A 55,483-nucleotide genomic window follows, 5' to 3' on the forward strand; every position below is an offset into this window, starting at 1 on the left:
GGTTCGTTGCCCGTGAAGACCGCCGTGCTCGCCGTGTGCGGGGCCCTGTTGGTGGGGGCGTGCTCCTCCGATGCGGAGGGTGGCGGGTCGTCGTCGACCACGCCTGATGCGGTGGAGCCCTCCGCGCCCGTGACCTCGCCGAGTGCCTCGGGTTCCTCGGGGTCGCCGGACGCGCAGGAGTCCTCTGGGTCTCCCACACCGAGCGAGTCCGACTCGGCTGATGCCTCACCCTCGAACGAGTCCAGCCCCCCGCACTCGCCCCGGCCGAGCAAGAGCTCCAGCGAGGTTCCGGCCCCGCCGCCGATGCCGGCCGCCGCGAAGGAGAACACCGCCGAGGGTGCCGAGGCCTTCGCCCGCTGGTACATCGAGACCCTGAGCTACCTCTACGAGCACCCGAAGGCGGGAGTCCTGGACAAGTACGCCGGTGAGGACTGCAACACCTGCGCCCGCCACGTCCGCGTGGTGCAGCAGTCTGCGGAACAGAATGCTCAAGCTGACAAGGTGGTCTATGAAGTGCTCGGGGCGGGGGAGCCTCACAGCATGGGGGATGGCTACGAAATCACCGTGGCGTTCCGCCAGAACGCGAGCGTGATCCGGGACGAGACCGGGTCCGTCGTCGGTAAGACCACGGAGCTGCCGGAGGTCGGATACGTCTTCCGCCTTACCTATGACAAGGGGTGGACGATCGAGAAGATGCACCCCAATGACGCCCCCTACTACGAGCCGGACGCCTCGTGATCACCTTGGCCTTGCTCGCGGCTGTGGCGAACGGGCCCGCCGAGTGTGCGGATGAGTATGACTTCGCATGTCAGGAGTACGACGACGGAGTCTCGACGGGCCTGACGCTGAAAGACCTCGAGCAGCTTGAGGACAAGAACCCGCCGAAGTCCGCGCCGCCGGCGCCCGGGAAGCCTCCGACCTTGTACTACGAATACGTCGTCCAACACACCTGCCCGGGCATCCGCCCCGGACCCGACGAGCACGGCGCGGACTGCAACCTCTCACGCCACGGCTGCGACGGCTACCTCGGCGACGGACCCCTGGTCACCATCTCCGAACGCATCCTGCGCACCCAGGACGACGAGGTCGTCCAAGGCTGGTCGTTCACCGGTGTCACGTGTTACCCCGAGGCCGTCCCCGGCCGGTCCGGGGAAGTGGCCGACAAGCGCATCGCCAAGGCGTTCAAGGTCACGAAGTTCGCCCTACCCGCCCCCACCTGGGACCCGCCCCGCACCGACCCCCTGGTCAACAAACCCGTCTACTTCACCACCACCTTCACCGAGGCCGGCTACGAGCCGAACGAGACCCGCACCATCCCCCCATCACAGATGCTCGGCCACGACCTGAAAATCCTCCCCGAGCTCAAGAACGTCACATACCACTTCGGCGACGGCGACCAGCACGGCCCCACCGTCGACACCGGCGGCGAGTACCCCGACGGCAACATCACCCACACCTACACCAAGGCCGGCACCCTCCACCCCCGCATCACCGCCACCTACACCGGCCGCTACTCCCTGGACAACGGCCCCTGGCGCCCCCTCGGCCTCGAGGTCACCGTGAAGGGCGAACCCACCACCCTCACCCCCACCACCCTGGTCACCCAACTCGTCCCCAACCCCTGACCCGCCCACCCCGGGCGACCCGGCCGACGGCCCACGGGCAGCCGCCGGCGGCCCAAGAGCGTTGAGTCGTCGCGCACCGGGGTCGACACACCCCACCCACCCCAACGAACGACGACCCAACGGGAAGAGCACAGCAGAGCCCAGCGCCGCCCGGCCATGCACCCACGACGGCGCCCGGGGAGGCCTGCTCCCCGGGCGCCGTGGACGGGTCCGCGTCAGCGCAGCGGGCCGGTCACACCCTCGGCCGCGGCCAGGGCACGGCCGGAGGCGATGAACTCCACGGTGGCCTCGATCTCCGGGGAGAGGTAGCGGTCCTCGCCCGGGCCCTGCACGGTCTCGCGCAGCGCGGCGATGACGGCACCCGTGGCCGGCGACGGCGCCACCGGCGACTCGGCCGAGCCACGCTCGACGCCGCGCAGCTCGATGCCGCGCGCGGCGGTGTACAGCTCGATGGCCAGCACGCGGCGCAGCGCGTCCACGGTGCGGCGCAGCTTGCGGGCGGCCGACCACCCCATCGACACGTGGTCCTCCTGCATGGCCGAGGACGGGATGGAGTCCACGCTCGCCGGCACCGCGAGGCGCTTGAGCTCGCTCACCAAAGCGGCCTGCGTGTACTGGGCGATCATCAGACCCGAGTCCGTGCCCGGGTCCTCGGCCAGGAAGGCGTTGAGGCCGTTGTTGCGGGCCGGGTCCAGGAAGCGGTCGGTGCGGCGCTCGGCCACGCTCGCCAGGTCGGCGGCGGGGATGGCCAGGAAGTCCAGCACGTAGGCCAGCGGGGCGCCGTGGAAGTTGCCGTTGGACTCCACGCGGCCGTCGGCCAGCACGGCCGGGTTGTCCACCGCGGCGGCCAGCTCGGAGGTGGCCACCGTCTCGGCGTGGCGCAGGGTGTCGCGCAGGCCGGAGGCCACCTGCGGGGCGCAGCGCAGCGAGTACGCGTCCTGCACCAGGGAGCAGTCGTCCTTGTGGGACTGCACGATGTCGGAACCCGCCAGCACCGCGCGGAGGTTGGCCGCGGAGTCGGCCTGACCGGCCTGCGGGCGCAGGGCCTGCAGGTCCTCGGCGAACACGGCGTCGGTGCCCAGGAGACCCTCGATGCTCATGGCGGCGGTCACGTCGGCCACGCTCGCCAGGTGGCGCAGGTCCGCCATCGCCATGAGCAGCTGGCCGAGCATGCCGTCGGTGCCGTTGATGAGGGCCAGGCCCTCCTTCTCGCGCAGCTCGGCGGGCTCCACGCCCACCGCGGCCAGCGCGGCGCCGGCCGGCTGCACGGCACCGGTGGAGACGCCGCGCTCGTCCACCTGCTCGGCGGAGCCCACGCGCACCTCGCCCTCGCCCATGACGGCCAGCGCGCAGTGCGCCAGCGGGGCCAGGTCGCCCGAGCAGCCCAGCGAACCGAACTCGCGCACCACCGGGGTGATGCCGTGGTTGAGCAGGTCGGCGTAGACCTGCGCGGCCTCCGGGGAGACACCGGTGCGGCCGGTGGCCAGGGTGTGCAGGCGCAGCAGGATCGTGGCGCGCACCACCTCGCGCTCCACCTCGGGGCCGGAGGAGGCCGCGTGGGAGCGCACCAGGCCCACCTGCAGGCGAGAGCGCTTCTCGGTGGGGATGGAGGTGTTGGCCAGCGCGCCGAACCCGGTGGAGATGCCGTAGTGCGGGGTGGTGTCGTCGGCCAGGGCGTCCACGCGCTCACGTGCGGCGCGGATGGCGGCGACGGCCTCGTCACCCAGCTCCACCCGGGCGTCGTGGCGGGCCACGGCGATGACCTCGGTGGGCGTCAGCGGGGCCGGGCTGAGGACCACGGTCTGCGGGGCGTCGGTGGGGGCGGGGGTCGCGATCGGCGTCATGCGCACATCGAACCGCGCCGCCGGGAGCGGGGCCAGCGACGCAGCAGGGGCGGTGTCCCAGATCTGGGACACCGCCCCTGCGGTGGGCGCGGACCGGCCGGGGGTCAGAGACCCGCGATGGCCGCCTGCTCGCGCTTGGTGCGGCGCACGGCCTCGTCGAACTCGGCACGCACCTCCGGGCCGGGCTCCGGCGTCACCAGGGACACCACCACGGCCACCACGAGGTTGAGCACGAAGCCCGGGACGATCTCGTACAGCTCGAAGACGCCGCCCTCGAGGAAGCGACCCCACACGAAGGCCACCGCGGCACCGGTGACCATGCCGGCCAGCGCACCGGCCGTGGTCAGGCGACGCCAGTAGAGCGACAGCAGCACGATCGGGCCGAAGGCCGCACCGAAGCCGGCCCACGCGAAGGCCACCAGCTCGAGGATGGTGTCCGACGGCTTGAGCGAGAGCAAACCGGCGATGACGGCGATGACCAGCACGGCTGCGCGGCCCACGTTGGCACCGGCCGTGCCGTGCAGCTCCTTGCCGGTGACACCCAGGTAGATGTCCTCCACGAGCGCCGAGGACGACACGATGAGCTGGCTGGAGATGGTGGACATGATGGCCGCCAGGATGGCCGCCAGCATCAGGCCCGCGATGAACGGGTGGAAGAGCAGCATGCCCAGGTCGATGAAGACCGTCTCCGGGTCGGCCAGCTTCGCGGCATCGCGCTGGTAGACGCCGATGCCGACCAGCGCGGTGGCGGCGGCACCGAGGCAGGCCAGCGCCATCCAGCCGATGCCGATGCGGCGCGCGGCCACGGCCTCGTGCGGGGTGCGCAGCGCCATGAAGCGCGTGATGATGTGCGGCTGGCCGAAGTAGCCCAGGCCCCAGGCCAGCGAGGACACCAGGCCCATGGCGGTCAGGCCGCCACCGACCATCGTGAGCACGTGCGGGTCCACGGACTTGATGGCGTCCACGGTCTCACCCGGGCCACCCAGGTGGATCATGCCGACGATCGGCACGATGACCAGCGCGGCGGCCATCATCAGGCCCTGCACCACGTCGGTGTACGACACCGCGAGGAAGCCACCCACCAGCGTGTAGAGGATGACGACGCTGGACACGATGAGCATGCCCGTGAGGTAGTTGGTGCCGAAGGAGGCCTGGAAGAAGCGGCCGCCGGCCACCATGCCGGAGGACACGTAGAAGGTGAAGAAGATGAGGATGATGATGCCGGCCGTGATGCGCAGCAGGCCCTTCTCGTCGTCCGTGCGGGCGCTGAAGAAGCTGGGCACGGTGATGGAGTCGTCGGCGACCTCCGTGTAGGAGCGCAGGCGCGGGGCGACGAACTTCCAGTTGACCCAGGCGCCGACGGTGAGGCCGATGGCGATCCAGAGCTCGACGAGGCCGGAGGCGTACAGCGCGCCCGGCAGACCCATGAGGAGCCAGCCGGACATGTCGGCGGCGCCGGCGGAGAGGGCCGAGGCGATCGGGCCCAGGCCGCGGCCGCCGAGCATGTAGTCGCCCTTGTCGGTGGTGCGCGTCATCGACCAGAAGCCGATGGCCACCATCATGGCGAAGTAGAGCACGATGGCAGCGAGTTGCCAGGTTGAGGTGTCCACGGGAGGACCCTCCCTTCGGATGGTGCGTGGATGAGGATGAACGATGTGTTCGGGGACGACGCGGCGGTCGCGCGCGCGTCTGTCTGGGAGAACGGTACGCCGCTCGGGGGCCGCACCCCACCCACGTCGACGGCGATTCCGGTGACGTGCCCAGATCGTGACACCCTCTGCCTGTGCCCCATCCCACACTCCTGGTGCTGCGCGCCCTGTCCCACCACGCCGCGCCCGTGGCCGCCGGGCACCTGGCGCGGGAGACCGGCATCCCCCGGGCGTCGCTCTACCGGGCGCTGGACGACCTGCGTGAGACCGGCTTCGTGACCCACCTGCCCGAGGAGCGCAAGTGGATGCTGGGGCTGGCCGCGCACGAGCTGGGCTTCGCCTCGTCGCGGCAGCAGTCCGTGCAGCGGTTGGGGCAGCCGCTGGTGCGGCGGCTGGTGGACCGGGTGCAGCAGAACGGACACCTGGCGGTGCTGCACGGCACGGACGTGCTCTACCTGGCCGAGGAGCGGGCACCCCGGAGGCCGTCGCTGGTGACCGACGTGGGGGTGCGGATGCCGGCGCCGTGGACCGCGAGCGGGCTGGCGCTGCTGGCCGCGCTGCCGCGGGAGCAGGTGCGGGCGCTGTTCCCCGAGGCGGGGTCGTTCGTGGCGCGCGACGGTGCGCCGAGCACGCCGCGGGCGCTGCGGGAGGCGTTGCAGGCGGTGCGGGCCGACGGCATCGCGCGGGAGCGGGACACCGTGACGCCGGGGCTGTCGTCGGTGGCGGTGGCGGTGGACTCCCCCGGACGCGTGGGGGTGCCCGCGGCGGCGGTGGCGGTGACCTACGAGCACGAGCGCGTGTCCGCCGAGGAGGTGGCCGCGATGGAGGCCGCCACGCAGGAGGCGGCGGCGGAGGTGGCACGCCGGCTCGGGTGAGGGCGGGGCCGGGAGCCCGCTGCCCCCTCGGTGATGTTGAGTCGTCGCCCGTCGGGGTTGGAGCGTGCCCCTGACCCCCAGAAGCGACGACTCAACGGGAGGGGGACGAGAGGGAGGGGGCGAGGGAACAGGACGGGGCGGGCGCTGGGAAGGCGCGTCCGCCCCGGTCAGGAGTCGAGGAGGTGGCTCCCCAGGTAGGCGTCCGCGCCGGCCGGGACACCCGGCAGCACGTGGAACACCGCCGACCCGACGTGCCGGGTCCACTCGTTGAGCGCGTCCTTCTGCGCCATCCGCCGCAGGATGGGCACGAACTGCTCCGCCGGGTCCTGGCAGAACACCACGAAGAACAGTCCGCTGTCCCCGCCCCCGTCGTCGTAGTTGTACGGACGGCGCAGGAAGCGGTGGCGCGGGTTGGCGTCCACCACGCGCCGCACGTGGGCGTCGTGCGGGATGACGGGACGCCCGTCGGGGTGCCGGGCGGTGATGTCCACCGGGTCGCGCTCGTGGCTCCCGGTGAGCGGCGCCCCGCGCGCCAGGTCGCGCCCGATGGCCTCCTCGCGCACCCGCTGCGGTGCCTGGGCCCAGGTGTCCATGGTGAAGCGCACGCGCCGCACGACCATCGCGGTGGAACCGTCGGCCCGGTGCACCAGCCCGGGCAGGTCGCGCTCCCCCGGGTTGTTGGTGCCGTCCACCTGGCCGAAGAGGTTCCGCATCGGGGCACCCGGGCGGGCCATGCCGTGGCTGCGCCGGAACCCGTTCTGCCGCCAGCGCACCACGGCCAGGTCGCGCACGGACGCCACCAGCTGCCCCACGGCGTGCTGCACGGTCAGCGGGTCGTCGCCGCACACCTGCAGCAGCAGCTCGCCGTCGCTCCAGCCGGGGTCCAGCTCGCCGTCGATCGCCACCTCGGGCAGGGGCCGGCACCAGGCGGGGCGCTCCGCCTCGAGCCCGGCGGCCAGGTACGCGCCGAGCCCCCACCCCACGGTGACGGTCAACGATGCGGGGAGCGCCGCCAGCCACGGCTCGGTGTCGGTGAGCGTGCCCTCGCCCCGGGTGAGGCGGTCGATGTCGGCGGTCCACAGCCGCATCACGCGGCGCAGGGAGTCGCGGTCCGCACCCTCGACGAGGTCGAGCGCCACCCACGTGGCGTGCGCGGGCGGCGCGGTGAGCACCCCGGCCTGGGTGCGCCCGCGCGGGTCCACCACGGTGCGGGCCTCGACCGACGCGCCCTCCTCCGGCGATGCGGCGTCGGCCGGCAGGGTGAGCAGGCGGCGCCGCCCGGGCTCCAGCGCGTCGGCCGGACCGGGGGCGAGCGTCTCGGTGCGCGCCGGCACCGCCGCAGGTCGTTCGGTGGCGCGGGCGCCGGCGAACCCGGCCAGGCCGCTGCCGGCCACCACGAGCCCACCGCCGAGCAGGCTGCGGCGCGACGGGCTGGCGGGCCCGCCGGCGGGCTCACGCGGGGTCCGGGAGGTCACGCGCCCTCCTCAGTGCTCGTGGTCGTGGCCGTCGCCGCCGGAGTACTTCTCGCCCCCGCCGTCGAAGGTGCGCGCCTCGGCGGTGAGCGGGTAGGTCTTGCCGTCGGCGTCCTCGAGGGTGATGACCACCTCGTCACCGGCGACGATCGGCTTCTTGACCCCCATCAGCATGATGTGGAGGCCGCCGGGCTCGAGCTCCAGGACCTCACCCGACGGAACGGTCATGCCGCCCTCGACGGGCTGCATGGACCCACCGGCGACCTCGTGGAGCTCGACCGACTCCGCCACGTCCGTGGAACCGCTCACGAAGGTCACGTCCACCGGCAACGGGTTCTGCAGGCGCCCGAAGACGGCCGTCATGTCGTCCTCGGTGGCCTTCACCCAGCCGTCGTACAGGCCGACCGCCCCCACCGGGGGCGGGGACTGGGTCGACGGGTCCTGCGAATCCGAGGCCGCGCCCGAGCTGGTCGCCGCATCGGAACTGGTCGCCGCATCAGAGCTGCTGCCGTCGCCGTCGGAGGCCCCTTCCTGCGAGCAGGCGGTGACGAACAGCAGCCCGGTGGCTGCCAGGGCGATGAGGCGACGGTGCATGGTTTCCTCCACGGAGCGGGTGCGGGTGCGGCCGCCTGCCGCACGAGGACGCCGAGGATACCAAGTTCTACGACGTCGCGTAGTTGTTCTGTCACCCTTCCTCGCGCCGTGCCGCCGACGACTCACTAGGGTCGGGGCACACCCCATCGAGGAGGCACTGTGCGCGCCATCGTGATCGACGACTCCGGCGAGAAGCCGGCCCTGACCCTGTCCGAGGTCGAGGACCCCACCCCCGGCGAGGGCGAGGTCCTCGTGGAGGTGGCGGCCGCCGGCGTCAACCGGGCCGACCTGGTGCAGGCCGCCGGCAAGTACCCGCCGCCGCCCGGTGAGAGCGAGGTGATCGGCCTGGAGGTGAGCGGCCGCATCGCCGCCCTGGGCGCCGGCGACACGGGCGACTGGCAGGTGGGCGACGAGGTCTGCGCCCTGCTGGCCGGCGGCGGCTACGCCGAGCAGGTCGTCGTGCCGGTGGGCCAGCTGCTGCCCGTCCCCGCGGGCGTCGACCTGGTGACCGCCGCCGCCCTGCCCGAGGTCGCCTGCACCGTGTGGTCCAACCTCGTCGATGCGGGGCACCTGGCCGCCGGGGAGACCGTCCTGCTGCACGGCGGTTCGTCCGGCATCGGCACCATGGGCATCCAGGTGGCGCGCGCGCTGGGGGCCCGGGTGGCCGTGACCGCCGGCTCGCAGGAGAAGCTCGACCGCTGCCGCGAGCTGGGCGCCGAGATCCTCGTCAACTACAAGGAGACCGACTTCGTCGAGGCCGTCCGCGACGCCACCGCCGACGGCGTCGACGTGGTCCTCGACCTCATCGGCGCCGACTACCTGGGCCGCAACCTGCAGGCCCTGGCCAAGGACGGCCGGCTCGTCGTCATCGGCCTCATGGGCGGGCGCGAGGGCGAGATCAACCTGGGCCTGATGCTGCAGCGCCGCCTCACCGTGCAGGCCACCTCCCTGCGAGGGCGGCCCCGCCCGGACAAGGCCCGCATCGTGGCGGCCGTGCGCGAGAACCTCTGGCCCCGCATCGAGGCCGGGGAGATCCGCCCGGTGGTGCAGGAGGTGCTGCCGATCACCGAGGCACAGCGGGCACACCAGCTGCTCAAGGAGTCCCAGCACGTCGGCAAGGTGGTGCTGCGGGTGGGCTGAGGTGATCTCGGGGCGGCGCAGCCAACCCCGACACCTTCCTCAGTCCGCCCGACGCCGTTGCCACAGCAGCGTGGCAACCATCACGACCACACACAGGCCAGCCGTCAGGAGCGCGACCAGTGTGACCTCCAGGTAGTTCTGCTGGGTGTAGTCCGCAGTGCCCCCGACGTACGCGAACAGCCACGCCGCGACGAGGGCGATGGGCACGGAGATCACCACCGGCAGGAGCGTGGCCACCATCGTGGTGCGAGCCGCCTCTGCCGGGTCCAGCCCCGCCCGCTCCAGCAGGCGGTGCTCCTGCGCGGATTCCAGGGCACGGTCGCCCAAAGTGCGCAGGAGACCCACCAGAAGGAGTGCTGACGCAGCGAGCACGCCGGTTCGCATCCAGTCGGTGCCCGGGTGCTGGAAGTCGTCGTCCGGCCCCAGCACCTGCATCACCGCCGGCCTCGTGGTGCCCTCGAAGAGCCGTAGGGCATCGGCCGCGTCCCAGTCCAGTGGCCCACTGACGTACACGGTGTCGGACGGCTCCCACCGCTCAGGGTCCCCGATGGCCACGTCCGTGAACAGACGCACTGCATCAGCCCCCTCCGTGGACGCACCCCCACAGGTGTCGACGGGTACGTCCATGCCGAAGAACTCCCGCGCGGCATGGCAGTCGCGAAAGACCACCGCCGTGCCATGACGGGACCCGTCTGCACCCACCCGCGATCGGGCCACCTCTCCGCCCGCCGCCGCAGCCCGTTGCGCCAGGTCATCCGGGAATCGCGCGGGCGCGTCGTCCCAGTAGGCGCTCCAGACCTTGGTCTCCCCCGCCGCCTGGGCGAAGGCGGGGCCGCTCTGGGTGCCGTTGTAGAGGGACACCTCCGATCCCACGATGAACACGAGCACGCCCACGAACGCACCGGCCCTGGCCAGGCGCGTGGCACCACCCCCGAGACGCTTGGCCGCCAGCCACCGGGTGGGGTGGGCCGACCGGGCGAACAGCCGTGCCGCCCACCGTGACAGCACGGGCAGGCCGAGCGGTAGCCCGACGATGACCAGCACGGCACCCCCCATGAGCATGAAGAGCGAGAAGTCGGAGCTGGCGGAGCCCAACCACACGGGCAGGGGGATGGCGACCGCCAGAGCCAGCAGACCGAGGACCAGCGGGGCCAACCCCCAGTCACCGAGCGAGAACCGAGCACCGGCACGTCGCTCCGACGTGCTCGCCGTGGCCGCCCACACCGACCCCAGCAGGACGACCCCGAGCACGACGGGCAGGGCCCACCAGAGGGGGATCCGCGCAGCCGGCAGGAGAAGGGCGTCGTTGCCGGGCCAGGAGTTTCGGTGGCTGAGAGTCAGGCCCCACAGCAGGCCACCCGCCGCGGCACCGAGCCCGCACAGGACAGCCGTCTCGAGGACGACCACCTGCCGGATCGCCACGCGGCTGACGCCCAGCGCCCACAGGTGCCGGGCACGATCCCGGGTGACGCCGGACACCGCTCGCGCCGCCGTGCCCAGGAGCAGCACCGCAGGGAACACCACGAGCGCGAGAACGGACATGAGTCCCGGGATACCTGCCGGCACGTCGAGCGTGGTCTCGGTCCAGGTCACCTTCGACTCGCCGGGCCCGTATCCCGAGATGCGCTCCGACATGTCTCGGTCGAGCTGCTGCCCCTGTGGCGGGCGAGCGATGGCGTAGCCCTCGCTCCGGGAGATCAGGAAGTCGTCCCCGATGACACCCCCCTCACCCGACCCGGCCGTGCTCGGCCGCAACCCCAGGTCCTCGGCCGTCAGCCCCTGCCGCACCAGACCCGGCGAAACCACGGCCTCACCCGGCGCGGGCAACCGGTCCAACCCCGGCGGCACCAGAGCCGGGTCGTCCTCGTGACCGGGGTCGGGCTCGATCCACTGCACCGGAATCTGCCCCACCCCACCGGGAAGCACCGGCATGGTCTTTGCCCAGGTGGCCGTGGCAGGAGCCCCCATCACGGGCTGGCGGGCGCCCAGGTGCGCGTCGGCCAGCACCACCTGCCGCACCAGCATCACCCCGACCAACAGCGCCACCGTGGCCACCACCGAGGAGACCACCAGACTCACCTGACGCCACCGCTGCCGGGGGCTGCCCGACAACGCCAACCCCCGCGCCACCCGCCAGGCAGCACCCCACGACGAACTCACGCCCGCCCCCGCAGGTCCACCACGGCATCACACGCCGCAGCCACCGCCGGATCATGCGTCGCGATCAACGCCCCCACCCCCGTAGCCCGCACCCGCTCAGCGATGAGCTCGATCACCTCACCAGCGGTCACCCGGTCCAGACTCGCCGTCGGCTCATCAGCCACCAACAACACCGCCCCCGGCCGCACCAACGCCCGCGCGATCGACACCCGCTGCGCCTGCCCACCAGAGATCTCGTCCACCGCCTTGTCCGCATGCCCGGCCAACCCCACCGCCGCCAACGACTCCCGCGCCAACCCCAACGCCTCACCCCGCGGCACACCGTCGAACAACAACGTCACCGCCACGTTCTCGGCCACCGACAACTCCGGCAACAAACCCGACTCCTGGTAGGCCACCCCCACCAACTCACGCCGCAACCGCGCACGCCGCCCCGCCCGCGCCCCCGACATGTCCTGACCACCCACCAGCACCCGACCCGACGACGGCCGCTGCATCCCCACCACACACGACAAGATGCTGCTCTTGCCCGACCCACTGGGCCCCATCAACGCCACCGACTCACCCCGCCCCACCCGCAACGAGAAACCCTCCACCACCGGACGGTCATACGAAACACCCAACTCAACGAGCTCCAACGCAGGAACAACCACGACGCGCACCTCACCAGACAAGACGACACAGAACGACAACGAACGGCAGGGACTCCTGACCAGGAGTCAACACCGGACGACAGGAGCGCGGGACGACCACCTGGCCGCCCCGCGCTCCTGCAGGAACTCATCGGCGAGGAACGACCCAGCCCCCACAGTTGTCGATGAGCTTCAGGCGGCAGGAGCGGAACTCCTTGATGCTGGTCGACTGGACCATGTGGCCGCAGGAACCCCCGGCCGAGTCACGCACGAAGGCGGTGTAGCCACCCATGCGGGCCTGCCCTTCCATCTCGTGCCCGTCGGTCGTCGCACTCACCGCAACGTCCGCGGCAGCGGAACCGCCGGTCATGACGAGCAGGGCAGCCGTAGCCGCAGGGATCTTTCGCATGGTGTTCTCCCCGTGAGTGATCGCCCCATGTGTGTGCGAAGGGGCATCGCCATCAAGCCTCACCGTGTGTGTGTGTCAAGCGCTACGCAGCGCTCCGCTTGAGTGTTCGGCAGATGTTCACGCCAGAGATCAGCGGACGGACCCACGACCCGAGGTCCAGGACACCCCACCCCCTACCCTGCGCCCCATGACCTCCCCCGGCAGCATCACCGATGTCCCCGGCCTGCGGGTCGGCCACGCCCAGCGCACCGACGACGGGTGGCGCACCGGCGTCACCGTCGTGCTCCCGCCGCCCGGCACGGTGGGCGCCGTGGACGTCCGCGGCGGAGGGCCGGCCACCCACGAGACCGACGCACTCCACCCGGCCTCGCTCGTCCCCACCGTCGATGCCGTGGTGCTCACCGGCGGCTCGGCCTTCGGACTGGCTTCGGTGACCGGCGTGCAGGCGTGGTGCGAGGAAACCGGGCGCGGCTTCCCGACGCCGGGCGGCATCGTGCCGATCGTGCCCGGGGCCGCGCTCTACGACCTCGCGCGGGGTGGGGTGGTGCGGGACTCCGCCGGCGCCCCCACCCGGCCGGACGCAGCGATGGGGCGGGCCGCCGCGCAGGACGCCGCCGCACAGCCCGAGGGGGCGGAGGTGACCCGCGGGCGGGTGGGCGCCGGCACCGGGGCGCGGGTGATGGGGGCGAGCCGGCCCGGTGGACTGGGCACCGCATCGGTGCGGCTGGGCGGCGACGAGGATGGCGGCGGGCCCGTGGTCGGCGCGCTGGTAGCGGTGAACGCGCACGGCACGCCGGTGACGGTGGACCCGGCCGACCTGTGCGACCCGGTGCCCACCACGGGGGTGCTCAGCGATGCCCCCACCCACCCCGGCGCACAGGACCTGGGTGACTCCCCGGCATCGACCCCGCGGCACGGCACGAACACGACGCTGGCCGTCGTCGCGACCGACCTGGCGCTCACCGTGGCCCAGACCGAGGCCGTGTGCCGCGCCGCGCACGCCGGCATGGCCCGCGCGCTCGATCCGGTGCACAGCCTGGTGGACGGTGACGTGGTGTTCGGCCTGGCCACCGGCACGCGGCCGCTGCCGGAGGACGCCGACGCCGTGACCACCACTCTGCTGCAGGTGCAGCAAGCGGCGGCCACGGCGGTGCAGCGGGCGATCGCCGACGGGGTCTCCCGCCGGCACGGCTGAGCTCAGTCGGTGACCAGCAGCACGATCAGGGTGCGGGGCCCGTGGACTCCCTCCACCCGCTCCAGCTCGATGTCGCTGGTCGCACTCGGACCGCTGATCCACGTCTGCGGCTGGGCAGCCTCCGCATCGGGGTGCAGGCGAGCCACGGCCTGCGGCACATCGGCCACCACCTGCTCGGCGCGGACCACACAGACGTGGGTGTCCGGCACCAGGCTCAGCGCGCGGCGCCCCTGCTCCGGGCCATGGTCGAGCACGATCGTCCCGGTCGCGGCGATGCCGACTGCGGCGGCGGTGACCACCGCATCCACCCCGTCCAGCCCCGCGGTGTCGACCTCCTGCTCGGCGACCACCCGCATCGACCCGTGGCGCACCTCGGACAGCCACCGGTCATCGAGGCCGGTGGGGACGACCACCGAGGAGCACCCGGCCACCTGCAGGGCGCCAGCCACGGCCCGCGGCAGGTCGTCGGAGGTGACGGGCTGCACGGTGGCCCGGTAGTCACGCACCACCTCGGTGAATCGCTCCAGCACCCCCTCGGCAGGTGGTTCGGCGCCCTGCATGGTGGGCATGGTGCGGTGCCCGACCTGCGGGTCGGGGGCACCGTCCACGTCGGCGAGCGCGCCGCGCAGTCGGTCCAGGATCTCGCTACGGGCGCTCATCGCTCGCCTTTCTCGGTCGTGTCGTCACCGTGCTCGCGGGCCCACCACTGGCGGAAGGTCTCCGCGGGTGGCGCCGAAAGGTCCCGCGCCCCGGTCCACGCACCGAGGCCGGGCAGCGCCCGGAACGGACGGTCACCCCGCAGTCGACCCACGGTGGTGGCGGCCCGTTGAGCAGCCTCCAACCGGCGGTGGTCGGACATCACCCAGGTGGCCGCCTTCATCGCCGCCGCCTCGGCCCGGTGCCCGCCGGCCTCCACCGAGCGCTCCCGACCCTCCACCAGCAGGGTGGGGATGTCGATGCGCACCGGGCAGGCGTCGAAGCAGGCGCCGCACAGGCTGGAGGCGTAGGGCAGGGAGGCGTCCACCTCGGAGGACACCCCGCGCAGCAGCGGGTTGAGCACGGCGCCGATGGGGCCGGGGTAGACCGAGCCGTAGGCGTGGCCACCGGTGCGCTCGTAGACCGGGCAGACGTTCAGGCAGGCCGAGCAGCGGATGCAGCGCAGCGCCTGCCGGCCGGTGGTGTCCGCCAGGGCATGGGACCGCCCGTTGTCCAGCAGCACCACGTGCACCTCCTGCGGCCCGTCGCCGGGGTGCACCCCGCTCCAGACGGTGGTGTACGGGTTCATCCGCTCGCCGGTGCTCGAACGCGGCAGCAGCTGCAGCATCGACTCCAGGTCCTCCCAGCGGGGCAGCACCTTCTCGATGCCGACCACCGAGACCAGGGTCTCGGGCAGGGTCAGGCACATCCGGCCGTTGCCCTCGGACTCCACCACCACCAGGCTGCCGGTCTCGGCCACGGCGAAGTTGGCCCCGGAGACCGCGACCTTGGCGCGCAGGAACTTCTCGCGCAGGTGCACCCGGGCCGCCTCGGCCAGGCGGGCGGGTTCGTCGGTGAGGTCCGCCGGCGCCGGGCGGCCCACCCGGCCCATCTCGGCGCGGAAGATGTCCCGCACCTCGCTGCGGTTGCGGTGGATCGCCGGCACCAGGATGTGGCTGGGCAGGTCACCGCCGAGTTGCACGATGAGCTCGGCCAGGTCGGTCTCCCAGGCGTGGATGCCCGCGCCCTCCAGGGCCTCGTTCAGCTCGATCTCCTGGGTGGCCATCGACTTGACCTTCACCACCTCCTCGGCCCCCTTGGCCCGGGCGATGTCGATGACGATGCGGTTCGCCTCGGCAGCGTCGCGGGCCCAGTGCACGGTGGCCCCACGGGCGGTCAGCTGCTCCTCGAGCTGCTCGAGATAGTGCGGCAGGTGGCGCAGCGCCTCGTCCTTGGTGGCCTCCCCGGCCAGTCGGAGCTGCTCCCACTGGTCGACCTCGCCGACCACCTCGGCCCGCTTGGCGCGGATGGTGTGGGTGGCGTGGTGCAGGTTGCGCCGCTGCGTGCTCTTGCCCAGCGCCTCGCGGGCCGCTTCCGGGAAGGGAGGCATGCCCAGGAAGGTGGGCGAGGTCTGCTGGACCGGTCCGGGAATGGTCGTCATGCTGGGTCCTCCTGGGTGGATGCGAGCACCTCGGCCAGGTGCAGGGTGCGCACGCCGGACCGCTGCCGGCCGAGCACTCCGCCGATCTGGGCCAGGCACGAGTTGTCCCCGGCCACCACGACCTCGGCGCCGGTGGCCGTCACCTGCCGGGCCTTCTCGGCCCCCATCGCCACCGAGACGTCGGAGTTCTTCACGGCGAAGGTGCCGCCGAAGCCGCAGCACTCCTGCGCCCCCGGCAGCTCGCGCAGGTCGATGCCGCGCACCGCCCGGAGCAGCTGCAAGGGGCGGTCGCCGACGCGCAGCATGCGCAGTGAGTGGCAGGTGGGGTGGTAGGTCACCGAGTGCGGGAAGAAGGCCCCCACATCGGTGACCCCCAGCACGTCGACGAGGAACTCCGAGAGCTCGTGCACGCGCGGGGCCAGCGCGGCGGCATCGCGCTCCAGGCCGGTGTCGCCCACGGCGCGGGCGATGCCGGTGTGCTGGTGGCGCACCGAGCCCACGCAGGAGCCCGAGGGGGCCACCACCGCGTCGTAGTCACCGAAGGTGTCGATGAAGGAGCGCACCAGTCCGGCGGCCCGCGGCCCGTACCCGGTGTTGGTGAACATCTGGCCGCAGCAGGTCTGCTCCATCGGGAAGTCGACCTGCACCCCAAGACGCTCCAGCAGTCGGACCGTGGCCTTGGGCGCCTCGGGCCACATGGTGTCGTTGAAACAGGTGGCGAACAGGGCAACCCGGCGGGGGCGGGAGGGTGGGAGAGAGGCGCCTGCAGCGCCCTCGATCTGGGCAGTCGTCACGGCATCCGTCCTTCCAGCACGGTGGCCTGCAGGCCGACGATGAGGCAGGCCACCACCAGCCTACCGATGCTCCAGGGCAGCCCCTTGCGCAGGATCTCCGACTCCCGCCCGCGCGGGGTTTGGGCGGACCTCACGCGGGACTGACCCGCGAGGGCTCAGACCGTCAACAAGGAGGCGCCCCTGCGGCGGGCCTTCCCCGCCGCAACCGGCTCGTGGGAGTCCGCCGTCTCCTCCCGCCGCCACCCACCCACGGCATCGGCCAGGACGGCACGCCCCGAGTCCATCGTCAGCACCCGGTCCATGAGCCCCAGGTGTCGCTCGTCGTGGGTCACCACCACGGTGGCCACGTCGTGCTCCCGGGCGATGTCCACCAGACGGGCGAACACCTCGCCGGCACGGGCCGGGTCCAGGGCCGAGGTCGGCTCGTCCACGAGCAGCACCTTGGGGTCGCCCATGATGGCGCGGGCGATGGAGATGCGCTGCTGCTGGCCACCGGAGAGCTGGTGCGGGCGGAGCCCCTCCACGCCGGGAAGGTCCATCTCGGCCAACAGGCTCCGGGCGCGCTCACGGGCGGCGGCCAGGTCCTTGCCGCGCGCGCCCCGCAGACGGGCCACCAGCTCCAGCTGCTCCAGAGCCGTCAGGGCCGGCAGCAGCTTGGCCTGCTGGAACACCAGGCCCACGGTGTCGCGGCGCACGGCGTCACGCTCCGAGGCGCCGAGATCGCCGCACTCCCGGCCACCCAACCGCACGCTGCCCCCATCGGGGTGGCGCAGCAGGCCGGCCACGGCGAGCGCGGTGGACTTGCCCGAGCCGGACGGCCCGGTGAGGGCGATGATCTCGCCGGGCGCCACCTCGAGGGAGAAACCGTCCAGCACGTGGCGCACGTCGTCGCCATCGGGGAAGCTCACGGTCACATCAGTCAGTTCGAGGCTCATCGGGCTCCCTCCAGGGCCAGCGCGGGGTCAATGGTCAGGACGCGGCGGACGGCCAGGGCGCCGCCCACGAGTCCGGCGGCCACGAGCAGCAGCCACGGGACGACGGTGGTCAGGACGGAGAGTTCGAAGGGCACGGCGCCGGTGGTGACGACCCAGGCGCCCAGGGCGGCGGCCACGAGGGCACCGAAGCCTCCGCCGACCACGAGGAGCAGCAGGCCCTGCGTGAGCACGTCGGTGACCAGGGTGCGGCGGCGGGCGCCGAGGGCGCGCATCACCGCCAGGTCGCCGGTGCGCTGGATGGTCCAGACGGTGAGGAAGGCACTCACCACCACCGCGGAGACCACGAGCAGCAGGCCGCGGATGAGGTTGAGCGAGCCCTGCTCGGAGGCGTAGGAGCCCACGGCTTGGAGGGTCTCGCCGCGGTCCATGACGGTGGTGCCGGCGGGGGCCTTCGGGTCGGCCTCGGGGAGCACCAGGGCGGTGGCGGCCGAGCCGGTGGCCATGGGCAGCTGCTGCCAGGTGTCCATGGGGAGCCACACGGCCGGCAGGTGGTTGAGGTCCAGGTACTCGTCGTCCTTGCCCACACCGGTGAGGGTGCCGTCGCGGTTGACCTTCGCGTCGCGCACGAGGTGGCCACCGGCGGCCTCGGAGAGGGGGCCGTCGGGGTCGATGCCGATGACGGAGACGGTCTCGGTGCTGCCGTCGGTGGCGATGCGTGCGGTGGCCATGCCCACCGCGTGCTGCTCGTTGCCGGCCACCTGCTCAGCGGAGAGCTGGCTGCGCGAGAGCTCCACCTTCTCGCCATTGCTCGGCGAGGCGACGACCACCGACTCGCCCGGCAGGGCCTTGACGGCCGAGACGCTCTGCGCACCCAGCCCGGCCGTGAGGCCGCTGAGGGCCACGACCAGCAGCGACACCAGTGCCACCACCAGACCCATGACCGCGAACCGTCCGCGCGCGAACCATGCGTCGCGCAGTGCCACGAACATCTCGTCCTCCTCGATCCTGCCCGGTCGGTTGTCCGGGCATGAACCAGTTCACCGCCCGGGGAGGCGGATTCCATCGGCTGACCGGTGGGGTGCGACCTCAACCGTTCGGTGGATGGCGGGCGGGCAGGTCCAGGAGGGGGCCCACACCGCCAGGGGCCGGGTCCGACACCGGCCCCTGCTCGCGGCGCGGGAAACCGTGCGCGGCACGGGAAAGGTGGCCACCGCACGGGAAGTTCCACGTGCGCCCGTGAGGTTTCCCGTGCCCGGCGACGGTTCCCGTGCGCCCACGCCACACGGCCCCGCACCACCCGCCACGGGCCGGCGTCGACCCGCCCACCACCTACGGTGACCCCATGGAACGCGTGACCCGGGTGATGGCGCAGGTGCTGATGCTGGCCCTCCTCGCCCTGGCCACGTGGCAGTCCGGGGCCAGCCCCCGCCCCACGCCCCCGGACACGGACCCCGCCCTGCCGTGGTGGACCTTTGGCCTGGCCGGTGCCGTCTGGTGGCTCACCCTCGGCGGAGCCTTCACCCGCCGCGTCGCCGGCTCCACCCCCCTCTCCCCCACCCGGGCCAACCTCGCCTGGCTGGTGGCGCTGAGCCTCGGGTGGGCCGTGCTCATGCACCTGCACCCGGCGTTCGCGTGGGTGGCCTTCCCGCTGTTCGTGCTCTGGCTCATGCACCAGCCGCTGCGCTGGGCCGTCCCCGCCGTCGCGGTGCTCACCGCCCTCGTCGCGAGCGCCGAACTCGCCTCCCCCGACGGGGGGCTCGGCGGCGTGGTGGGCCCCGCCATCGGTGGTGCCGCGTGCGTGCTCGGCGCCTGGACGATGACGCGCGTGCGCCAGGAGTCCGAGACCCGGGCGGCCCTCGTGGACGAGCTGCGCGACACCCGCGCCGCCCTGGCCGCCGCCCACGCCGAGGCCGGGGCACTGGCCGAGCGCCACCGCATCGCCCGCGACCTGCACGACACCGTGGTGCAGTCCTTCACGAGCGTGGTGCTGCTCACCGGCGCCGTGCCCGAGGGCCCCGACCGCGACCCACTGCTGGACCGTATCGAGGACGTGGCGCGCGACGGGCTCGCCGAGTCGCGCCGCGTGGTGGAGGCCCTGCGCCGCGAGGACGGCCGCAGCCTCACCGACGCGCTGCGCCAGGCCGCCGAGGCCGTGGTGGACCCGCCCACCGAGCTCGTCGTCACCGGCACCGAGCGCCAGCTGCCCACCGCCACCGAGGTGGGTCTGCTCCGCATCGCGCAGGGGGCGCTGGGCAACGTCACCGAGCACGCCGGCGCCACTCGGGCCACGGTCACGCTCACCTTCGGCGACGACCACGTGCGTCTGGTGGTGGCCGACGACGGCCGCGGCGGGGCCCGCCTGGACGCCCCGCCGCGCACCGACGGGGGCGCCACCCGCGGCACCGGGCTCACCGGGGCGCGAGACCGGGCCGCCGACCTGGGCGGCACGCTGGAGCTGCACTCTCCGCCGCGTGGCGGCACCCGACTCACCGTGGAGGTCCCCGCATGAGCGCCCAGGCCACACCGCGCCCCACCACCCGGGTGGTGCTCGTGGACGACCACCCCGTGGTGCGGGCCGGCATGTCGGCGGTGCTGGCGGCCGGCGGCGACATCGAGGTGGTGGCCGAGGCCGGTTCGCACGCCGAGGCGATGACGGTGCTCACCGGGTCGGGCGGGCCGCTGGCCGGGGCGGTGCCGGACCTGGTGGTGGTGGACCTGCACCTGGGGTCCGGGCCGGACGGGGCGGCGCTCATCCGCGACCTGCGCGCGGCCGGGGTGGCCACGCCGATGTTGGTGCTCACCGCCCACGACTCCGGCGACGACGTGCTGCGCGCCGTGGAGGCCGGGGCCGCCGGGTACCTGCTCAAGGACGCCCCGCCGGCCACCCTGCGCGATGGCGTGCACCGCGCCGCCGCGGGCGAGACGGTGCTGGCCCCGGCCGCTGCGGCGCACCTGGTGGCCGGGCGGCGCACGCCTGCCCCGGAGCCGGCGGCCGCGGCGACGCTCACCGCCCGCGAGCTGGAGGTGCTCCGAGGCGTGGCGCGCGGCCTGACCAACCGGCAGGTGGCGCGGGAGCTCGGCATCGGCGAGGCGACGGTGAAGACGCACCTGGTGCACGCGTTCACGGCGCTGGGGGCGGTCAACCGGACCGATGCGGTGCTGCGCGCGCAGGAGCTCGGCCTGCTCGACTGAGCGGGGCGGGGTGGCCCGCGGGGCTCAGGATGGTCCCGTCCGGACCACCCGTCCCGGGACGTGAGGGGGCCATGAAGGGTCACCTCGACTGTCGAGGTGACCCTTCATGGACCCCTCGGCGCGTGGGCCGCCGGGGCGACACCCGTCTCGCCCGGCGGCGCCCGGGGAACCCATCACCGAGCGGCCGGGAGAGCTTGCCCTCGCGCGTCACGACGTTATGGTGGGTCCGATCGACCGGTCGCGGGCCCCCGGCCCGGGGCGCCCGGACGGGCGTCGGGAGGGAGTCCGCGAGCGCACACACCCCCGACCCAGGAACCCCCATGTTGCAGTCACTCCACGACAAGCTGGGCCTGCGGACGTCACCCGTCATCTTCTTCGGGTCGATCGCGCTCACCGCAGCCTTCATCATCCTGACCCTCGCCTTCCCCACGACCATGGCGTCGACCTTTGCCACGGGCGCCGACTGGATCATCGAGAACCTGGGGTGGTTCTACATCCTGGGCGTGACGGTCTTCCTCATCTACCTCGTCGTGACGGCGCTCAGCCGCTTCGGCCGCATCCGCCTGAGCCCGCGGGACGAACCGCCCGAGCACAAGTTCCTCGTGTGGTTCAGCATGCTCTTCGCCGCCGGCATCGGGTCGATCCTCATGTTCTGGGGCGTCGCCGAGCCGGTGAACCACTTCGCCAACCCCCCGATGGCCGACGTCAAGCCCCAGTCCGACGACGCCGCCCGGGAGGCCATCAGCTTCACCCTCTACCACTTCGGGCTGCACACGTGGACGATCTTCACGCTGCCCTCGCTGGCGTTCGCGTACTTCATGTACCAGCGCAACCTGCCGCCGCGGGTCTCCTCGTTGTTCCACCCGCTGCTGGGTGACAAGGGCATCCACGGCCCGGTCGGCAAGGCCATCGACATCGTCTCGATCGTGGGCACCCTGTTCGGCGTCGCCCTGACGATTGCCCTGGGCACGCTGCAGATCAACGCGGGCCTGGCGCGGGTGTTCGGCATCGACCAGAGCGCCCTGAGCATCGCGCTCATCATCGGCGGAGTCACCCTGATGGCCCTGGCCTCCGTCATGGCGGGCCTCGACAAGGGCATCAAGATGCTCTCCAACGCCAACATCCTCGCCGCCGTCCTGCTGATGGTCTTCATCGTGATCAGCGGACCCACCCTCTACCTGCTCAAGGGCGCCGTCGAGTCGGTGGGCCTGTACGCGCAGCGCCTGCCCTACCTGGCCTTCTGGAACGACGCCTTCGGCGACAACCCGGGCTGGCAGCAGAGCTGGACGATCTTCTACTGGGCGTGGACCATCACGTGGTCGCCCTTCGTGGGCATCTTCATCGCCCGCATCTCCCGCGGCCGCACCATCCGCGAGTTCGTCTTCGGCGTGCTCGCCGCCCCGGTGACCTTCTCGATCATCTGGTTCGGCATCTTCGGTTTCGCCAGCTTCGACATCATCGGCGGCAAGGACGGTGGCAAGCTGGTCACCTCGGTCCTGGAGCAGGGCCCCGAGGTGGCGCTGTTCGAGTTCCTCGACCACTTCCCGCTGGCCTCGGTGGTCTCGGTCCTCGCGGTCGTCATCGTGGTGCTGTTCTTCGTCACCTCGATGGACTCGGCCTCGCTGGTCATGGACTACATGGCCCGCGGCCACGACGAGGACGACCGCTCCCCGGTCTTCCAGCGCGCCCTGTGGGCCGTCGCCACCGGTGTGGTGGCCGTGGTGCTGCTGACCTACAACCCCGATCCCGACAGCGACGTCATCGCGGCCCTGCAGGACATCATCACCATCGTGGGCCTGCCCTTCTTCGTCATGGGCTACCTCATGATGTGGGCCCTGAACCGCGCCATGCGCGAGGACGCCGGCGAGCTGCTGCCGCTGGCCACCAAGCGGTGGCGCAAGGTGCTCCCGCCCGAGGAGGCCGAGCGACGCCGCCAGGAGGGTGACGAGGAGGCGTGGGACACCACCGAGGTGGAGCACGACCCGCACTACACCACCGAGGACGGTTCCACCATCGCCGCGCCGGAAACGGCGGCCTACGTTGCCACCGACCTGCGCGACGCCGATGGCAACGAGGCGTTCACCACCGAGGACCAGCAGGTGGAGGGCGCACACCGCATCTGATCACCTGCTCAGATATGGTGCGCGGGTGACTTCGCGCCCCGTCTCCCGCCGCTCCGTCCTGACCGCCTCCGCGGCAGCCGCCGCCACCGCCCTCGCCGGGTGTGGACTCTCCACCCCCAGTGGGGGCGGTGGCACGTCCGGTGCCCCGTCGGGCAGCGGCGGGGGCGAGGGCGACCACCCCGCCCTGGTGGTGGCCGGCACCGAGGAGCTGGGCGCCTTCAACCCCATCTCCGGCCACGGCGAGCAGGGCGGCACCGCGCTCTACGAGGGCCTGCTGCGCCTGCGCAGCGACGACCCCGAGGCCCTGCCGACCCTTGAGCCCGCGCTGGCCGCCGAGGAGCCCACCGTGAGCAAGGACCAGCGCACCTGGCGCGTGCCGGTGCGCCAGGGGGTGCGCTTCCACGACGGCAGCGAGCTCACCGCCCAGGACGTGGTGGCCACCTACCGGGCGCTCCTGGACCCCGAGTCCGGCAGCGAGGCCGCGTGGGCCTACGACATGGTGAGGACGGTGGAGGCCGAGGGCGACGAGGTGGTCTTCCACTTGGAGTACCCCTACGTGGACTTCCCCAGCCGGATGCTGCTCGGCATCGCACCGAAGGCCAAGTTCACCGGCGGGCCGGCCACCGAGTCCCCGCTCAACCGGGAACCCGTGGGCACCGGGCCGCTGCGCCTGGTCTCGCTCAAGCCCCACGAGGCCACGCTCGAGCGCTTCGAGGACTACTGGGGCGAACCGTCGGCCGTGCCGCGCCTGACCATCACCACCGTGCTGGACGAGGGCACCCGCGCCCAGCAGGTGCGCGCCGGCGAGGTGGACGGCACCGTGCTGCCACCCAAGCTGGCGCAGGCCACCGCCGACGCCGCCGACCACCTGCAGCTGGCCGTGGCCAAGACGGCTGACTGGCGCGGCGTGAGCTTCCCCGAGAAGGCCGCCGTCGCCGCCACCCCGGAGCTGCGGGTGGCGTTGAACCTGGCCGTGGACCGGCAGGCCATGATCGATGCCGTGCTCGGCGGCCGGGGCACGCCGGCCGCCACCCCCGTCTCGGCGGTGTACGGCGACGCCTACGAGGACCTCGCCTACGAGCACGACCCCGAGAAGGCCAAGCAGGTGCTGGAGGAGGCCGGGTGGGCCCCCGGCGAGGACGGCATCCGCACCAAGGACGGCGAGCGGGCCGGGTTCACCCTGGCCTACGACCCCAAGGACTCCGTGCGCCGCGACCTGGCGGTGGCCTTCGCCGAGGACCTCAAGAAGGTGGGCGTCGAGGTGACGCCCAAGGGCATGACCTGGGACGAGATCGAGCCGGTCTACCGCGAGATCGGCATCCTGCTGGGTGGCGGCGACAAGCCGTACAGCATCGACAGCCAGGTGTTCGGGCAGCTGCACACCCCCATGAAGGGCGCCGCGTTCTTCTACAACCCCGGTGGCCAGGGCAGCGACGAGCTGGACGCCCTGCTGGAGAAGGCCCGCCGCGCCACCGACGAGACCGAGCGCAACCGCCTCTACCGGGACGTGCAGAAGAAGACCTTCGAGGACCCCAACGGCGTCTACTTCATGTTCCTCGAGCACACCTACGTGCACGACCCGCGCGGCTACGACACCGGCAACCTCGTGGTGGAGCCGCACGCCCACGGCGTCTCGTGGGGCCCGTGGTGGAACGTCGGCCAGTGGACGTGAGGCGGTGACGCTCTCCCGCATCGGCCGGATGACGGTGCGGCGCCTGGCGTGGTCGGTGCCCGTGGTGGTGCTGGTCTCGCTGGCCGTGTTCGCCCTCGCCGCGGCGAGCCCCCTGGACCCGCTGGAGGCGATGCTGGGCGACCGCTACCAGCGCCTCACCCCCGAGCAGCGCGCCCAGATCGGGCACGCCTCGGGCATGGACGCCCCGTGGTGGCAGGCCTGGTGGTGGTGGCTCGGCGACCTGCTGCAGGGCGACCTGGGGTTCTCGCACGTCTTCCGCCAGCCGGTGGCCGAGGTGCTCGCGCAGCGCGTGGGCTGGACGGTGCTGCTCACCGTGCCCGCCCTGCTGCTGGCCCTGCTGCTGGGGGTGGTGGGCGGCGTGGCCGCCGGGCTGCGTCCGCGCTCCTGGTGGGCGCGCACCGTGGCCGGGGTGGCGATGGTGCTGCAGGCCCTGCCGCCCTACGTGCTGGCCCTGGTGGGTGTGCTGCTGCTCTCGGTCACCTGGGGGCTGCTGCCCACCGGTGGCATGGGGCGCCCCGGCGAGGCCGTCACCGCATCGGGCCTGGTGCGCCACGCGGTGCTGCCGGTGACGGTGCTGGCGCTCAGCCAGGTGCCGTGGCTGCTGCTGGCCGCCCGGGAGTCGGTGGTCGAGACCGCCGCCTCCGATGCGGTGCGCGGCGCCCGGGCGCGCGGCCTCTCGCCGCGCACGGTGCGCCGCGGGCACGTGGTGCCCGCCGCCCTGGTGCCGGTGGCCACCCTCGTGGGGCTGCGGCTGCCGGAGCTGGTGGTGGGCGCCGTCATCGTGGAGGAGGTGTTCGCGTGGCCGGGCGTGGCCAACGCGCTGGTGCAGGCCGCCCTGCAGCTGGACTTCCCGCTCCTGGCCGCCCTGACCACCCTCACCACGGTGCTGGTGCTGGTGGGCTCGTGGGCCGCCGACGCGCTGCACCTGGCGCTGGACCCGAGGGTGGAGATCGATGCGTGAGCTGACCCGCACCGCCGGCGGCCGCGTGGCGCTGGGCACCCTGGCGGTGCTCGTGCTGCTCGCCGTGGTGCTGCCGCTGGTGGTGGACGACTCCACCCACCTCGTGGACGCCCTGCAGCCCCCCTCGGCCGAGCACTGGGCCGGCACCGACCACGCCGGGCGCGACCTGCTGGTGCGGGTGGCCCAGGGGCTGCGCGTGAGCCTGCTCATCGCGGCCCTCTCGGCGCTGGTGTCGGTGGTGCTCGGGGTGCTCGTGGGCGCCGCCGCGGCGAGCCTGGGCCGCTGGGCGGACGCCCTGCTCATGCGCACCGGCGATGCCGTCTCGGCCCTGCCGCACCTCGTGCTGGGCCTGGTGGTGGTGGCCCTCTACCCCGGCTCGGTGGTGGCCATCGTGGCCTCCATCGCGCTGACCCACTGGCCCACCGTGGCCCGCCTGGTGCGCGCCGAGGCGCTGGCCGTGCGGAGCTCGCAGTACGTGGACGCCGCCCGGCTGGCGGGCGCCTCGCGCTGGCAGCTGCTGCGGCGCCACCTGGTGCCGGCGGCGCTGCCCCAGGCGCTCGTGGCCGTGGTGCTGCTGCTGCCGCACGCGGTGTTCCACGAGTCCACGCTGAGCTTCTTCGGTCTGGGGCTTCAGCCCACGCAGGCATCGCTGGGCACGCTGCTGGCCCAGGCACGTTCCGACGTGCAGCTGGGCGCCTGGTGGTCGCTGGTGGTGCCCGCCCTGGCTCTGGGGGCCACCACCGTGGCGGTCGGCGGCCTGGGGCGGGGCCTCACCGACGCCCTGCGCTCCGGCGACGCCATGAGCGAGGCGGAGGTGCACGCATGAGCCCGATGACGGGGGCCACCCCCCTGGACGACACCGCCGCCCCCGCCGCCCGGGTGCACGGGCTCTCGGTGCGCCTGCCCGTGGCCGGGGGCCGCCACCGGGTGCACGCCGCCCACGCGGTGGACCTCGAGCTGCACGCCGGCCGGGTGCATGCCCTGGTGGGCGAGTCCGGGTGCGGCAAGTCCGTGCTGGCCAGCGCCCTCATCGGGCTGCTGCCGCCGGGCGCCGAGGTGGACGGGCGCCTGGAGGTGGCCGGCCACGCCCTGGGCCCGCGCGACGAGGCCGAGTGGCGCCACCTGCGCGGCCACCACGTGGGACTCGTACCGCAGTCGGCGGCCACGCTGCTCACGCCCACCCGCCGCGTGGGGCCGCAGGTGGCCGAGACCCTGCGGGCGCTGTCCCCCGAGGCCCACGGCCGTCGTGGCCGGGAGCTCGACGCCCTCGTGGCCCGGGCCCTGGAGCGGGTCGGCCTCGGGGCGGGAGTGGTGCGGCTGTACCCGCACGAGCTCTCCGGGGGCATGGCCGCTCGCGTGGCCTACGCGCTGGCCACGGCCGGACGCCCCGCGGTGCTGCTGGCCGACGAGCCCACCGCCAGCCTCGACGAGGCCAGCCGCGAGGCCGTGCTGGACCTGCTGCGCGAGGCCGCCGACGACGGCGCCGCGGTGCTGCTCATCACCCACGACCTCACCTCGCTCGGTGCCCACGCCGGACGGGTGGACGAGGTGTCGGTGATGTACGGCGGGCAGGTGGTGGACCACGGGCCGGCCGAGGTGCTGCTCGCCGCCCCCGGCCCCCTCGACGCCCCCGACCCGGTGGGCACCGGCGGCCCCGGGGAGCCCGGCCGCCACGCCTACACGCGCGCCCTGGTGGCGGCCCTGCCGCGGCACGGGCTGCACCCCATCGGTGGGGCGCCGCCCTCCCTGCTCGATGCCGTGACGCCACCCTCGGTGGAGGAGCGGCTGGCCCAGCCCGTCCCCGGAGGTGCCCCGTGAGCGACACCCACCCCGCCCCCACCCCCGCAGCCGCCGGCGAGGAGGCGCGTACCGGCACCCCGCCCGGCCCCGGGCCCGTCGTACGCCTCGCCGGCGTGACCGCCGCCCCCGCCCCCGGCACGCCGGAGGTGCTGCGCGGCATCGACCTCGAGCTGCTGCCCGGCACCACCACCGCGGTCACTGGCCCCAACGGTGCCGGCAAGTCCACGCTGTGCCGGGTGGTGGCCGGGCTCGTGACGCCCTCGGCCGGCACTGTGGAGGTGGCCGGGCGGGCACTGCACCCCGGGGTCCCCGCGGCCGGGGTGGCCATGCTCTTCCAGTCGCCGCGCCGCTCGGTGAGCCCCCGGATGACGCTGCGCCAGGCCATCGCCGAGCCGGTGGAGCTGCGACGCAGCCGGGAGCGCCCCTCCCGCCGCGCCGTCCGCGAGGCCGTGGACGCCGCCGCCGCGGAGGTGGGCCTCACGCCCGACCTGCTGAGCCGCCGCCCGGCCGCGGTCTCCGACGGCCAGCTGCAGCGCGCCGCCCTGGCACGGGCGCTCGTCATGGAGCCGGCCGTGCTGCTGGCCGACGAGGCCACCGCCATGCTCGACCCGGCCACCACGGCATCGGTGGTGGGCCTGCTGCGGGCGCGGGCCGCATCGGGGCTGACGGTGCTCACCATCAGCCACGACGCCGAGCTGCTGGAGGCCTGGTGCGCCGCCCCCGGCGACCGTGTGCTGGAGCTGGCGGCCCTCAGCCGGCGATGACGCCCGCGGCCGCGCGCCGCCCGGTGAACAGGCACCCACCCAGGAAGGTGCCCTCCAACGACCGGTAGCCGTGCACGCCCCCGCCGCCGAAGCCGCTCACCTCGCCGGCGGCGAACAGCCCCGGCACCGGCTCACCGGCAGCGTCGAGCACCGCACCGTCCAACCGCGTGGCCAGTCCGCCGAGCGTCTTGCGGCTCAGGATGCGCAACCGCACGGCCATGAGCGGCCCGGCTGCCGGGTCCTGGAGGTCGTGCGGTGCCACCGAACGCACCAGTTTGTCGCCCAGGTAGGTCCGCGCGTCGCGCAGCAGCCGGCGCTGCGGGTCGTCCTCGCGTCCGTGGGCGGCCACGGCCTCGCGCACGGCGGCCCGGTCCAGCGGCCGTCCGCCCATCGCCTCCATGCGGGCCAGCAGCGTCTCCAGGTCGTCGGCCTCGATGACGTCGTCCCCGGCGTCGACGAAGGCCTGCACCGGTGCCGGTACGTCCGTGCGCACCCGCCCCAGCACCCCGCGCACCGACCGCCCGGTGAGGTCCGGGTTCTGCTCGCTGCCCGAGAGCGCGAACTCCTTGCCCACGATGCGCCGGTTGGTCACGAACCACGAGTGCTCCGCGCCGGTGGCCTGCAGGTGCTCCAGCGTGCCCAGGGTGTCCGTGCCGGGGAAGAGCGGCGCGGGCAACCGGTGCCCGTCGGCGTCGAGCCACAGCGAGCTCGGCCCGGGCAGGATGCGGATGCCGTGCCGGTGCCAGACCGGGTCCGGGTTGCCCAGGCCCTCGGTGTAGGCCCACATGCGGTCGGTGTTCACCCACGCCGCGCCGGCCTGCGCGCCGAGCTCCAGCCCGGAGCCGTCCACGTACGCGGGCACGCCGTGCAGCAGGTCCTCCGGCAGGGCGCCCAGGCGCTGCGGCCAGGCGCCGCGCATCATCGCGTCGTTGCCCCCGATGCCGCCGGTGGCCAGCACTACCGCACCGCCGCGCAGCTCGGTCTCCCCGGTCACGCGAGTGGCGCGGGCCCGGCCGCGCTCACCCGTGGGCAGGGTGGCGCCGGTGCCCGTCCCCGGTGCGGTGGCGCCCCCGTCATCGCCCAGGAGCTCCAGCACCTCGGCCCGCACGCCCACCATGCGGTCGCCCTCGCGGAGCAGCTCGACCACCCGGTGCCCCGGCAGGTAGGTGGCCCGCCCCGCCTCGATGCCGCGGCGCAGGTCGTCCACGAAGGGCTGCACCAGCCCCGGCCCGGTGCCCCAGGTGATGTGGAAGCGCGGCACCGAGTTGCCCGGCCCGGTGTTCTCCACGCCGGGTCCGCGGTTGTCGCCGCGCTCGGCCCAGCCCACCACCGGGAAGGAGCGGATGCCCTTGGTGGCCAACCACTCCCGCTTGCCGCGGTGCGCCCACTCCACGTACGCGCGCGCCCACTGGCGGCCCAGCGCGTCCTCGGTGCGGTCCCAGCCGGCGGTGCGCTCCCAGTCGGCCCACGCGAGCTCCAAGGAGTCCTTCACGCGCAGCCGGCGCTGCTGCGGGGAGTCCACGAGGAACAGCCCGCCGAAGGACCACCAGGCCTGCCCGCCCAGGTCGGTCTCGGGGGAGGCGTCCACCAGGGTCACGGTGCGCCCGGCCGCCAGCAGCTCCGAGGCGCAGACCAGGCCGGCCAGGCCGTGGCCCACCACCACGGCATCGGCCGGTGGGGTGGCACCGGCACCCGGAGCACGGGACGAGGTGGGGCGGAACGAGGACGACGCGGGACTCATGGGGCCATCATGACGCGGCCGGGGCCCGGCGCAGGCGCGCCTCGGTGGCCGCCACGCCGAGGGCCAGCGGCACCGTGAGCAGCGCCCCGAGGGCCAGCAGGCCGAACCCGCCGGCCAGGCCGGTCGCCACGGCCAGGGCACCCACCACCATCGAGCCCAGGCCCGTGCCGGCGTCGTAGCCCACGTTCCACACGGTGGAGGCCGAGCCCAAGCGCGCCGGACCGGCGCGTTCCACCATGAGCACGAAGGTGTCGTTCTGCAGGGCGCCGAAGCCCACCCCGAAGCAGGCCGCACCCAGCACGGCCACCAGGTCGGAGGAGAGCTCGGCGGGCAGCCACCCGGGCAGGGCGCCGGGGCCCGTCATCGCCGCGGCCATGAGGGCCACACCGAGCACCGAGAGGACCGTCATCGGGGCCAGGAGCGGGCCCACGCCCCGACGGTCGCTGAACGCCCCCGCCCAGGCGCGCCCCACCATCTGCCCGGCGGAGACCACCAGCAGCGCCCAGAACACCGCGCGCGTGTCCTGCAGGCCGATGCCGAGGAAGGTGCCCGCCGCGCCGAAGGCCAGCGAGCTGGCGAAGAGCACCACCGCCGGGGTGGCCCACCGGCGGCGCGCCGGCAGCCCCTCGGCGGCCGCGGCGGCGGGGGCCAGCTCCTCTGGCGGGGCCTGCCGCTGGCGGATGCGGGCGGCCAGCGGCGCCACGAGCACCGCCGCCCCACCGGCCAGCCAGAACACCGTGGACCACCCGGCGCCGTGCACGAGCGGCAGGCCGGCGGGCAGGGCTGGGATCTGCGCGGCGGCCAGGGCCACGCCGTACATGCCCACCGCACGGCCGCGCAGGCGCGGCTGGGCCAGGGAGGCCGAGAGCGCCGACCCCGAGACCACGAGCAGCCCGAAGCCGACCCCACGCAGGGCCTGCACCAGGTGCACCCCCCACAGCTCGGTGGTCCAGGGCAGCGCGAGCGCGGGGGCACCCATGAGCACCAGGCCCGCCACGTACGGGCGCACGTAGCCCACCCGTGCCAGCAGCCACGGCATCGCCAGCTGGGCGGCCACGCAGGCGCCCATCATCACCGTGGTGGAGGCGCCCACCCCGGCCGGGGAGGCGCCCAGGTGCTCGGCCCAGGCCGGCACCACCGGCAGCAGCAGGGCGAAGTTGACGAAGGCACCCACGATGCCGACCAGCATCCACAGGTAGGAGGGGGTGAACAGGCCCTCGGCGGGTGTGTGCGGGGTGCGGGGTGAGTCGGACACGCCGCGAGGTTACCGACCGGGCACCCACCCTCCCCGAGCGCGGTGGGGGTGGGCGCGCCCGGGTGGTGTGGCACCCTCGGGGCATGGCCGAGGACCGTCACACCCAGTGGGCGCGGCGCTTCGACCTGCTCGGCGACCCGACGCGGCTGCGACTGCTGGACCGCATGCACCATCACCCGGGGTCCACCGTGGCGGAGCTGGCCGAGGCCGCCGGCATCAGCCACGCCACCGCCTCGCAGGCGCTGCGCACGCTGCGGACCCAGGGCTGGGTGGAGGCCACCCGCGACGGCCGGTCCATGCGCTACCGCCTCGTCGACGAGACCGCCCACCGCCTGCTGCACGTCATGGGCGCCGACCACGCCCTGGACGCCCCCGCCTGACGCCCCCTCAGCCGGGGTCGCTCCGGGTGTCCCGGGGGCGGTCACGCCGTGGACGGACCCACCCCCGGCGAACCGGACCCGCCCCGGCCCGGTAGCCCACCTCACGCGCACCGCCGTCGCGAGCGCGCCACCGCATCGGCCACCATCTGCCGCACTGCCTCCGGCCGGTCGAGGTCCGCCCAGACCAGCCGCACCACCTCGTGACCGGCACGCTGCATGGCCAGGTCCCGCCGCTTGTCCTCCACCGCCAGCCGGCCGTGGTCGCGGTACTTCACCATCCCGTCGAACTCGACCACCACCCGTTCACCCCGGACGCGCAGGTCCACCCGTCCCAGCCACTCCCCGTCGGCGGTCACCAGGTTGACCTGCGGCTCCACCTCGATGCCGAGCCGCCCCAGCAGCAGCCGCGTCCGGGTCTCCCCCGGCGACTCCGACCGCCCGTCCGCCAGCGCCAGCACCGCCGCCGCCCGCGCGTGCACCGGGTGAACCCGGCAGCGGTCCACGAGTTCCTGCACCGCCTCCCGCGTGGTGGCCCCAGCGTGCAGGGCCGCGTCCAGCACCACCACCCCCGCTTCGAGGCCGTAGCGGTCCGCCACGCCGACGGCGGCATCGGCCACGGGCACCACCTGCACGCCCCGGCACCGCACCGGGTGGACGCCCGGGTAGCCCCGGTAGACCGTGTGCGCACGGCGGCGCCGCCCCTGGCCTCCCCGGGTCCGGCTGCCCTCCACCACCGAGGGAAGCCGCAGCAGGGGCAGCCCGTGCAGGACGGCCGCGGACGCGTGGCTGACGGCCGTGTCCGGCCCCCAGGTGCGGGCGACGGCCACCGCGAGGAGGGCGTGCCGCTCCCGCGCCGGGGCCTCGGCCCACCGCCGCCCCTCCACGTAGGCGCCGCGGGCCACACGCACCAGGGCTCCGCGCCGCACCAACGTGGCCGCCGCCTGCTCCCCGATGCCGCACCCCGCCAGCTCGTCCCAGCGCACGCAGCCGTGGTGCACCGCCACGAGAGCGGCCAGCGAGTCCGGCAGGGGCGGCGGGGTCGGCGCGGCGGGCGAGTGGGGTCCGGGCGGGGCGGTCATGGCGGCATCGTGGCCGAGCGGGGCCCACCGCCGCGCCGCACCGTCCACAGCAGGCGTGGTCCGCGGCTCCCACCGCCGCCCGAGCTGCCCGGGGTGGGTTCGGTTGTCCCGGGTCGACGCCGCCCACGACGTCATCCACCCCCGGCGAACCGGACCCACCCCGGATCAACCGGCGCCACCCCGCCTGACGCCCCCTCAGCGCAGCGCGGCCGGGTCCACCTCCCAGCCGCCCGGCCCCACGGACCCGGCCTCGTACTCCTCCAACGGCACGTCGCCGACCGCCCGCGCGCCGAGCACCTGGTCCATGAGCTCCCACGAGCGCACCGCCGTGTCCCCGCGCACCGTGAGCAGCGGGTCCCCGTCGAGGATGCCGGCGAGCACCTCCCCGTAGGGCAGCAGGTCCGGGGCGCCCACGGTGGTCGTGAGCACCTTCTGCTCGATGCGGGCGGGGTCCGTGGCGTTCATCGTCAGGTGCAGCTCCACCGGGCCCGGCTTGAGGCTCACCACCAGCTGGTCGGGCCCCTGCTGCCCGTGCAGCCCGTCGGGCACGTGCCGCACGTCGCGGAAGGTGATGCGCACCTCCTTGCGCTTCCTCCCCAGGGCCTTGCCGCTGCGCAGCACGAAGGGCACGCCGGCCCACCGGTTGGTCCGCACCTCCACCACCACCTGCGCCAGGGTCTCGGTGTCGCGTGCGGGGTCCACGCCCTCCTCGGCGGTGTAGTCCGGCACCTCCCGGTCACCGACCCGCCCCGCGGTGTACCGGGCCCGACGGGAGGCGCGGGCGGTGTCGTCGCCCCACAGGTGCGTGGCCCGGACGACGTGCTCCTTGAGGTCGCGCAGCTCGTCGGCGTCGATGCGGGCGGGCGGCTCCATGGCCACGATGGCGAGTACCTGCAGCAGGTGGCTCTGCAGCATGTCGCGCAGCGCGCCGGCCTTGTCGTAGTAGCCGGCACGGCCCTCCAGGGCGAGGTCCTCGTCGTAGGTGATCTCCACCATCGCGATGTCCTCCAGCACGAGCACCGACAGGATGGCGGGCGTCTCACGGTTGGCCATGGCCCCCAGGTCGCCCAGCGGCAGCGCGATGTGGGCGCTGTCCATCAGGTGTCTGCCCGCCCGCTCACGGCCGGGGCTGGGCGGATCCCGACCCCAGCACCTCCGAGAGCGCCACCAGCCCGGACTGCGCCCCGATGGCCACGAGCACGTCCCCGCCCCGCAGCTCCTGCCCGGGGGTGGGCGCGGTCACCACGGACTCGCCGCGCACCAGGGCCACCACGGAGCATCCCGTGAGGGTGCGGGCCCGCGTGTCGCCCAGGGTGGCGCCGTCGTACCGGCTGCCGGGCTCCACCACGAGGCGGGCGGACTCCAGCCCGGGCACCTCGGCGGAGAGGTCGATGAAGTGCTTGGCCACCCGGGTGGTGCCCAGCATGTCGGCCACCGCGTCGGACTCCTCGAGGGTGAGGTGCAGGCTGTCCTGGGCCCGGTCGGGGTCCTCGCGGGAGAAGGCGCACAGGTCGGCCACGTCGTCCCGGTGCACCACCACCACGAGCGTCCGGCCGGCGCGGGTGGTCAACTCGTAGCGGACCCCCACCCCGGGCAGCACCGACTCCTTGACCTGTGCCCTTCTGCCATGGCTCAAGTGTCCCGCAGGCGGTGGCGCAGCTCGCGGGCGGGCACCGGCCCGTCGATGCGGTGCACGGTCACCCCGTCGCGCACCACCACGACGGTGGGCACGGTGTGCACGGACCACGCGGTGGCCAGCAGCGGCACCTCCTGGGTGTCCACGAGGGCGAACACGCGCTCGGTGCCGTCGACCGCGGCGGACCCGCCCAGCTCGGCGGCCACCTGCGTGAACACCGGCTCGAAGACCGAGCAACTGCCGCACCCCGAGCCGGTGAAGCAGACCACCACGGCCCGCCCCGGGACGGCGAGGAGACCTGCGAGGTCCTCCACCCGACCCAGCCGGCGGACCGGGTCCGGCCGGGTCACGCAGAGCGCGCGAGGTCGGCCGGCGTGACGACCTCCTCACCGGTCACCTCGATGACGCCGAACTCCTCGCCCTGCGGTCCCCTCATGAACGCTTGAGCGGGCGACTGGCTGCCGTGGGGCGGCCTCGCCACGACGGCCCCGGCGGCGGTGGCGCGCTCGAGCCAGGCGGGCAGGTCCTCCACGCCGAACCAGACCGCCCAGTGGCTGGGGACCGAGGGCGGGATCAAGGCCTCGGGCACCACGCCCACCACCTCGCTGCCCCCCACCGTGCCGCTCACGTAGGACTCGTCGCCGCCCCCGTCTGAGGTCCAGTCGAGGTCGAGCACCGCGGCGTAGAAGTCGTGCTGCGTGCGGAAGCGCCGGGTGTGGAGCTCGTGCCACACCACGGTGCCCACGCCGCCCATGGAGCGGTAGCCGGGGCTCCGCCGCGCCTCCCACAGGCCGAACGCGGTGCCCTTGGGGTCCACCGCGCAGCACAGGCGGCAGGCGTCCACGAGGTCCACGGGGTCGTAGAACACGGTCCCACCCAGTCGCGTGGTGGCTGCCACGGCGCGGTCCACGTCGGTGCACGAGAAGTAGGTGAGCCAGCCGGAGGGAGGCACCACGTCACCGGTCGCCTTGGGGCCGATGCCGGCCACCGGTCGGCCGTCCTGCCAGGCGATGTGGAACTCGTGGCCCTCACCGGTGAGCCGCTCCTGCTCGATCTCCCACCCGAAGACCGCGCGGTAGAAGTCCACGGCCGCCGGCACGTCGTCCACCTGGCAGTCCACCCAGCAGGGCACACCGGTGGGCCACGGCTGTTCACCAATCGTCATGGTCCAAGAGTGCCTTCCCCGGGCGCCGGATTCCAGTCCCCACAGGGACCCACACGGGTAATCAGCGGTTCTCCGCCACATATTCATCACCTGCGTACCGGGTGCCTGCCCCCACCGCCGAAGCCCCTCGGTCACCAGCCCCGCTCGCGCCACTGACCGAGCTGTGGGCGCTCGGCCCCGAGCGTGGTGGGGTCACCGTGCCCGGGGTGCACGTGCGCCGCGTCGTCGAAGCGCCCGAAGAGCCGCTCGGTCACGTCGTCCAGCAACTGCTCGAAGTCCTGCGACGACCACGTCCTGCCCACTCCCCCGGGGAAGAGCGAGTCGCCGGTGAACAGGTGCACCTCGTTGCCGTCGCGCAGCACCAGGGCCACCGACCCGGGGGTGTGGCCGCGCAGCGCCACCACCTCCAGCGCCAGGTCCTCGACCTCCAGCACCTCGCCGTGGGCCAAGGAGCGCACCGTGCCGGCGGGCAGGCCGGCCTCCTCCTCGATGGCGGCCGCGTCCTCCACGCCGCCGTGGGCCACCACACCGTCCCCACCGGCCAGCTCCGCCAGGGCCCGCACGTGGTCCCAGTGGCGGTGCGTGGTCACCACGGCGCGCAGGTCCGGCGCGCGGTCACCGGCGGCCTCGGCCAGCAGCCCGCGCAGGGCGGGGGCGTCGTCCGCGGCGTCCACGAGCACCTGCGCCCCGGTGGCCCGGGAGGTGAGGACGTAGCAGCGGTTGTCCATCTCGGAGACGCTCGTGCGGTGGACGGTCACGGTGGGCAGGTCGACGATGCGCATGCCCCCAGTGTGACGCGACGTGGTCGGCCTGCGAGAGGCTGGAGGCATGGCTGACATCCTCATCATCGGTGGACACGGCAAGATCGCGCTCCAGGCGGCCGCCCTGCTGGCCGGTCGGGGCGACGAGGTCACGAGCGTGGTGCGCAACCCGGACCACGCCGCGGACGTGCGCGCCACCGGCGCCACGCCCCTGGTGCTCGACGTGGAGCAGGCCCAGCAGGTCGAGTTCGTCCGCGCGATGCGGGGCCGGGACGCCGTGGTCTGGTCCGCCGGGGCCGGCGGCGGCGACCTGGCCCGCACCTACGCCGTGGACCAGCGCGCCGCCATCGCCTCCATGCGGGCCGCCCGCGACGCCGGCGTGCCCCGCTACGTCATGGTGAGCTTCTTCGGCTCGGCTCTGGACCACCCGCTGCCCTACGACGAGGGCTTCTTCCACTACGCCCAGGCCAAGGCCGTGGCCGACGCCCACCTGCGCGGCACCTCGCTGGCCTGGACGATCCTCGCCCCCAGCCGCCTCACCGACCAGCCCGGCACCGGCCGCATCGAGGTGGGGGCGCAGCAGCCTTCCCAGATCCCGCGGGCGGACGTGGCCGCCACCATCGCGCACGTGCTGGGCGAGGGGTCCCGGGCCTCCCTGCACCGCACCCTCACGATGAACACCGGTGACACCCCCATCGCCGAGGCGATCGCATGAGCACCCCGGCCACCCCACGCACCGCGCCCGGTGGCCGCGTGCCGCTCTCGGTGCTCGACCTCGTGCCCCGCTCTGAGGGCATGACCCCGGCCGATGCCATCGAGGCCTCGCGCTCCTACGCCGCCCGGCTGGACGCCCTGGGCTACCACCGCCTGTGGGTGGCCGAGCACCACAACACCACCACCTTCATGTCCTCGGCCACGGCCCTGCTCATCGCCCACCTGGGGGCGGGCACGCAGCGCATCCGCCTCGGTTCCGGCGGGGTGATGCTGCCCAACCACTCGCCGCTCATGGTGGCCGAGTACTACGGCACCCTGGCCACGCTCCTCCCCGGCCGCATCGACCTGGGGCTGGGCCGCGCGCCGGGCACCGACCCGATGACGGCCTCCGCCCTGGCCCGCCGCTCGGCCGGGCTCGAGGACGTCGCCTCGGACGTCGCGATGCTGGCGCGCTGGCTGGGCGAGGAGCCGGACGCGGCCGTGGGTCAGGTGCGCGCGGTGCCCGGGGCCGGCACCCGGGTGCCGCTGTGGATGCTGGGCTCCTCCACCGGCGGTGCGGCCGTGGCCGCCGCCCTCGGTCTGCCGTTCAGCTTCGCGAGCCACTTCGCCCCGACCCAGCTGTCGGAGGCGATCGCGCTCTACCGCAGCCAGTTCCAGGCCGACGCCCCCACCGCCCAGGTGGACCGGCCGTACGTCATGGCCGGGGTCAACGCCCTCGTGGCCCCCACCACCGAGGAGGCCCGGTACCTGTTCACCACCTCCCAGCAGCTGGCCGCCGGCATCCGTTCCGGACGTCCGGCGCCGCTGCAGCCGCCGGTGGAGGACGTCACCCGCGTGGTGCCCGAGGAGCTCCTGCGGCTGGCCGACGGTCACGGCATCCGCATGGTGGGCGACCCCGCCACGGTGGTCGGGCAGCTCGAGGAGTTCGTGGAGCGCCACGACCTGGACGAAGTCATCACCACCACCTACACGCACGACCCCGCCCTGCGGGTCCGCTCGGCGGAGCTCCTCGCCGAGGCGTGGGGGCTCGAGGGCGCCTGACCCGCGGCACGGACGCACCACGGCCCGGCCCCCTGCGTGGGGACCGGGCCGTGGCGTCAGGTGGAGCCCCCGACAGGAGTCGAACCCGCGACCTGCTGTTTACAAGGCAGCTGCTCTACCAACTGAGCTACAGGGGCCTGTGGCGGCACAGTGTAGGCCGCACGTCCGCCGCTCCCCACACGGCCGAGGCCTCCCCCGGTGCACGGGGGAGGCCTCGGCGATCGGCCGCCGGGGCGGCCGTCACGGCATCAGACGGCGACGCCGTAGGACGACCAGAAGTAGCCGCGGTCGGTCCTCACCCAGCCGGAGGCCAGCTTGGTGCCCTTCACCGTGGTGCCGGCGCGGTACTGACCCAGGATGGCATGGGACAGGCCGGCGCCCGCGCGCACGTTGACGCCCTGGGTGATGCGGAAGGTGGTGGCACCGGGGGTGTCCGCCACACCGGGGGTACCGAAGGAGTGCCAGAAGTACTTGCCCTCGGTGGTCTTCACCCAGCCGGAGGCCAGCTTGGTGCCGGTGACCTTGGTGCCCGGGTACAGCTTGCCCACGGCCTGGTAGGAGGTGCCCGGGCCGGTGCGGTAGTTCACCCGGTCGGTGATGGTCCAGTCCTGGGTGGGGGTGGTGGGCGGGGTCGGCGGGGTGGGGGGCGTCGGCGGGGCCGGCGGCGTGGGCGGCGTGCCCGGCATCGCGTTCTTGTCGGCGCCACCGTTGTCACGGGTCAGGCCGGCCTTCTTGCTGCACACCGGCCACGCACCGGGACCCGCGTAGGCAAGGGCGCGACGGGCCGCGGCGATCTGCTCGGCCTTGGAGGCGAGGTCGGCGCGCGGCGCCCACACCGTGGCCCCGACGCCCTTCCAGGCCACGGGGTGGAACTGCAAGCCGCCGTAGTAGCCGTTGCCGGTGTTGATCGACCAGTTGCCACCGGACTCGCACTGGGCCACGCGGTCCCACACGGTCGGGTCGTAGGCGGCGTGGGCGGGCGCGGAGAAGCCGGAGGCCACGACCGCGCCGGTGAGGCCGGCGACGGTCAGGCCGCGCTGGGCCGAGGAGTTCTGGGGGGACATGAGGGGAGGTCCTTTCCTGACCGGTCCGCCGCCGGGGTGAGCTGTCGGGTTCGGGCGTCAGGAGCCCGGCCTCGCTCGGGAGGCTTCACCCCGAGTCGGCAACCCGGTGCGGTGGCCGACGGAGATGGGTCCCCCGTGTCCGCCAGCGCCCGGGAATCCGGCAGGGCGCACCCGTGGCGAACGTGGGCGGCGGGTGCACGCAAGGGGATGTGTGAGATGAGGAGTCGCTCCCGTACTGGAGGTGCGGGCGCGATTCACAGAGTAGCGACGGACGCGCCCGCGTCAAGCCCTGGGTGGACATGTGCGAGGCCCCCGTCCACCTGTGGGTGGTCCGGGGGCCTCGGGGCCGGCTCGGCGCCGGCGGGTGGCTCACCGCAGCGGGTGGGCCGGGTGGCTCACTTGGTCAGCTCACCGAAGGTGTGCCAGAAGTAGCCGCGGTCGGTCTTGACCCAACCGTTGTCGAGCTTCACGCCCTTGACGGTGGCACCGGTCAGGTACACGCCCAGCGGGGTGTTGTCCATGCCGGCCTCCGGGCGGACGTTCACCCCGTGGGTGATGGTCCAGGTACCGGCCTCGGAGGTGGTCTCGGAGCCGAAGGTGTGCCAGAAGTAGCCGCGGTCGGTCTTCACCCAGCCGCTCTCGAGCTTCACGCCCTCGAGCTGGGTGCCGGCCTCGAGGATGCCCTTCGGCGTGTTGTCCATGCCGGCCTCCGGCCGCAGGTTCACGCCGCGGTCGATGGTCCAGGTCACGGTCTCGCCGGTGGTGTCGTCCTCGTCCACGAACGGCGTCGGGGCCGGCTCGGGCTGCGGCGTGGGGGCGGGCTCCGGCGTGGGGGCGGGCTCCGGCGTGGGGGCGGGCTCCGGCTTGGGCTCCGGCTTGGGGGCCGGCTCCGGCTTGGGCTGGGGCTCCGGCTTGGGGGCCGGGGCGGGCTCCGGCTGGGGGGCCGGGGTCGAGCCACCGTCGGGCATGGCGTTGCTGTCGGCGCCACCGTTGGCGGAGGTCAGACCGGCCTCGATGGAGCACATCGGCCAGGCCTTGGGGCCGGCGTAGGCCAGGGCACGGCGGGCGGCGGCGATCTGCTCGGACTTGGAGGCGAGGTCGGCGCGCGGGGCCCACTGGGTGCCGCCGACGCCCTCCCAGGCCTGCTGGGTGAACTGCACGCCACCGTAGAAGCCGTTGCCGGTGTTGATGGACCAGTTGCCACCGGACTCGCACTGCGCCACGCGGTCCCACACGGAGGGGTCGTAGGAGGAGGCGTTGGCGGGCGCGGCAGCGGCCAGGCCGGTCACGATGAAGGCACCGGACACACCGGCGGCGCCGAGGGCACGGTGGGACGAGAGGGGGAAACGGGACATGGGGATCCTTCCTGACTGCATCCGCCGGTGGAGTGAGCTGTCGGGTTCGGAACGTCAGGTGTCCCGGCCTCCGGAGGAGGCTTCACCCCGAGCGGGGAGATGACCCCGCGTACTTCCTGTGGGTCCCCCACACCCGCCAAGACCCCGGGACTCTCCCGGGCACAGCGCGTCCGTGGCGGGATTGGGCGGCGGACGCGCGTCACAAGTGACTGAAATCAAGGGTTTTCAGTTGTGCGGTGACGGCTCTTCGGGCCGTGCACGGGCAGCAACGATAGCGATGAGCCGCCCGAGGTCAAACTCAGACGCGTGTCGCTCCCCGCCTCGAGGGCCTGTTCAGCCTAGGGGCACCAACGATGTGGGCCACCCCTGTGAGAGCCCCCACAGGGCCACCACGGCCCCGGCCACCACGAGCACGAGTGCCCCCACCGCCGCCGCAGGACCGGACCGCAGCGGGGCCGCCAGCGTCAGGTGCGTGCCCCGCCGCAACGAGGCGCTGTCGATGCCCCACCAGAGCGCCAGCACCGCCACGAAGGCACCACTGCCCCAGGCGAGTGCGTTGTCCAGACCCACCGCGGAGGGGGTCCGGAACGAGGTGAGCGCGTCGTGCCCCAGGAAGAGGTTGACCAGCACCACGACCGCGGCCCCCAGGACCGCCGGCGCGATGAGGGACGCGGCCGAGCGCAGCACGGCCGTCACCAGGTGCCAGGGAGCGGCCGCCGTGATGCGCCACGCGTCACCGCGGCGGCGCCCGCGGGCCATGAGCCGGCGCAGGTGACCCATCGCGCTGTGGTCCACCCACCGGGCCACCAGCACCCACGCTGCCACCACGGCCGCGGCCACGACCGGCCAGAGCATCGCGAGGGCGATGACCAGGAGGGCGCCGGTCAGCACCACCCACGGGAGCCGGCGCTGGCGTCCCCGCGGGTCGTAGGGGTGCAGGCACGCCGGGCCGGGTGCCCCCTGCGGCAGCACGCTCGCTCCGTGGCCCGCCTGCGGGGCGGGCTGGCCGGGCCGGGCGTCCGGCCAGACCGGCTGCTCGGCCTGCGGCCAGGGGCGCGGTTCGGGCTCGCGCAGGGTGCTGAACGGCTGGCCCGTCTGCTGCGCCGGCCCCGGCGGTGCCCACGCCCGCGGCTCGGGCTCGCGCAGGGTGCCGGCCGGCTGGGCACGGTGCTGCGGCGGGGGCTGCAGCACGCTCTCGTCACGCCGCGAGACCGCCGAGCGCGGGATCTCCCGGGTGGGGGTGCGCTCGACCGGGCGGGTCGCGTCCGCCGGCGCGTGCGCGGGACTCGCCCAGGCACTCGCTCCCGGGACCGCCCGGGTGGCAGCGGGGTCGTGACCGACCGGCTGGGTGGCTCCGGGGTCCTCCCCGGGCGGCCCGGCCTGGACCCCCAGCGGCTGCGTCGCCCGACGCACCGGCAGGGCACCCCCGCCGTTCTCGACCACCTCCCGCACCTCGGCGGCCGTGGGGCGCGCGGACGGGTCCACCGCCAGGCAGGCCTCGGCCAGCGGCCGCCAGGCCCCGTCCATCGAGCGCAGGTCGTGCTCGCCGCGGCGGATGCGGGCCAGGATCGCCTCGTTCGGTCCCCCGCCGTAGGGGTTGCGCCCCATCGAGGCGAAGGCCAGCACCGCACCGAGCCCCCACCAGTCCGTGGCCACCGTCGGGTGCCCGCCCTCGACCAGCTCCGGCGCCAGGTAGCCCGGGGTGCCCATGACCAGCCCGGTGGCGGTCAGGCGGCTCTCGTCCCCGATGTGGGCGATGCCGAAGTCGATGATGACGGGCTCGCCGGCGCGGCCCACCATCACGTTGCCCGGCTTGAGGTCCCGGTGCACCACACCCACCTCGTGGATGGCCCGCAGCGCCTCGTGCACCCCCGCGGTGAAGCGCCGCAGGGCGCCGTCGTCGAGCGGCCCGTGGGTGGCCACGTGCTCGTCCAGCGGCAGGCCGTCCACGAACTCGGTGACGATGTAGGGGGTGGGCGCCTCCACGTCGGCGTCCAGGAAGCTGGCCACGCGAGGGTGGCGCACCCGCGCCAGGGTGGAGACCTCACGCTCCAGCCGGGTGCGCGCCGCGGTGTCGAAGGCGATGTGCGGGTGGAGCACCTTGACCGCCACGGACCGGCCCGCGGCGTCGGTCGCCCGGTGCACCGTGCCCATGCCGCCGTGCCCCAGCCGCTCCTCCAACCGGTACGGGCCCACCTGCGTGATCTCCATGCCCCGAGGGTAGGCGCCGGGACCCCGCCGGCCCGTGCAACCAGCGACGGAGCGTCCGGGCGTTTGCGAGCCCCACCACCGTGTGGTGAGGTGAGCGCGAGGGTCGGTCCCGACCCAGCCGGAGGACGACGTGAACGCACCCGAGAGCCAGACCGGAAGCCCGGAGACCTTCGACTTCGTGGTGGTGGCCAACCGCCTCCCCGTGGACCGGGTGGTGGACGCCGACGGCACCACCCAGTGGCGCACCTCGCCCGGCGGGCTGGTCACCGCCATGGAGGCCGTGATGCGCGTGGCCGACGGCGCCTGGGTGGGATGGGCCGGGGAGGCCGGGGACGCGCCGGCCCCGTTCGACGACGACGACATCCACCTGCACCCGGTGCCGCTCTCGGCCGACGAGGTCCGCGACTACTACGAGGGATTCTGCAACGACACCATCTGGCCGATCTACCACGACGTCATCGTCTCGGCCACCTTCCACCGCGAGTGGTGGAGGAGCTACCGCACGGTCAACGAACGCTTCGCCCGCGCGGCCGCAGAGGTGGCCGCTCACGGCGCCACGGTGTGGGTGCAGGACTACCAGCTGCAGCTCGTGCCCCAGCTGCTGCGCGACCTGCGGCCGGACCTGCGCATCGGCTGGTTCAACCACATCCCCTTCCCCCCGGTGGAGCTCTTCGCCCAGCTCCCCTGGCGTAGCGAGATCCTGCGCGGCCTGCTGGGCGCCGACTTCCTGGGCTTCCAGCGCCCCGACGACGCCGCGAACTTCCGCCGCTCGGCCGCCCGGCTGGCGGGGGTGAGCCTGGACGACGACGTGCTCACTCTGGCCCGCGAGGACGGGCGCCGCGTGCGGGCCGCTGCCGTGCCCATCAGCGTGGACTCCCAGCAGCTCGACCGGATGGCCCGCACCGAGGCCGTCCGGGAGCGCGCGGCCGAGCTGCGCGCCTCGCTCGGCAACCCGCGGACCCTGGTGCTCGGCATCGACCGCCTCGACTACACCAAGGGCATCCGCCACCGCCTCAAGGCCTTCGGCGAGCTGCTGGCCGAGGGGAGCGTGGCCCCGCCGGAGACCACCTTCGTGCAAATCGCCACACCCAGCCGGGAGCGGGTGGAGGCCTACCGCAACCTCCGCGAGCAGGTGGAGGGCACCGTGGGGCACCTCAACGGGGACTTCTCCCCCCTGGGCACCACCGCCATCCACTACATCCACCGCTCGCACCCCCGCCAGGACATGGCCGCGCTCTTCCTGGCCGCCGACGTGATGCTCGTGACCCCGCTGCGCGACGGCATGAACCTCGTGGCCAAGGAGTACGTGGCCTGCCAGGTGGACGGCGGGGGCGCCCTGGTGCTCAGCGAGTTCACCGGGGCGGCCGAGGAGCTGGGCGAGGCCTACCTGTGCAACCCGCACGACGTCGAGGGCCTCAAGCAGACCCTGCTGCGCGCCATCACCGACGACGAGGACGAGAAGCGGCGCCGCATGGCCGCCCTGCGCGAGGTGGTTCTGGACAAGGACGTGCACACCTGGAGCCGCGACTTCCTGCTGGCCCTGGAGCACGCCCCCGACCTGCCGCCGGCCGGCGAGCCCGAGCCCGCCGTGATCGCCGACGCCGAGGAGACCGAGTGACCACCGGCCGCACCGACCAGCCCGCCCCGGACCAGTCCCACCTGGGCCGCTCCCCGTGGCTGGTGGTGGCCACCGACTTCGACGGCACCCTGGCTCCCTTCCACGACGACCCGATGGCGGTCCGGCCGCACCCCGGTGCCGTCGCCGCCCTGCGTCGGCTGGCCGCCCTGCCCGGCACCGAGGTGGTTCTCGTCAGCGGCCGCGACGTGGCCACCCTGCAGCAGCTCAGCGGGCTCGGGCCGGCCGAGGGGGTCTCACTGCTCGGCTCCCACGGTGGCCAGCGGTGGCAGGTGGACCACGACGCCCCGGCGGGCCTCGACGAGGACGAGGCCGCCCAGCGGGAGATGCTCGTGACCGGCGGGCGCGGCCTGGTGGCCGAGCTGCCCGGCACCACCCTGGAGGAGAAGTTCGCCGGCGTGGTGGTGCACACCCGGCAGGCCTCCCCCGAGGTGGCCCTGGAGGCCCGCGCCGCGGCACGCCGGCTCGCCAAGCGGTGCGGCGTGCAGGTCATGGTGGGCAAGAACGTGCTGGAGCTCAGCGTGCTGCGCACCACCAAGGGGGCCGCGCTGCGCACCCTCATCGACTCCCTGGGCGCGGACCGCTTCCGCCGCCGCAGTCACCGCGACCGCACCCCCGGCCACACCCTGTGGTTCGCCGGCGACGACGTCACCGACGAGACGGTCTTCCGCGCCTTCGACGGCGAGGCCGCGGCCGTGCTCGTCAAGGTGGGCGAGGGGGCCAGCGCCGCCACCTCACGCGTGGACGGCATCGAGGACGTGGCGCGGCTGCTCACCGAGCTGGCCGACGCGCGCGAGGCCGCCGAGGCGGCGCGCCCGGTCTGAGCCGGCCGGGCGGCGCGGCCCGTCAGCCCTCGGCGCCCTCCGCAGCGAGCCGCGCGCGCTCGCGGGAGATCTCGTACAGGGTGACCGCGGCGGCGGTGCCGGCGTTGAGCGACTCGGTGAGACCCGACATCGGGATGTTGACGACCTGGTCGCACAGCTCACGGGTGAGGCGGGAGAGCCCCTTGCCCTCCGAGCCCACCACGACCACCAGCGGGTCCGGGGCCAGCGGCAGGCCGGGGAGGTCCACGACACCGTCGGCGTCCAGGCCCACCACGAACACGCCCTGCGAGCGCAGGTCCTGCAGCGCGCGGTTGAGATTGGTCACGCGGGCCACGGGAAGGCGCGCGGCCGCGCCGGCCGAGGTGCGCCAGGCCGCGGCGGTGACGCCGGCCGAGCGACGCTCGGGCACGATCACGCCGTGCGCCCCGAAGGCCGCCGCCGAGCGGATGATGGCGCCCAGGTTGCGCGGGTCGGTGATGCCGTCCAGGGCCACGAACAGCGGCGTGACGTCCGCGGTCCGGTCGAGCAGGTCCTCCAGGTCCGGGTACTCGTACGGCGGCACCTGCAGCACCAGGCCCTGGTGCACCTCGCCGTCGGAGAGGCGGTCCAGCTCCGGGCGGCCGGCCTCCAGCATCGGCAGGCCCCGCTCGGAGGCCAGGCGCAGCGCCTCCTTGACGCGGTCGTCGGAGTCGATGGTGGACGCCACGTAGAGGTGCGTGGCCGGCACCGCGGTGCGCAGCGCCTCGAGCACCGCGTTGCGGCCGATGACCAGCTCGGTGGAGTCCTTGCCGCTGCGGGCCTTGCTGCGGCTCGGGCGCTGCGGGCCGGCGGCCTTGGCCAGCCGGCGGGCGCGCTTGGCCGCCGGGTGGTACTGGCGGTCCTCGGCCTTGGGCGTGGGGCCCTTGCCCTGCAGGCCCTTGCGGCGGTGCCCGCCGGACCCGACCTGCATGCCCTTCTTGTTGTCCTTGCGCACCGCCCCACGGCGCGACGAGTTGCCTCGCACGGTCAGGCCTCCTTGGTGGTCGTCAGGTCCCAGGTGGCGCCCTGCGGACCGTCCTCCACCACGATGCCGAGGGCGGCCAGCTGGTCGCGGACCGCGTCGGCCGCGGCGAAGTCCTTGGCGGCACGGGCGGCCGCACGGGCCTCCAGGCGCTCGGCCACCAGGCCCTCCAGGGCGCGGCGCGCGGCGTCGTCGCCCCCGCCGGCGGCACCGATGGCCCACTGCGGGTCGAGCGGGTCCAGGCCCAGCACCTCCAGCATCGCGGCCACGGTGACCGCGGCCTGCCCGGCGGCTGCCGGGTCCGGGGTGCCGGCCAGGGCGCTGTTGCCCCGGCGCACGTGCTCGAAGACCACGGCCAGGGCGGCCGAGACGTTCACGTCGTCGTCCAGGGCAGCGGCGAACTCCGCCGGCAGCTCGGCGGTGAGCGCCTGCTCGCGCGCGTCCCCCGCCGCGAGCCCGGCCACACCGAGCGCACGGGTGAGGAAGCTCTCCACCCGCTCCACCTGGGCGGTGGCCTCGGCCAGCGAGCCCTCGGTGTACTCCAGCGCAGAGCGGTAGTGCACGGTGGCCAGCAGCCAGCGCACGGCCAGCGGGCGGTAGGTCTTGGTCAGCTCGGCCACGGTGAGGGTGTTGCCGAGCGACTTGCTCATCTTCTCGCCGCCGGTGGTGAGCATGCCGTTGTGCAGCCAGAAGTTGGCGAAGCCGAAGCCCGCCGCACGCGACTGCGCCTGCTCGTTCTCGTGGTGCGGGAAGCGCAGGTCGTTGCCGCCCCCGTGGATGTCGAACTCCTCGCCCAGCCAGCGCCAGGACATGGCCGAGCACTCCAGGTGCCAGCCCGGGCGGCCGCGTCCCCACGGGGTGGGCCAGGTGGCGGTGTGCGGCTCGTCGGCCTTGGCGCCCTTCCACAGCGCGAAGTCGCGGGGGTCCCGCTTGCCGCGCGGGTCGGCGTCGGTGGCCGGCGCCATGTCGTCGATCCGCTGGCGGGTCAGCTCGCCGTAGTCGGCCCAGGAGCGCACGTCGAAGTACACGTCGCCGGAGCCGTCGGCCGCCGGGTAGGCGTGGCCCCGCTCGATGAGGCGCTCCATGAGCTCGATCATGTCCGGCACGTGGCCGGTGGCGCGGGGCTCGTAGGAGGGCGGGCGCACCCCGATGGTCTCCAGCGCCGCGGTGGTCTCGCGCTCGTAACGCTGGCTCCACTCGTTCCACGGCACGCCGTTCTCGGCGGACTTGGCCAGGATCTTGTCGTCGATGTCGGTCACGTTGCGCACCAGCGTGACCTCCAGGCCGTGCCCACGCTCCATCCACCGGCGCAGCACGTCGAAGGCGACGGCGAAGCGCAGGTGGCCGATGTGCGGGCTGGTCTGGGTGGTGAGACCACAGATGTAGATGCTGGCCCGTCCGGGAACTCGCGGGACGAAGTCGCGGACCTCGCGGGTGGCCGAGTCGTGCAGTCTGAGAGTCACGGCGCAGAGTCTACGGGGGTTGCCACCGGACCCCCCTCTGGCCAGACTGCCCGGAACGGGGCACCCGGCCCCGACCGCCACCGGCGGTGCCTGACGAGGGGGGAGACCACCATGCGACGAACCACCAGTGCGACCCTGGGCCTCGTGCTCGCGATGAGCCTGGCCGCGTGCAGCCAGGACGACCCGGCCCCGGACCCCAGCACGAGCTCCAGTGCCCCGGAGGAGAGCGCCAACTCCCCGGAGGAGTCCCCCAGCTCGAGCGACGCCTCCCCGAGCCCGTCCGAGTCCACGGACGCGCCCAGCCCGAGCGAGTCCACACCCGACCCGACGGGGCCGTCGGCCACCACCACGACCCCCAAGCACCCCAGCCCCACCACGGAGCCCGGCCCCGACCCGAGCCCCACGACCGAGCCGACGGCCCCCTCGCCCAGCGACGAGCCGTCCTCGCCGGCACCCACGGACGTGCCGAGCCCCACCGCCCCGACCAGCCCGCCCACCTCGCCGACCGACCCGCGCCCCACGCTCGACCCCAGCAGCACCATCTCGGTGACCCCCGTTCCCAGCCTCGAGGAACTCGACCGTCACAACCAGGGCGAGCGCAGCGTGTACCTCGAGAAGGTGCAGGGGCGCACCATCACCGTGCGGGGGCGCACCTTCCCCGACGACTGCACGGACTCCTGCGACCCGGTGGCCGGCAAGCGGCAGACCCTCACCGTCTCGCCCGAGGCCACCGGATTCCTGACCGTCGTCCCGAAGGTCCCTGACAGCTACCCCACCGGGATGGCGCTCCTGGAGGTCCCGGGAGACCTGGCGCTCCAGGTGTGCGCCGCGAGCCTCACCGACGAGGGGGACCTACTCGGCCTCCTCGAGACCTGGGACGCCGAGCACAGCGACACCCGGTTGCCGCTGCCGACCGTGGACGAGGTGCTGCCCTGTGGAGTCGCCGGGATCGACGTGGCCCCCGACGGGAGGACGGTCACCCGCATCGGGTCGCAGTTCGCGGCCTGACCCCGCACACGCAGGAGGGCGCCCCACCGGTCGGTGGGGCGCCCTCCTGCGTGTGCGCACGCGGCTCAGTGCCCGCGGTCGATCCACTCCTGCCGGTGCGGGGCCTCCGCACCGATGGTGGTGGCGTCACCGTGCCCGGTGAGCACCTTGGTGTCCGGTGGCAGCACCAGCAGCTGCTCGGTGATCGACCGGATGATGAGGCCGAAGTCCGAGAAGCTGCGCCCCGTGGCGCCGGGGCCGCCCTGGAAGAGGGTGTCGCCGCTGAACAGGATGCCCAGGGCCGGCACGTAGAAGCAGACCGCGCCGGGGCTGTGACCGGGGGTGTGCAGCACCTCCATGGCCACTCCGGCCACGGTGACGCGCTGGCCGTGCTCCAGGTCGTGGTCCGGGGCCACCGGGTAGACCGCGTCCCAGAGCATCCGGTCGGCCGGGTGCAGGTACGTGGGCGACCACTTGTCGCCGGTCACCTCACCGGTGGCGTTGATGTGGTCGTTGTGCGCGTGCGTGTGCAGCACGGCGCGCAGGGTGCGCTTGCCGATCGCGTCCAGCACCGGCCCCCCGTCGTGCCCGGGGTCGATGACCACGCACTCCTCGGCGTCCCCGAGGAGCCAGACGTTGTTCTCCACCTCCCAGGAGCCGCCGTCGAGCTCGAAGGTGCCGGCGGTGACGACGCGCTCCACGCGCACGCCCTCGATCTGGCGGGGCGTGGCCACGCGCTGGGCGGGGCCGGACGGCTTGTGCTCGGCGCTCATCGCGACACCTCCACCACGGACCGCAGCACGTCACCGCGGTGCATCTTGTCGAAAGCCTCCTCCACCTGGTCCAGGCCGATGCGCTCGGAGACGAAGGCGTCCAGGTCGAGCCGGCCCTGCCGGTAGAGGTCCACCATCATCGGGAAGTCGCGGCTGGGCAGGCAGTCGCCGTACCAGCTGGACTTCAGCGCACCCCCGCGCCCGAAGACCTCCAGCAGCGGCAGCGTGATCTCCATGTCCGGCGTCGGCACGCCCACGAGCACCACGGTGCCGGCCAGGTCGCGGGCGTAGAAGGCCTGCTCGTAGGTCTCGGGGCGGCCCACGGCCTCCACCACCACGTCGGCGCCGAAGCCACCGGTCGCCTCGCGGATGGCCTCCACCACGTCGCCGTCGGCCGGGTCCACCGTGTGGGTGGCACCCATCTCACGGGCCTTCTCCAGCTTGCGCGGGTCGGTGTCCACCGCGATGACGGTGGTCGCCCCGGCCACCACGGCGCCGGCGAGCGCGGCCATGCCCACGCCACCACAGCCGATGACGGCGAAGGAGTCCCCACGCTTCACCCCGCCGGTGTTCACCGCCGCACCGAAGCCGGCCATCACGCCGCAGCCGAGCAGGCCGGTGGCGGCGGCGTCGGCCTCGGGGTCCACCTTGGTGCACTGGCCGGCGTGCACCAGCGTCTTCTCGGCGAAGGCGCCGATGCCCAGCGCGGGCTCCAGCTCGGTGCCGTCGGTGAGCGTCATCTTCTGCGCGGCGTTGTGGGTGTCGAAGCAGTACCAGGGCTCACCCTTGGCGCAGGCCCGGCAGGTGCCGCACACGGCACGCCAGTTGAGCACCACGGTGTCGCCCGGCTCGACCTCGGTCACGCCCTCGCCCACGGACTCCACGACGCCGTTGGCCTCGTGGCCGAGCAGGAAGGGGAAGTCGTCGGTGATGCCGCCCTGCTTGTAGTGCAGGTCGGTGTGGCAGACGCCGCAGGCGGTCACCTTCACCACGGCCTCGCCGGGACCCGGGTCGGGCACCACGACGTCGACCACCTCCACCGGCGCGTCCTTGCTGCGGGCGATGACGCCCTTGACCGTGCTCGGCATGCTGCCTCCTGATCACGTGAGGGGTGGGGCGGGACAGGCCCCCGTGTCTGCCCCCACGGTATCGACACCCACCGACGACCTCGCCGGGCGCCCGGCGCCGCGCGGGCGCCTCAGGCCGGGACGACCAGGGCGGTGGCGAGGGCGGCGATCCCCTCGCCACGGCCGGTGAGTCCGAGCCCGTCGGTGGTGGTGGCCGAGACCGACACCGGCACCCCACCGAGCGCGGCCGACATCGCGGCCTGCACCTCCTCGCGGCGCGGACCCACCTTGGGCCGGTTGCCGATGACCTGCACGGCCACGTTGCCCACCCGGAAGCCGGCGGCCTCGACGATGCGCAGGGCCTCGGCCAGCATGTCCGCCCCGCGCGCGCCGGCCATCTCCGGGCGGCCGGTGCCGAAGTGCGTGCCCAGGTCGCCCACCCCGGCGGCAGAGAAGAGTGCGTCGCAGGCGGCGTGGGCGGCCACGTCCCCGTCGGAGTGCCCCTCGATGCCGCGCTCCCCCGGCCACTCCAGCGTGCCCAGCCAGAGGGCGCGGTCGTCCTGCGCCCACCGGTGCACGTCCGTGCCGTGGCCGACGCGGGGCAGGGTGGGCAGGGGTTCGGGCGTCTGCGAGGTGGTCACGGGGCCACCCTGCCACCTGCGGCGCGGAGGTCCTCCGGGGTGGTGATCTTGGCCGAGCGGGCGTCACCCGGGACCACGACCACCCGCTCGCCCAGCTGCTCCACGAGCAGGGCGTCGTCCGTGGCCGCAGCACCGGCGCCCGGGACCGCGTGGGCCCGCTGGAGCACCTCACGGCGGAAGCCCTGCGGGGTCTGCACCGCGCGCAGGGTGGAGCGGGCCGGCGTGGCCACCACCGGCTCGGGGCCACCCGGGGAGGGCTCCACCACCTTGACCGTGTCCACCACGGGGACCCCCGGGACCACCGCCGCCGCCCCCTCGCGGACAGCGGCAACCACGCGGTCGAACACCTCCGCGGGGGCGAAGCAGCGGGCAGCGTCGTGCACGAGGACGACCTCCACGTCCGGGCCCAGGGCGGCCAGGCCGGCGGCCACCGAGTCGGTGCGTTCGGCCCCGCCGGTCACCACGGTGGTCCGGTGCGTGCACGGGCAGCCCGCGGCGAGGTCGAGGCACTCCTGCGCCCGGTCCTCCCACCCGGCGGGCGCCACGACCACCAGCTCGTCCACCCGTGCGGTGGCGAGCACGCCGTGGATCGCGTGCTCGAGCAGGGACGAGCCGTCCACCTCGACGAAGGCCTTGGGGATGCCGGCCCCCAGGCGCGTGCCGGACCCGGCGGCGACGAGGACGACCCCGACGGCGGGAGCGCCGTCGGGGTCGTGGGGGGTCTGCTGTGCGTTCAGGGGATCAGCTCGCGAGGACCTCGTCGAGGGTGGCCTCGGCCTTCTCCTCGTCGGTCTTCTCGGCCAGGGCCAGCTCGGAGACGAGGATCTGGCGCGCCTTGGCCAGCATCCGCTTCTCCCCGGCGGACAGACCGCGGTCCTGCTCGCGGCGCCACAGGTCACGCACGACCTCCGCCACCTTGATGACGTCACCGGAGGCGAGCTTCTCGAGGTTCGCCTTGTAGCGGCGGGACCAGTTGGTCGGCTCCTCGCAGTTCTCGGCGCGCAGCACGCCGAACACCTTCTCGAGACCCTCCGCGTCCACGACGTCGCGGACACCCACGAGGTCGCAGTTCTCGGCAGGAACCTCGATGGTCAGGTCGCCCTGCGCCACCTTGAGCTTCAGGTAGGTCATCTCCTTGCCCTTGACCTTGCGCTGCTTGACCTCTTCGATGAGCGCTGCACCGTGGTGCGGGTAGACGACCGTTTCACCGACTTCAAACGTCATGTAGTGCCCCTTTCGCCCGAGAATTCTAACACTGGGCACGCCGTGGCCCCCGAGCCGTCGCGGCCCACCGTTGGGTACCATGCGCGGGTGATCACCACTGCCCGCGCCCACGCCCCCGCCCGCCTCGGACGCCGCCTGGCGGCCCTGTCCGTCGTCGGCATGCTCGCTCTCTCCGGCTGCCAGTCCCTCTCCCCGCTGGAGACCACCCGCGACTACGCACCCGCCAACGGCGAGCTCGTGCGCGCCGGCGACGTGAGCGTCCTCGACCTGACCGTCCTGGGCACCCAGGCCGATGCCGAGGGTCGCGTCATCGGGGCCGTGTCCAACTCCGGCTCCGAGCCGCAGCAGGTCAGCCTCTCCGCCGACGGCAAGGAGATCTGGAGCGGCACCGTGAAGCCCCACAGCAGTGTGAAGCTCGGTGACGAGAAGGTGACGCTGCCCAAGACCGTGGCACCCGGCGCCTTCCAGGTGCTCACCGTCTCCGCCGGCGGCCAGCAGTCCGAGCAGCGCGTGCCGGTCATGCTCCCGACCGGCGAGTACGAGGAGTTCGCCCCCGAGGGCTGGAAGGCCCCGGAGCGCCCCACCAAGGAGGACCTGCACTCCGAGGGCGGCGCGCACCACTGACGCGCCGCCGGCGCCCTCAGGCGTCGAACTTGTACCCGAGCCCGCGGATGGTGGTGATCAGCCGCGGGCTCGAGGGGTTCTCCTCGACCTTGCCGCGCACCCGCTTGATGTGCACGTCGAGCGTCTTGGTGTCGCCCACGTAGTCGGTGCCCCAGACGCGGTCGATGAGCTGCGCGCGGGTGAGCACCCGCCCCTGGTTGCGCATGAGCATCTCGAGCAGCTCGAACTCCTTGAGCGGCATCGAGACCTGCCGTCCGCGCACCACCACCACGTGGGAGTCCGCGTCGAGCTCCACCCCGCCGGCGCGCACCACGGAGTCCTCCTCCACCAGCGGCGCGCCCCGGCGGCGCAGCACCGCGTTGATGCGGGCCAGGAGCTCGCGCGAGCTGTACGGCTTGGTGACGTAGTCGTCGGCCCCGATCTCCAGACCCACCACCTTGTCGACCTCGGAGTCCTTGGCGGTGAGCATGATGATCGGCACCGTGGACTCGCGGCGCAGCTCGCGGCAGACCTCCACCCCGGACATCCCCGGCAGCATGACGTCCAGCAGCACCAGGTCGGCGCCGGAGTGCTGGAACTCCTCGAGGCCCGACCGGCCGTCCTCCCGCACCACGACGACGTGGCCCTCGCGCTCCAGCAACCAGCTGAGGGGATCGGAGAACGACTCCTCGTCCTCGACGACCAGGATGCGGGCCACGGGGATCCTCCTGCGGGTGCGGTGACGGGGCGCGGTGGGACGACGCGCCGGGACTAGGTCAAGGATGCCGCATCGCCCTCGGCGGCCTCCGTCGAGGTCGCCTCGAGGCTGGGCAGCTCCAGCGTGAAGGTCGAGCCGGTGCCGACGCGTGACCACACGCTCACCGTGCCGCCGTGGTTGCTCACCACGTGCTTGACGATGGCCAGGCCGAGGCCGGTGCCCCCGGTCTGGCGGGACCGGGCCGAGTCGACCCGGTAGAAGCGCTCGAAGATGCGCTCCAGGTCACCGGCGGGGATGCCGACACCCTGGTCGGTCACCACGATGCGCACGGTGCCCGGCTGGTCGCCCCCGGCCACCGTGACGACCACCTTGGTGCCCGGCTCGGAGTAGTTCACGGCGTTGACCAGGAGGTTGCGCACGGCGGTCACCAGCAGCTGCTGGTTGCCGAAGACCCGGCGCTCGGGGCCGTGGGCGACACCCGCCTGGCGCACGGCGACGCCGCGTCCGTCGGCGTGGACCCGCACCTGGTCCACCGCGGTGGAGACCACGTCGACCACGTCCACCGGCTCCGCGCTCTCGGCGGCCTCGCCGGCCTGGAGCCGGGAGAAGTCGAGGATGTCCTGCACGAGCCGGGTGAGGCGCTCGGACTCCACGGTCATCCGGCGGGCGAAGCGCTCCACCGCCTCGGGGTCCTCGCGCGCGTCCAGCACCGCCTCGGAGAGCAGGGCCAGGCCGCCCACGGGGGTCTTCAGCTCGTGGCTCACGTTGGCCACGAAGTCGCGGCGCACCGCCTCCACCCGCTGGGCGCGCGAGCGGTCCTCCAGCAGGATCACCACCCGCTGGGAGCCCAGGGGGAAGACACGGCAGCCCAACGAGACGGTGCCGCCCACGAGCAGGCTCCGGGAGACCCGCACGTCGCGGTCGAGCACCTCGCGGTCGGCGCGGCACTCCTCCACGAGGTCGCGGATCTCCTGGTGGGGCACGACGCCGTCGCGGACGAAGCCCTGGTCGGCGGCGTGGTGGGTGGAGTGCACCACCCGGTTGTCCTGGTCGAGCACGATGACGGTGGAGGCCAGGGAGTCCAGCACCTGCCGTGCGCCGAGGGGGAAGTCCTCCCGTCCCTGCGGCCGCCGGCAGCGCTCGGGCTCCGACCGTCCGCGGCGCCACCACAGGCCGAGTGCCAGACCCACCAGCAGGCCGACGACGAGGGCGAGCCAGGTCATCGGGTCCATGCGCGCCTCCGGGTCATGCAGGCACTCTAGGTGTTCCGGTCATCCGCGTCCCGGCGTCCACCCGGGGTTCACCCGGTACCCGCAGGACCGGCAACCTCCGGTTCACCGGCGGGTGAAACACTGCGGGGCCAGCACGAGACAGGGGAGCCATGCCGCGCACCAACTTCACCCGGGCACTCGGCGAGATGTCCGCCCAGATGGTCGAGATGAACCGCCTGGTGGCCCACGCCGTCCGGGAGGCCAACCGGGCGCTGGGTGCCGCGGACGGCGCCCTGGCGGAGTCGGTGATCTCCGGGGACGCGCTCATCGACGCCTTCTACGCCGAGATCGAGCAGAACGCCATCGACCTGCTGGCGCGCGAGAGCCCGGTGGCCAGCGACCTCCGCCTGGTGGTGACCGCCCTGCAGCTGTCCGCCTCGATGGAGCGCACCGGCGACCTGGCACGCCACGTGGCCGAGCTGGTGCGCATGCGCTACCCGGAGCTCGCCGTGCCGGCGCCGGCTCGCGAGACCATGACGGAGATGGGCCGGCTGGCCCTGGCCCTGGTGGAGGGCGCCGGGGAGGCCCTGGCCACGCAGGACCCCGGCGTGTCGCAGGACCTGGAGGTGCTGGACGACAGCCTCGACGCCTTGCACGTGCGCGTCTTCGAGACCATCCGCCTGGAGATCACCGACACGCAGGAGGCGGTGGACCTCACCCTGCTGAGCCGCTACTACGAGCGCATCGGCGACCACAGCGTGGGCGTGGGGCGCCGCATGGGCTACCTCGCGACGGGTCGGCTGGACCGACCCGGCGAGGACGCCCACGCGGTCACCGTCGCCTGAGCACGGGCCTCACTTGTTGCCTTGGTTGGCAACCTCCTTGATGGCGCCGGCAGCGGCCTCGGGGTCCAGGTAGCGGCCGCCGGGGGTCACCGGGC

At 73.9% G+C, this 55,483-nt stretch carries 56 protein-coding genes, 1 tRNA gene and 2 riboswitches (1 of these 59 cut by a window edge); of the genes, 21 read left to right on the forward strand and 36 right to left on the reverse strand.

The window, feature by feature from the left end:
- The coding region (locus CYJ76_RS08885) for a hypothetical protein (RefSeq protein ID WP_144043064.1) at positions 1 to 329 on the reverse strand (329 nt) is incomplete at its 3' end.
- Here CYJ76_RS08885 and CYJ76_RS08890 point away from each other — a divergent pair.
- The gene (locus tag CYJ76_RS08890) at positions 304 to 738 is read left to right on the forward strand and encodes a DUF6318 family protein (protein WP_101849886.1); all 435 of its coding nucleotides are present in this window, start codon (positions 304 to 306) and stop codon (positions 736 to 738) included. The genes CYJ76_RS08885 and CYJ76_RS08890 overlap by 26 nt on opposite strands.
- Before the next feature lie 182 nt (positions 739 to 920).
- Complete coding sequence (locus CYJ76_RS08895; RefSeq protein ID WP_101849887.1) at positions 921 to 1,625, forward strand: PKD domain-containing protein; 705 nt, start codon at positions 921 to 923, stop codon at positions 1,623 to 1,625.
- Positions 1,626 to 1,840: 215 nt separating this feature from the next.
- Here CYJ76_RS08895 and hutH read toward each other — a convergent pair whose 3' ends face one another.
- Together hutH and putP are read right to left on the reverse strand one after the other, a co-directional pair.
- The gene (gene hutH / locus CYJ76_RS08900) at positions 1,841 to 3,469 is read right to left on the reverse strand and encodes a histidine ammonia-lyase (protein ID WP_083323604.1); all 1,629 of its coding nucleotides are present in this window, start codon (positions 3,467 to 3,469) and stop codon (positions 1,841 to 1,843) included.
- Positions 3,470 to 3,573: 104 nt separating this feature from the next.
- A complete protein-coding gene (gene putP, locus CYJ76_RS08905) occupies positions 3,574 to 5,079 on the reverse strand; it encodes a sodium/proline symporter PutP (RefSeq protein WP_083323607.1) in 1,506 nt (501 codons plus the stop codon).
- A 173-nt stretch (positions 5,080 to 5,252) separates the two neighbouring features.
- Between putP and CYJ76_RS08910 the strand changes: the two genes are divergently transcribed.
- Positions 5,253 to 5,993 carry an IclR family transcriptional regulator gene (locus tag CYJ76_RS08910; RefSeq protein WP_070705408.1) on the forward strand — a complete coding sequence of 247 codons (741 nt, stop codon included), beginning with the start codon at positions 5,253 to 5,255 and terminating at the stop codon, positions 5,991 to 5,993.
- Positions 5,994 to 6,160: 167 nt separating this feature from the next.
- On the opposite strand, the gene CYJ76_RS08915 is transcribed toward CYJ76_RS08910, so the two are convergent.
- Both CYJ76_RS08915 and CYJ76_RS08920 read right to left on the reverse strand, forming a co-directional pair.
- Positions 6,161 to 7,468 (reverse strand): Dyp-type peroxidase, encoded by a 1,308-nt coding sequence (locus CYJ76_RS08915; protein WP_101849888.1) that lies wholly within the window; start codon positions 7,466 to 7,468, stop codon positions 6,161 to 6,163.
- Between the two features lie 9 nt (positions 7,469 to 7,477).
- A complete protein-coding gene (locus tag CYJ76_RS08920) occupies positions 7,478 to 8,059 on the reverse strand; it encodes a copper chaperone PCu(A)C (protein WP_180802267.1) in 582 nt (193 codons plus the stop codon).
- Positions 8,060 to 8,218: 159 nt separating this feature from the next.
- On the opposite strand from CYJ76_RS08920, the gene CYJ76_RS08925 reads away from it, so the two are divergent.
- Positions 8,219 to 9,199: an NAD(P)H-quinone oxidoreductase gene (locus CYJ76_RS08925; protein ID WP_101849890.1), complete on the forward strand. Its 981-nt coding sequence runs from the start codon at positions 8,219 to 8,221 to the stop codon at positions 9,197 to 9,199.
- 39 nt (positions 9,200 to 9,238) lie between these two features.
- Here CYJ76_RS08925 and CYJ76_RS08930 read toward each other — a convergent pair whose 3' ends face one another.
- The 3 genes from CYJ76_RS08930 to CYJ76_RS08940 form a co-directional block, all read right to left on the reverse strand.
- Positions 9,239 to 11,269: a hypothetical protein gene (locus tag CYJ76_RS08930; protein WP_070705550.1), complete on the reverse strand. Its 2,031-nt coding sequence runs from the start codon at positions 11,267 to 11,269 to the stop codon at positions 9,239 to 9,241.
- Between the two features lie 86 nt (positions 11,270 to 11,355).
- Complete coding sequence (locus CYJ76_RS08935; protein WP_168168491.1) at positions 11,356 to 12,021, reverse strand: ABC transporter ATP-binding protein; 666 nt, start codon at positions 12,019 to 12,021, stop codon at positions 11,356 to 11,358.
- Between the two features lie 118 nt (positions 12,022 to 12,139).
- Positions 12,140 to 12,400 (reverse strand): hypothetical protein, encoded by a 261-nt coding sequence (locus tag CYJ76_RS08940; protein ID WP_070705552.1) that lies wholly within the window; start codon positions 12,398 to 12,400, stop codon positions 12,140 to 12,142.
- 187 nt (positions 12,401 to 12,587) lie between these two features.
- Here CYJ76_RS08940 and CYJ76_RS08945 point away from each other — a divergent pair, with 187 nt between their 5' ends.
- Entirely contained in the window at positions 12,588 to 13,595 is a 1,008-nt protein-coding gene (locus CYJ76_RS08945; RefSeq protein WP_101849891.1) for a P1 family peptidase, read from the forward strand.
- A gap of 2 nt (positions 13,596 to 13,597) precedes the next feature.
- On the opposite strand, the gene CYJ76_RS08950 is transcribed toward CYJ76_RS08945, so the two are convergent.
- From CYJ76_RS08950 to CYJ76_RS08970, 6 genes are read right to left on the reverse strand one after another with little or no spacing between them, the layout of a single operon-like run.
- Positions 13,598 to 14,254, reverse strand: a complete 657-nt coding sequence (locus CYJ76_RS08950) for a LutC/YkgG family protein (protein ID WP_070703553.1) — start codon at positions 14,252 to 14,254, stop codon at positions 13,598 to 13,600.
- Complete coding sequence (locus tag CYJ76_RS08955; protein ID WP_070703552.1) at positions 14,251 to 15,732, reverse strand: lactate utilization protein B; 1,482 nt, start codon at positions 15,730 to 15,732, stop codon at positions 14,251 to 14,253. The genes CYJ76_RS08950 and CYJ76_RS08955 overlap by 4 nt, the downstream gene beginning before the upstream one ends.
- A complete protein-coding gene (locus tag CYJ76_RS08960; protein WP_256374414.1) occupies positions 15,729 to 16,526 on the reverse strand; it encodes a (Fe-S)-binding protein in 798 nt (265 codons plus the stop codon). The genes CYJ76_RS08955 and CYJ76_RS08960 overlap by 4 nt, the downstream gene beginning before the upstream one ends.
- Entirely contained in the window at positions 16,523 to 16,660 is a 138-nt protein-coding gene (locus tag CYJ76_RS12510) for a hypothetical protein (RefSeq protein WP_168168416.1), read from the reverse strand. The genes CYJ76_RS08960 and CYJ76_RS12510 overlap by 4 nt, the downstream gene beginning before the upstream one ends.
- 21 nt (positions 16,661 to 16,681) lie before the next feature.
- On the reverse strand, positions 16,682 to 17,461 hold the full coding sequence (locus tag CYJ76_RS08965; protein WP_101849892.1) for an ABC transporter ATP-binding protein: 780 nt from the start codon (positions 17,459 to 17,461) through the stop codon (positions 16,682 to 16,684).
- Positions 17,458 to 18,450, reverse strand: coding sequence for an FtsX-like permease family protein (locus CYJ76_RS08970; protein WP_101849893.1), 993 nt, complete (start codon positions 18,448 to 18,450; stop codon positions 17,458 to 17,460). The genes CYJ76_RS08965 and CYJ76_RS08970 overlap by 4 nt, the downstream gene beginning before the upstream one ends.
- 353 nt (positions 18,451 to 18,803) lie before the next feature.
- Here CYJ76_RS08970 and CYJ76_RS08975 point away from each other — a divergent pair, with 353 nt between their 5' ends.
- The 8 genes from CYJ76_RS08975 (at position 18,804) to CYJ76_RS09010 (ending at position 27,994) form a co-directional block, all read left to right on the forward strand.
- On the forward strand, positions 18,804 to 19,970 hold the full coding sequence (locus tag CYJ76_RS08975) for a sensor histidine kinase (protein WP_101849894.1): 1,167 nt from the start codon (positions 18,804 to 18,806) through the stop codon (positions 19,968 to 19,970).
- Positions 19,967 to 20,653 carry a response regulator gene (locus tag CYJ76_RS08980; protein ID WP_101849895.1) on the forward strand — a complete coding sequence of 229 codons (687 nt, stop codon included), beginning with the start codon at positions 19,967 to 19,969 and terminating at the stop codon, positions 20,651 to 20,653. Before CYJ76_RS08975 ends, CYJ76_RS08980 begins: the two co-directional genes overlap by 4 nt.
- A gap of 320 nt (positions 20,654 to 20,973) precedes the next feature.
- Positions 20,974 to 22,776 carry a BCCT family transporter gene (locus CYJ76_RS08985; RefSeq protein WP_101849896.1) on the forward strand — a complete coding sequence of 601 codons (1,803 nt, stop codon included), beginning with the start codon at positions 20,974 to 20,976 and terminating at the stop codon, positions 22,774 to 22,776.
- Between the two features lie 25 nt (positions 22,777 to 22,801).
- Positions 22,802 to 24,448 carry an ABC transporter substrate-binding protein gene (locus CYJ76_RS08990; RefSeq protein ID WP_180802268.1) on the forward strand — a complete coding sequence of 549 codons (1,647 nt, stop codon included), beginning with the start codon at positions 22,802 to 22,804 and terminating at the stop codon, positions 24,446 to 24,448.
- A 4-nt stretch (positions 24,449 to 24,452) separates the two neighbouring features.
- A complete protein-coding gene (locus CYJ76_RS08995; RefSeq protein WP_101849898.1) occupies positions 24,453 to 25,430 on the forward strand; it encodes an ABC transporter permease in 978 nt (325 codons plus the stop codon).
- Entirely contained in the window at positions 25,423 to 26,256 is an 834-nt protein-coding gene (locus CYJ76_RS09000) for an ABC transporter permease (protein WP_070705884.1), read from the forward strand. Before CYJ76_RS08995 ends, CYJ76_RS09000 begins: the two co-directional genes overlap by 8 nt.
- Entirely contained in the window at positions 26,253 to 27,248 is a 996-nt protein-coding gene (locus tag CYJ76_RS09005; protein WP_238138210.1) for an ATP-binding cassette domain-containing protein, read from the forward strand. The genes CYJ76_RS09000 and CYJ76_RS09005 overlap by 4 nt, the downstream gene beginning before the upstream one ends.
- Complete coding sequence (locus tag CYJ76_RS09010; protein WP_202820476.1) at positions 27,245 to 27,994, forward strand: ABC transporter ATP-binding protein; 750 nt, start codon at positions 27,245 to 27,247, stop codon at positions 27,992 to 27,994. The genes CYJ76_RS09005 and CYJ76_RS09010 overlap by 4 nt, the downstream gene beginning before the upstream one ends.
- Here CYJ76_RS09010 and CYJ76_RS09015 read toward each other — a convergent pair.
- A complete protein-coding gene (locus CYJ76_RS09015) occupies positions 27,981 to 29,735 on the reverse strand; it encodes an FAD-binding dehydrogenase (protein WP_101849900.1) in 1,755 nt (584 codons plus the stop codon). The two genes, CYJ76_RS09010 and CYJ76_RS09015, sit on opposite strands and share 14 nt — an antisense overlap.
- Positions 29,736 to 29,742: 7 nt before the next feature.
- Positions 29,743 to 30,990 carry an MFS transporter gene (locus CYJ76_RS09020; protein ID WP_101849901.1) on the reverse strand — a complete coding sequence of 416 codons (1,248 nt, stop codon included), beginning with the start codon at positions 30,988 to 30,990 and terminating at the stop codon, positions 29,743 to 29,745.
- A gap of 83 nt (positions 30,991 to 31,073) precedes the next feature.
- Here CYJ76_RS09020 and CYJ76_RS09025 point away from each other — a divergent pair, with 83 nt between their 5' ends.
- Positions 31,074 to 31,370 (forward strand): ArsR/SmtB family transcription factor, encoded by a 297-nt coding sequence (locus tag CYJ76_RS09025; protein WP_101849902.1) that lies wholly within the window; start codon positions 31,074 to 31,076, stop codon positions 31,368 to 31,370.
- A 101-nt stretch (positions 31,371 to 31,471) separates the two neighbouring features.
- On the opposite strand, the gene CYJ76_RS13105 is transcribed toward CYJ76_RS09025, so the two are convergent.
- The 6 genes from CYJ76_RS13105 to CYJ76_RS09055 form a co-directional block, all read right to left on the reverse strand.
- Positions 31,472 to 32,449 (reverse strand): type IV toxin-antitoxin system AbiEi family antitoxin domain-containing protein, encoded by a 978-nt coding sequence (locus CYJ76_RS13105; RefSeq protein WP_180802269.1) that lies wholly within the window; start codon positions 32,447 to 32,449, stop codon positions 31,472 to 31,474.
- Positions 32,450 to 32,644: 195 nt separating this feature from the next.
- Positions 32,645 to 33,547 (reverse strand): hypothetical protein, encoded by a 903-nt coding sequence (locus CYJ76_RS09035; RefSeq protein WP_238138211.1) that lies wholly within the window; start codon positions 33,545 to 33,547, stop codon positions 32,645 to 32,647.
- A gap of 19 nt (positions 33,548 to 33,566) precedes the next feature.
- Positions 33,567 to 34,085, reverse strand: a complete 519-nt coding sequence (locus CYJ76_RS09040; protein WP_101849904.1) for a cation:proton antiporter regulatory subunit — start codon at positions 34,083 to 34,085, stop codon at positions 33,567 to 33,569.
- A complete protein-coding gene (locus CYJ76_RS09045) occupies positions 34,082 to 34,435 on the reverse strand; it encodes a thioredoxin domain-containing protein (RefSeq protein ID WP_101849905.1) in 354 nt (117 codons plus the stop codon). The genes CYJ76_RS09040 and CYJ76_RS09045 overlap by 4 nt, the downstream gene beginning before the upstream one ends.
- A complete protein-coding gene (locus CYJ76_RS09050; protein WP_144043065.1) occupies positions 34,432 to 35,250 on the reverse strand; it encodes a VOC family protein in 819 nt (272 codons plus the stop codon). Before CYJ76_RS09050 ends, CYJ76_RS09045 begins: the two co-directional genes overlap by 4 nt.
- 131 nt (positions 35,251 to 35,381) lie before the next feature.
- Entirely contained in the window at positions 35,382 to 36,032 is a 651-nt protein-coding gene (locus CYJ76_RS09055) for an MBL fold metallo-hydrolase (RefSeq protein WP_070706078.1), read from the reverse strand.
- A 46-nt stretch (positions 36,033 to 36,078) separates the two neighbouring features.
- Between CYJ76_RS09055 and CYJ76_RS09060 the strand changes: the two genes are divergently transcribed.
- A complete protein-coding gene (locus tag CYJ76_RS09060) occupies positions 36,079 to 36,726 on the forward strand; it encodes an SDR family oxidoreductase (protein ID WP_101849907.1) in 648 nt (215 codons plus the stop codon).
- Positions 36,723 to 37,766, forward strand: coding sequence for an LLM class flavin-dependent oxidoreductase (locus CYJ76_RS09065; RefSeq protein ID WP_070706074.1), 1,044 nt, complete (start codon positions 36,723 to 36,725; stop codon positions 37,764 to 37,766). The genes CYJ76_RS09060 and CYJ76_RS09065 overlap by 4 nt, the downstream gene beginning before the upstream one ends.
- A gap of 61 nt (positions 37,767 to 37,827) precedes the next feature.
- Here the strand turns inward: CYJ76_RS09065 and CYJ76_RS09070 are convergent.
- The 4 genes from CYJ76_RS09070 to CYJ76_RS09085 all read right to left on the reverse strand — a co-directional run bounded on the left by CYJ76_RS09070 (position 37,828) and on the right by CYJ76_RS09085 (position 42,396).
- Positions 37,828 to 37,903: transfer RNA gene (locus tag CYJ76_RS09070), tRNA-Thr, on the reverse strand.
- Positions 37,904 to 38,014: 111 nt separating this feature from the next.
- Positions 38,015 to 38,830 (reverse strand): transglycosylase family protein, encoded by an 816-nt coding sequence (locus CYJ76_RS13110; RefSeq protein ID WP_101849908.1) that lies wholly within the window; start codon positions 38,828 to 38,830, stop codon positions 38,015 to 38,017.
- A 32-nt stretch (positions 38,831 to 38,862) separates the two neighbouring features.
- Positions 38,863 to 38,966, reverse strand: a riboswitch (cyclic di-AMP (ydaO/yuaA leader).
- A gap of 259 nt (positions 38,967 to 39,225) precedes the next feature.
- On the reverse strand, positions 39,226 to 40,185 hold the full coding sequence (locus CYJ76_RS09080) for a transglycosylase family protein (RefSeq protein WP_101849909.1): 960 nt from the start codon (positions 40,183 to 40,185) through the stop codon (positions 39,226 to 39,228).
- A gap of 6 nt (positions 40,186 to 40,191) precedes the next feature.
- Positions 40,192 to 40,345: riboswitch (cyclic di-AMP (ydaO/yuaA leader) on the reverse strand.
- Between the two features lie 173 nt (positions 40,346 to 40,518).
- Complete coding sequence (locus CYJ76_RS09085) at positions 40,519 to 42,396, reverse strand: serine/threonine-protein kinase (protein ID WP_101849910.1); 1,878 nt, start codon at positions 42,394 to 42,396, stop codon at positions 40,519 to 40,521.
- Between the two features lie 130 nt (positions 42,397 to 42,526).
- Here CYJ76_RS09085 and CYJ76_RS09090 point away from each other — a divergent pair, with 130 nt between their 5' ends.
- Both CYJ76_RS09090 and otsB read left to right on the forward strand, forming a co-directional pair.
- Positions 42,527 to 44,014, forward strand: a complete 1,488-nt coding sequence (locus CYJ76_RS09090) for an alpha,alpha-trehalose-phosphate synthase (UDP-forming) (protein ID WP_101849911.1) — start codon at positions 42,527 to 42,529, stop codon at positions 44,012 to 44,014.
- The gene (otsB, locus tag CYJ76_RS09095) at positions 44,011 to 44,856 is read left to right on the forward strand and encodes a trehalose-phosphatase (protein WP_202820477.1); all 846 of its coding nucleotides are present in this window, start codon (positions 44,011 to 44,013) and stop codon (positions 44,854 to 44,856) included. Before CYJ76_RS09090 ends, otsB begins: the two co-directional genes overlap by 4 nt.
- 22 nt (positions 44,857 to 44,878) lie before the next feature.
- Here otsB and rlmB read toward each other — a convergent pair whose 3' ends face one another.
- Together rlmB and cysS are read right to left on the reverse strand one after the other, a co-directional pair.
- A complete protein-coding gene (gene rlmB / locus CYJ76_RS09100) occupies positions 44,879 to 45,859 on the reverse strand; it encodes a 23S rRNA (guanosine(2251)-2'-O)-methyltransferase RlmB (RefSeq protein ID WP_101849912.1) in 981 nt (326 codons plus the stop codon).
- A gap of 2 nt (positions 45,860 to 45,861) precedes the next feature.
- On the reverse strand, positions 45,862 to 47,319 hold the full coding sequence (gene cysS / locus CYJ76_RS09105; protein WP_101849913.1) for a cysteine--tRNA ligase: 1,458 nt from the start codon (positions 47,317 to 47,319) through the stop codon (positions 45,862 to 45,864).
- Positions 47,320 to 47,430: 111 nt separating this feature from the next.
- Between cysS and CYJ76_RS12240 the strand changes: the two genes are divergently transcribed.
- Complete coding sequence (locus CYJ76_RS12240; protein ID WP_144043066.1) at positions 47,431 to 48,327, forward strand: hypothetical protein; 897 nt, start codon at positions 47,431 to 47,433, stop codon at positions 48,325 to 48,327.
- Positions 48,328 to 48,392: 65 nt separating this feature from the next.
- On the opposite strand, the gene CYJ76_RS09120 is transcribed toward CYJ76_RS12240, so the two are convergent.
- The 5 genes from CYJ76_RS09120 to CYJ76_RS09140 form a co-directional block, all read right to left on the reverse strand.
- Complete coding sequence (locus CYJ76_RS09120) at positions 48,393 to 49,079, reverse strand: MBL fold metallo-hydrolase (protein ID WP_180802270.1); 687 nt, start codon at positions 49,077 to 49,079, stop codon at positions 48,393 to 48,395.
- Positions 49,076 to 50,167 (reverse strand): S-(hydroxymethyl)mycothiol dehydrogenase, encoded by a 1,092-nt coding sequence (locus tag CYJ76_RS09125; RefSeq protein WP_101849916.1) that lies wholly within the window; start codon positions 50,165 to 50,167, stop codon positions 49,076 to 49,078. The genes CYJ76_RS09120 and CYJ76_RS09125 overlap by 4 nt, the downstream gene beginning before the upstream one ends.
- A gap of 110 nt (positions 50,168 to 50,277) precedes the next feature.
- Positions 50,278 to 50,787, reverse strand: coding sequence for a 2-C-methyl-D-erythritol 2,4-cyclodiphosphate synthase (gene ispF, locus CYJ76_RS09130; protein ID WP_414467286.1), 510 nt, complete (start codon positions 50,785 to 50,787; stop codon positions 50,278 to 50,280).
- Entirely contained in the window at positions 50,784 to 51,524 is a 741-nt protein-coding gene (ispD, locus tag CYJ76_RS09135) for a 2-C-methyl-D-erythritol 4-phosphate cytidylyltransferase (protein ID WP_101849930.1), read from the reverse strand. Before ispD ends, ispF begins: the two co-directional genes overlap by 4 nt.
- Positions 51,525 to 51,528: 4 nt before the next feature.
- The gene (locus CYJ76_RS09140) at positions 51,529 to 52,011 is read right to left on the reverse strand and encodes a CarD family transcriptional regulator (RefSeq protein ID WP_070705367.1); all 483 of its coding nucleotides are present in this window, start codon (positions 52,009 to 52,011) and stop codon (positions 51,529 to 51,531) included.
- Between the two features lie 87 nt (positions 52,012 to 52,098).
- Between CYJ76_RS09140 and CYJ76_RS09145 the strand changes: the two genes are divergently transcribed.
- Complete coding sequence (locus tag CYJ76_RS09145) at positions 52,099 to 52,635, forward strand: hypothetical protein (protein WP_070705366.1); 537 nt, start codon at positions 52,099 to 52,101, stop codon at positions 52,633 to 52,635.
- Positions 52,636 to 52,651: 16 nt separating this feature from the next.
- Here the strand turns inward: CYJ76_RS09145 and CYJ76_RS09150 are convergent, their stop codons facing one another.
- Together CYJ76_RS09150 and CYJ76_RS09155 are read right to left on the reverse strand one after the other, a co-directional pair.
- On the reverse strand, positions 52,652 to 53,332 hold the full coding sequence (locus CYJ76_RS09150; RefSeq protein ID WP_101849917.1) for a response regulator transcription factor: 681 nt from the start codon (positions 53,330 to 53,332) through the stop codon (positions 52,652 to 52,654).
- A 53-nt stretch (positions 53,333 to 53,385) separates the two neighbouring features.
- Positions 53,386 to 54,564 (reverse strand): sensor histidine kinase, encoded by a 1,179-nt coding sequence (locus CYJ76_RS09155; protein ID WP_101849918.1) that lies wholly within the window; start codon positions 54,562 to 54,564, stop codon positions 53,386 to 53,388.
- A gap of 149 nt (positions 54,565 to 54,713) precedes the next feature.
- Between CYJ76_RS09155 and phoU the strand changes: the two genes are divergently transcribed.
- The gene (phoU, locus tag CYJ76_RS09160; RefSeq protein ID WP_101849919.1) at positions 54,714 to 55,388 is read left to right on the forward strand and encodes a phosphate signaling complex protein PhoU; all 675 of its coding nucleotides are present in this window, start codon (positions 54,714 to 54,716) and stop codon (positions 55,386 to 55,388) included.
- A gap of 9 nt (positions 55,389 to 55,397) precedes the next feature.
- Here the strand turns inward: phoU and CYJ76_RS09165 are convergent, their stop codons facing one another.
- Positions 55,398 to 55,483, reverse strand: partial view of a phosphoglyceromutase gene (locus CYJ76_RS09165; RefSeq protein WP_101849920.1) — the 3' portion only. 670 nt of this gene lie beyond the right edge of the window; 86 of the gene's 756 nt are visible here — the last part of the coding sequence; its start codon lies off the right edge, out of view; its stop codon occupies positions 55,398 to 55,400.

It is taken from the genome of Kytococcus schroeteri (genome assembly GCF_002847825.1).
Lineage (GTDB): Bacteria > Actinomycetota > Actinomycetes > Actinomycetales > Dermatophilaceae > Kytococcus > Kytococcus schroeteri.

Bases quoted from the DNA above. Each gene is read 5' to 3' on its own strand.
- CYJ76_RS08890 (WP_101849886.1), top strand. From the start codon at position 304: ATGCCGGCCGCCGCGAAGGAGAACACCGCCGAGGGTGCCGAGGCCTTC.
- hutH (WP_083323604.1), bottom strand. From the start codon at position 3,469: ATGACGCCGATCGCGACCCCCGCCCCCACCGACGCCCCGCAGACCGTG.
- CYJ76_RS08920 (WP_180802267.1), bottom strand. From the start codon at position 8,059: ATGCACCGTCGCCTCATCGCCCTGGCAGCCACCGGGCTGCTGTTCGTC.
- CYJ76_RS08940 (WP_070705552.1), bottom strand. From the start codon at position 12,400: ATGCGAAAGATCCCTGCGGCTACGGCTGCCCTGCTCGTCATGACCGGC.
- CYJ76_RS08945 (WP_101849891.1), top strand. From the start codon at position 12,588: ATGACCTCCCCCGGCAGCATCACCGATGTCCCCGGCCTGCGGGTCGGC.
- CYJ76_RS08950 (WP_070703553.1), bottom strand. From the start codon at position 14,254: ATGAGCGCCCGTAGCGAGATCCTGGACCGACTGCGCGGCGCGCTCGCC.
- CYJ76_RS08955 (WP_070703552.1), bottom strand. From the start codon at position 15,732: ATGACGACCATTCCCGGACCGGTCCAGCAGACCTCGCCCACCTTCCTG.
- CYJ76_RS08965 (WP_101849892.1), bottom strand. From the start codon at position 17,461: ATGAGCCTCGAACTGACTGATGTGACCGTGAGCTTCCCCGATGGCGAC.
- CYJ76_RS08970 (WP_101849893.1), bottom strand. From the start codon at position 18,450: ATGTTCGTGGCACTGCGCGACGCATGGTTCGCGCGCGGACGGTTCGCG.
- CYJ76_RS08975 (WP_101849894.1), top strand. From the start codon at position 18,804: ATGGAACGCGTGACCCGGGTGATGGCGCAGGTGCTGATGCTGGCCCTC.
- CYJ76_RS08980 (WP_101849895.1), top strand. From the start codon at position 19,967: ATGAGCGCCCAGGCCACACCGCGCCCCACCACCCGGGTGGTGCTCGTG.
- CYJ76_RS08985 (WP_101849896.1), top strand. From the start codon at position 20,974: ATGTTGCAGTCACTCCACGACAAGCTGGGCCTGCGGACGTCACCCGTC.
- CYJ76_RS09000 (WP_070705884.1), top strand. From the start codon at position 25,423: ATGCGTGAGCTGACCCGCACCGCCGGCGGCCGCGTGGCGCTGGGCACC.
- CYJ76_RS09005 (WP_238138210.1), top strand. From the start codon at position 26,253: ATGAGCCCGATGACGGGGGCCACCCCCCTGGACGACACCGCCGCCCCC.
- CYJ76_RS09015 (WP_101849900.1), bottom strand. From the start codon at position 29,735: ATGAGTCCCGCGTCGTCCTCGTTCCGCCCCACCTCGTCCCGTGCTCCG.
- CYJ76_RS09025 (WP_101849902.1), top strand. From the start codon at position 31,074: ATGGCCGAGGACCGTCACACCCAGTGGGCGCGGCGCTTCGACCTGCTC.
- CYJ76_RS13105 (WP_180802269.1), bottom strand. From the start codon at position 32,449: ATGACCGCCCCGCCCGGACCCCACTCGCCCGCCGCGCCGACCCCGCCG.
- CYJ76_RS09035 (WP_238138211.1), bottom strand. From the start codon at position 33,547: ATGGACAGCGCCCACATCGCGCTGCCGCTGGGCGACCTGGGGGCCATG.
- CYJ76_RS09050 (WP_144043065.1), bottom strand. From the start codon at position 35,250: ATGACGATTGGTGAACAGCCGTGGCCCACCGGTGTGCCCTGCTGGGTG.
- CYJ76_RS09055 (WP_070706078.1), bottom strand. From the start codon at position 36,032: ATGCGCATCGTCGACCTGCCCACCGTGACCGTCCACCGCACGAGCGTC.
- CYJ76_RS09060 (WP_101849907.1), top strand. From the start codon at position 36,079: ATGGCTGACATCCTCATCATCGGTGGACACGGCAAGATCGCGCTCCAG.
- CYJ76_RS09065 (WP_070706074.1), top strand. From the start codon at position 36,723: ATGAGCACCCCGGCCACCCCACGCACCGCGCCCGGTGGCCGCGTGCCG.
- CYJ76_RS13110 (WP_101849908.1), bottom strand. From the start codon at position 38,830: ATGTCCCCCCAGAACTCCTCGGCCCAGCGCGGCCTGACCGTCGCCGGC.
- CYJ76_RS09080 (WP_101849909.1), bottom strand. From the start codon at position 40,185: ATGTCCCGTTTCCCCCTCTCGTCCCACCGTGCCCTCGGCGCCGCCGGT.
- CYJ76_RS09085 (WP_101849910.1), bottom strand. From the start codon at position 42,396: ATGGAGATCACGCAGGTGGGCCCGTACCGGTTGGAGGAGCGGCTGGGG.
- CYJ76_RS12240 (WP_144043066.1), top strand. From the start codon at position 47,431: ATGCGACGAACCACCAGTGCGACCCTGGGCCTCGTGCTCGCGATGAGC.
- CYJ76_RS09120 (WP_180802270.1), bottom strand. From the start codon at position 49,079: ATGAGCGCCGAGCACAAGCCGTCCGGCCCCGCCCAGCGCGTGGCCACG.
- CYJ76_RS09125 (WP_101849916.1), bottom strand. From the start codon at position 50,167: ATGCCGAGCACGGTCAAGGGCGTCATCGCCCGCAGCAAGGACGCGCCG.
- CYJ76_RS09140 (WP_070705367.1), bottom strand. From the start codon at position 52,011: ATGACGTTTGAAGTCGGTGAAACGGTCGTCTACCCGCACCACGGTGCA.
- CYJ76_RS09155 (WP_101849918.1), bottom strand. From the start codon at position 54,564: ATGGACCCGATGACCTGGCTCGCCCTCGTCGTCGGCCTGCTGGTGGGT.
- phoU (WP_101849919.1), top strand. From the start codon at position 54,714: ATGCCGCGCACCAACTTCACCCGGGCACTCGGCGAGATGTCCGCCCAG.